The following is a 57,671-nucleotide window of genomic DNA, read 5'->3' as shown; positions in this document are numbered from 1 at the left end:
CGTGGTAAAACTGTTCCCCGCCGGCGATACGCGTATAGCAGTCACCTTCTTTGACCGCCAGTACAATCCTGCCACCGGCGATACCGTGTACTGGAAGAACCCATACGCGCCTTACCTGAACAAGTTTGTGGACTACAGCATTTCCCCGCTCATCAACCAATCGCTGAGCGGCATCAACTTCCCGGTGATCCGCTATGCAGAAGTGCTGCTGCTGTATGCGGAAGTGCTCAACGAGATCAACGGCGGGCCCACTGCCGAGGGCTACAATGCGATCAACCAGGTGCGCCAGCGCGCCCACACCGGCAACCTGGTAACGGGCCTGAACCAGCATGATTTCCGTGATTCCTTGTTTGCAGAGAGAAGAAGGGAATTTATACAGGAAGGCCAGCGCTGGTTTGACCTGGTGCGCCAGGGCGGGCACACGCTGGTGGATGCCTTGCACAAGATAGCCGCCAAATCTGCCGCATCGGACAAGGATACCTTGTTCCCGATCCCGCTGCAGGAAATACAACTGAACCCATTACTGACACAAAACCCGGGTTGGGAAAATAACTAACCCCACCTGTTCCCATCGCATAAACTACTTTTCATCATGTACAAACATTTTTCTCTACTGGCTGCCGGTGCGTTGCTGACAGCATCCTTATCCGCCCAGAACACCCCACAGCCTTACCAGGCCGTAGTGGGCAAAACCCTGGCCGATTCAAAAGAATGGTGGCCCACCCCCGTGAAGCCCAAACCCGGTTCGCCCAACGTGGTGCTCATCCTCCTGGACGATGTAGGCTACAGCGCCACCCACACCTTTGGTGGCGTGATCAACACGCCCACGTTCGACAGCCTGGCTGCTAACGGTCTCCGGTATACGAATTTTCACACCACGGCCATCTGCGCCCCTACCCGTGCGGCATTGCTCACCGGCCGTAACCATCATTACGTGCATGAAGGCGGTTTCTCCCACACAGCCATGAGCGCGGGCTTCCCGGGATGGGACGGCCGCATACCGGATGATAAAGGTACCATTGCCCAGATCCTGAAGGCCAATGGATACAACACCTTTGCCGTAGGTAAATACGGCGTTACCCCGGATGAAGAAGCTACGGACGCAGGCCCCTTTGACCACTGGCCCAGCGGCAAAGGCTTTGAACATTTCTTTGGCTTCCTGGGCTCGGAAACAGACCAGTACAAGCCAGACCTGGTGGAAGAAAATGCGCACGTGATCCCCGATGGGCGTCACCTTAGCGACCAGCTCACGGATAAGGCCATTGCCTACATAGGCCGCCAGAAAAAAGCAGCGCCAGACAAGCCCTTCTTCCTTTACTATGCACCCGCCGCCACCCACTCCCCGCACCAGGTGGATACTTTCTGGAGCAATAAATACAAAGGCAAGTTTGACCAGGGGTGGGACTGGTACCGCACCACCGTGTTTGCCAACCAGCAAAAACTGGGTGTGATCCCCGCCAATGCAAAACTGCCGGAACGCAACCCTGCCATCCCCGCGTGGAGCAGCCTGCCCCCCGGCCAGCAAAAACTGTATGCACGTTTCATGGAAGTATATGCCGGCTACCTGGAATACACCGACTATGAAGTAAGCCGCGTGGTGAATTATTTAAAAGAGATCAACCAGCTGGATAATACCCTCATCTATGTGATCATTGGCGACAATGGCGGCAGCAAGGAAGGCACCATCCATGGCCAGATCCGTGGCAAAAGCACCGGCTTTGCCAATGCCGCTGTTACTGATTCTGCATACCTGGCACTAAATGAGAACGGAGAAGCGCAGATAGGTACCCCGGCCTCCTGGACCAACTATCCCCTGGGCTGGTCACAGGCGGCCAACACGCCTTTCAAAGACTGGAAAATGGATGCCAACAGTGAAGGCGGCACCCACAATCCGCTCATCGTTTTCTACCCAAAAGGTATTACGGATAAAGGCGGCATCCGCACACAGTACAGCCATGTGATAGACATCCTGCCCACCACGCTGGAATTCCTGGGCATCGCCCCGCCTGCGGAGATCCATGGTATCAAACAGGATACGCTGCAAGGCACTTCACTGGTATATTCTTTCAATGATGCCAGGGCGCCCTCCCGCCATACCACACAGTACTACTACATCTTTGGCGCCCGCGCCATTTACCATGATGGCTGGAAAGCCGCAGCAGCGCACCGCCCGGACTACCGCGACTTCAGCCGCTTTAAAGACGGACCGGCTTTACCCGCGCGTGACTGGGACAAGGACGAATGGGAGCTGTATAATCTCAATGACGATCCTACAGAACGTGTGAACCTGGCCAAAAAATACCCGGAAAAACTGGCAGCGCTGAAAGCCCTCTTTGACGCAGAAGCTACCAAGAACCATGTGTACCCCCTGATTGATTTTGACGATGTACTGCACCAGCGCATTCACCAGCACTATGTAAAATAAAACCATGCATATGAACACTTCAGACTTCTGGCTGATTGCCCGGAAAATAGTGGTGGGCATGTTATTGACAGCCGGTCCATTTCTTTTGTTCTTCTTTGCTGTGCGCCTGTTGCAGCATTTATTGTAAACCGTAAAACTTCATTCTTATGAAACTGGAAAAACAGATGGCAAGGACCATCACCCGGGATCTGCTGGTAAGCGTGTTGCTGTATGTGGCGCCGGTGGCATTGATGGCCCTTTCCTTTGCCATCAGCGGTCAAAAGCCCTGGCTGGCGCCGCACACGGGCCCTACATTGCAGTTTAAAGCACCTGGCTTTATTGAAGCCGTGTTCAACAACCTGGCCAGCTGGGGCCTGCCCACCATTATGCTCACCCTGGGTGTGGCGGAATTTGCCCTGGGCCTGTATGAAAACAAATGGAAGAAGAACGAACGCATCCTGGATATTGTGTGTTTTGTAATACCCAAGGTATTGATAAAACCTGCGGTGGTGTTCTTCTCCCTGAAAGCCCTGCCGGTGCTATTGCCGGGCTTAAAGAATGCGTTTGTGTGGATCCCTTTTGCATGGGCGGCCCTTATCATCGCTGTGTTTGACGATCTTACGCAATACTGGTACCACCGCCTGCACCACCAGGTGCCCTGGCTGTGGCGTTTTCACCGCACCCACCATTCCGCGCCCTACATGGGTATGGCCATGGCCAGCCGCCAGAACATCATTTACACTATCTTCTTTTCGCAGATCTATCTCACTGCGGCGCTTACTTACCTGGGCCTGGGTTATGCAGCGCTGTTTGTAACCGTGGTGAAGTCACTGATCACCACCGGCGCGCACTCCAGCATTGCGTGGGATAAGCCTTTCTATAAATACAAAGGGCTGCACCCCATCGGCTGGGTACTGGAACGCCTGATCTCCACGCCAGCTACTCACCAGGCTCACCATGCGGATACGGATGGTGATGGCATAGGACACTACAAGGGCAACTTTGGCAACATGTTCTTCATCTGGGACATACTCTTTGGCACCGGCATCATTACACGCCGCTACCCGCAAACCTTTGGCATCAAACATTACAAAGAAGAAGAATGGTATGCCCAGTTCCTCTGGCCTGTTTTTAAATCCAGGAAAGCAGGCAGCGAGTTGTCCAAAGGCGGGCCCGTAGTGGGTGATGAGCCTGCACTGGCACCCAATGCACCACTGCAGGTGACCCGCGCGGAGCGCGAAGAAGTATCGGTACTGGCAAATGGTTAATGCTCATTCCATCCTACACAAATAGCCAAACCAGGAAACGGGGACTGCCATCAGGCGGTCCTTTTTTTTGCATTGCGCCTGTATCAAACGTTTGCGCTAATTGCGGGCGGCATGACGGTTTATACGCGGAAAGCTGATAATTTAGCAACGGTATTTGTTACGCTTGTTCATTTTCAACCAAACCTTTCTAAAAACCTCCAAACCCAAAACTCACCGTATGCGCATCTCTCCAAACATTCGCCTTGTGGCGATAGTGGCCATCGCATTTCCTCTAATGGCCGCCTGCAGCAAAGAAGCATTGCGATCTGTCACTTCCAACCTCCATGACGGCAGCGGTTCCAGCGCCCGCGCCGCCACAGAAACAGACACCATCCTCTTGAAAAACGGGTATGGTGTGCCCAATGAAACGGGCATCAACATTGGCAGCAACGGCACCAGCAACTGGACCACCAATGCCAATACTGCACTGGCCTATGCTACCATCAACACCAAAGGCACGCTCAGTGTAAGTTTGCTGGCCAAGTCGCCGGATGGTGCGGGCACTGTATCTGTAACGGTGGACGGCAAAGTGCTCACCGTGAATGTGCCCCAGAGCACCACCTATCAGCAGCTTACTGCCGGCAATGTGAACATTACCAACACCGGCATCAAATCATTTACCATCAAAGGCGTGAAAAAACCGGGCGCCTATTATGCGGATGTAAATGCGATCGTAATTTCCGGCACCGCCGCTACCGGCGCGTATTACAACAAGTCTGATTACCGCACCTGCCCCGCGGTGCACATGGGCTACAACATGCATGCAGGTGATACGGCGGCCTGGTTTTACAACGAGATCAAAGTGCCGGCAGGTAGCGATGTGGTGCCTACTTTTTTCATGGCCAACGGATTTTACGCAGGCTACTTTGGCATCCAGGTGAATAGCGCCACGGAACGCCGCATCCTCTTCTCTATCTGGAGTGATTACAACACCAATGACCCGAACGAGATCCCGGCCAACTACTCCGTACGCCTGGTACAGAAAGGACCACTGGTGACCACGGAAGAAAACTTTGGCAATGAAGGCTCCGGGCGCCACGCCATTGCGGTGTACAACTGGCATACAGACAGTACATACAAATTCCTAGTACACTCCGTGCCGGATACCGGTGGGGTTACGTATTCCGGTTATATTTTCCTGAACAACCAGTGGAACCTGATTGCCACTTATTACAAGCCGGTAGGGGTTTACAATATGGAGAGCCTCTACTCCTTCATCGAAGACTTTGGTAACGGGCTGGATAGCTACAAACAGCGGCAGATGATCGTACAGAACCAATGGATCGTAACACCGGGCGGTGTGTGGAAACAGCTTACCACGGCCAATTTCACGACCACCACGCATGACGACAACTTCTCGCGTACAGACTATGGTGCGTCAACTACCGGTACCGGCTATACGTACTTTACCAGTGGCTTTATACCCAGCACTGCGCATGACAACCAGGCCTTCACCTGCAATGCAGGCACCCAGCCTAATGTGACACTGCCACAATAAATACGCTTTCTTTTTTAACCAATTCCACGCGGTACCGGTACTGCAGGTTTTTACCGCAAATGTGAAGCCGCCCTTTACCGGGCGGCTTCTTTATTTAAGCCACATAAGCCGCGCGGGATGCCAGGATCTCCCTCATATGTTCCTTGGACCATTCCACCAGGCCATGGATGTGGGGTAGCAGGCTTCTGCCTCTTGGTGTGAGCGCATACTCCACGCGGGGCGGTATCTGCGGGTACATGGTGCGGCTTACCAGTCCATCCGCTTCCAATGTCTTTAAAGTAACGGTGAGCATCTTCTGGGAAATGCCGCCGATGGCTTTATGCACTTCATTAAAACGCAGGGCATCCACATCATCCAGCACCAGCAGCACCAGGGTGGCCCACTTGTCACCAATGCGGTCCAGGACACTGCGCACCGGGCAATCCATGGTGCCAGGTTCCGCCGCAAGATATTCTTTCAAACTTTTTTCCATTGCAATGTGTTGAGAATGAACAATAGTTACCTGGAAGTGTGTTGAAAACAAAATCGTGCCTTCTTTTTCGGCAGTTAGTTTCCATTTACCTTTAACATACCAAAAGTAACTAATTAATATGGGAAAGACATTGATTACCGGTGTAACCGGCGGACTCGGCGGGACAGTAGCAGACTTCCTGGTGAAGAAAGTACCCGCAACCAACCTGGCCGTACTGGCCCGTGACGCAGCAAAAGCACAACGTTTTGCCGATGCTGGCATTGAGATACGCGTGGGGGATTATAATGACCCCGCATCACTGGTAAAGGCATTCAGCGGCGTGGATACTTTGTATTTTGTATCCGGCAATGACATAGCGGCACGCCTGTCCCAGCATGAAAACGTAGTGAACGCCGCAAAAGCGGCCGGTGTGAAACACATTGTGTACACCAGCTCTGTGCGTAAGGATAGCTCCGCTGCCAGCCCGCTATACCCTGTGCTGGAAGCGCATATTAAAACGGAAGAATGGATCAAGGCTTCCGGCCTTACTTACACTATCACGCAGCACAACCTGTATGCAGAAGTGATCCCCGTGTTTGCCGGCGCCCAGGTGCCCCAGACAAAGACCGTTTTTATTCCTACCGGTAATGGTAAAGCCGCCTTTGCATTGCGCCAGGATTTTGCAGAAGCAGAAGCCAATATCCTGGCCAATCCTGCACCGCATGCAAACAGGGTGTACCAGCTGGGCGGCGCTGAAGCGCTGACCTTTGCAGACGTAGCCGTCCTGGCGGGTGAAGGCATCACATTCGTATCTCCTGGTATGGAAGAATACAAGGCTGCCCTGCATAGCGCCGGCGTGCCGGATGTGTATGTGGCCATGCTCTCACAGTTTGCCGCAGCCATCGCACTGGGAGACTTTGACGAAGTGAATGGCCAGTTGGAGCAACTCCTGGGCAGGAAGCCTGGTGACGTGAAAGCCTTTATCAAAGCGGCATACAAGCAATAGGAAAACAGACCGGTTCATAAAAAAAACGGCTGCTTCTTTGAGAAAGAGGCAGCCGTTTTCTACTTAAATGTAAATGATCTTATTGCTTTACCAGCTGGTCCAGTACCGGCGTGGTAACGGCCTGCAGGCTGGTTTGTTTTTTCTCATTGAGCTGTTCAAACACTACAATCTCGTTGGCACCTTTCTTCAGCCAGCAGCCCGGTACATACAGGGTATGCTGGGGGCCCACTTTCCAGTAGCGGCCCAAGTTATGGCCGTTCACAAACACGATGCCTTTGCCCCAGTTCTTCATATCCAGGAAGGTATCACCGGTTTTGGTAAGATTGAACTTGCCGCTGTACAGCACCGGGTGGTTTGCCGTATAGGCTTTACCGTTCACCGCGGGTTGTTTGTCCATGGGCAGCTTGTACATCTTCCAGTTGCCGGTGATCTCCGTACTGTCTATCAGCACAGGGCTGATAATGCCTTTAGTGTTGTGGATAATAGCAGCGCCGTAGTTAATGCGGCCCATGTTCTCTACCAGGATGTCCAGGGTAGCGTTGAAGGGGATGTCTATATCGCAGTCATATTTTTTATAGTAGCGGTTCAATTCTGCTACCAGTGTGCCGTTCACGTACACCAGTGCATAGTCGCGCAGGCCCGCCAGGTGCAGTTTTCCGCTGATAGGCTGGTTAAACTTGCGACTGTACAGCACATAACCGTGGCCCTGGTTCAGGTCTTCAAACGTGAGGGGATTATCATCCACCACGGGTTCCAGTTTGTCTTTCCAGGCCAGTACATCTTCCGTTTTGTCCAGTTTAATGGCGGGGATGCTGATCACGGGCAACGCTGCCGGGACGGGTGGCAGGGAGTCTTTGCTGTATTGCTGCAGCAGGGAGCGGATGGCCTTGTACTTCGGCGTAGCCCAACCGGCTTCACTGATGGGCGCATCGTAATCGTAGCTGGTCATATCCGGCTGGATGTCGTGCTGCTTGTCGTAGTTAGCGCCACTGGTGAAACCAAAGTTAGTGCCGCCGTGCACCATGTAGAAGTTGAAGGACACGTCTTCTTTCAGGTATTTTTCTGTTTGTTTGGTCACTTCATCGGCGCTTACCTTGGGGAAGGGCTCAGCCCAGTGGTCCAGCCAGCCGGGGTAAAACTCTGCCACCATGTAGGGGCCTTCATTATCGTGGTATTGGTTCACCACCTTTTTCAGGTTGACAATATTGTCTTCTCCATTGGCGGTGGGCAGGCATCCTTCAATGGTGCCGCCTTCAAAGAGCCAGCTGCCGTCGGAGGTAAACAGGGGCACCGTGGCGCCATTGGCCACCAGCGCGTCTTTAATGGCTTTGGAATAAGCCTTGTGCGTAGCCAGGGGAATATCCTTACGCTGGGCCACATAAGAGCCGAACTCATTCTCCGCCTGTATCATAATTACCGGGCCGCCTTCACTTACCTGCAGGTCTTTTACCTGGGCCATCAGCTCTTTAATGTAGGTGCGGCAGGAATCCAGGAAGGGAACATTATTGGTGCGGATCTCCAGTGCTTTTTCTTTTTGCAGCCACCAGGGATAGCCGCCAAACTCCCACTCCGCACAAGCATAAGGGCCGGGGCGCAGGATCACATGCAGGCCTTCTTCACCGGCCAGTTTAATAAATTCGCGGAGGTTGTGATTGTCCGTTTTCCAGTCCCACACACCCGGTGCGGTCTCATGGTAGTTCCAGAACACGTAGGTAGCCACGGTGTTGAGGCCCATGGCTTTCATCATTTGCAGGCGCTGGCGCCAGTACTCGCGGGGTACGCGGGCAAAGTGCATTTCACCGGAATGAATATGAAAAGGCTGCCCGTCGTAGCGGAACTCCCCTTTGCTGATCTCGAAATGATGTTGCTGTGCAAACACCGGCTGGAGGCCGGCTCCCAGCAGGCAGGCTAATAACAGTCGCTTCATAATTTGTGTAAATAGCATCCCGTAATATTCGACAAAAAAAGACAATTCTGGTAGGGCTTGCAAGCAAATGGCGCAAACGATTGTGTTTTTGGTAGCAAGTATCAGCAATAGCGAAAATAGTATGAAAGCATACCCGCCAAAAGCGGACAAACCTGTTCAAAAGCGAACAGGCAGGGGCTCCGCCTTCATCGTAACTTCCTGTTAAACAAGCCATTTTTGCAATGGCCTCCTTTTTGCCCCGTGGCTGCAGGTTCAATCTAAATGCCCATGTTCAGGAACTACATAAAACTTACCCTGCGCAATCTCTGGCGCAATAAAATATTCTCCGCCATTAATATCCTGGGGCTAAGCCTCGGTATTGCCATCTGCCTGCTCATCATGCTCTTCATCCGCCAGGAATGGAGCTATGACCGGTTCCATAAAAACGCGGACAACATTGTGCGCGTGATCTTCAAAGGCACGGTGAACGGGCAACTGATGAAGGAGGCCAACGTAATGCCGCCTACCGCGCAAACCCTGCTGGAACACTTCCCGGAAGTACAGGCAGCCACCCGCCTGCGCCGCGGCAGCGTCATCCTGCGCCTGGCAGACAATGCCAGCAAAGAAGACCACTTCACTTATGCAGATCCCAACTTCTTCCGCTTCTTCACCTTTCCCCTGCTGGAAGGCAATGCCGGCCAGGTATTACAGGAACCCAATACCATCGTGATCACCCGCGCCATTGCACACAAATACTTTGGGGATGCAGACCCCATTGGCAAGGTGCTCACCACCAGCGATGGCATGAACAACTTCCGGGTAACCGGAGTGATGCAGGACATGCCGGTGAACAGTCATTTCCACTTTGACCTGGTGGCTTCCATGACGGGCAACCCCGATGCAAAATCCACCAGCTGGATGGACTCCGGTTTCTTTACCTACCTGCAACTGAAGCCTGGCACGGATTACAAGGAACTGGAAGCAAAACTGCCCCACATCGTGGACGACTATATCGGCCCGCAATTCCTGGCATCCATGGGCTATTCACTGAGCGACTACCGCCGCCAGGGCAATGATGTAGGCCTGTACCTCCAGCCACTTACCAGCATTCACCTGCATTCTGATCTGGCACCGGCCACGGAGCTGGAGCCCAATGGCGACATCCGCTACCTCTACATCTTTGGTGCGGTGGCCGTGTTCATGCTGCTGATCGCGTGCATTAATTTCATGAACCTTTCTACCGCCGGCGCCACCAAACGCGCGCGGGAAGTAGGTGTGCGCAAAGTACTGGGCTCAGACCGGGCGGGGCTGATCAGGCAATTCCTTTCTGAGTCGCTGGTACTTACGTTTATATCCATGATCATAGCGGTAGTATTGTTGTATGTGGCACTGCCGGGGTTCAATAATCTTACGGGGAAAGCACTGCATTTCTCTTTATTATCTGAGCCCTATTTGGTACCGGGGCTGTTGTTATTTGGTTTGTGCACGGGATTGTTTGCCGGCAGTTATCCTGCGTTCATGTTGTCTTCCTTCACGGCCGCCCGTGTGCTGAAAGGCAGCGCCGTGGTGGGTAAGCAGGGATTCACCCTGCGCAGCGGTTTGGTGGTGTTCCAGTTCTTTGTGTCCATCACCCTCATCGTAAGCACGGTGGTGGTATACCGCCAGCTGGAATATATCCAGCATAAAAAACTGGGCTATGATAAGAACCAGGTGCTCATTATCCAGGACACGTATTTACTCGGTGCACAGCAAGAGGCCTTCTATCAAAGCCTCCTGCACGACGCACGGGTACAAAGTGTAAGCAACTCCGCTTACCTGCCCGCCGGTGCTTCAAATAATAATAATTTCTTCGTGTACACCACGGAGAAAACACAGCAAACCAAGGCGCTCCGCTATTATGTAGATGATAACTACATTGCCACCATGGGCATGCAAATGGCCATGGGCCGTAATTTCTCCCGGCAGTTCGGCACAGACAGCGCCGCGGCGATCCTCAATGAAACCGCGGTAAAAGCCTTGCGCCTTCAGGGCAATCCTATCGGCCAGTTGGTGAACCGGTCCGTTGAGAGGAGCACGGACATTAATCAATATCATATAATTGGGGTGGTGAAAGATTTCCATTTCCGTTCCATGCATGAAGCCATTTCCCCGCTGATCATGACCCTTAGTCCTTTGAATGGCTCGCTGATCGTAAAGATCAGGACCAGTGATGTGCATGGACTGGTAGCCAGCCTGGAGCAGCAATGGAAAGCGGCCCATCCCCCGGCCCCGTTTGTATATTCCTTCCTGGACGACCGGTTTAAAGAAACTTACAATGCAGAGCTGAAGACCAGCCGTACCTTGGGCATCTTTGCCTGCCTCACTATCCTGGTGGCTTGCCTGGGGCTCTTTGGCCTGGCCACTTTCACCGCAGAACAGCGCACCAAGGAAATAGGCGTGCGCAAAGTAATGGGGGCTAATGTCCCGGATATTGTGGCGCTGCTGTCTAAAGACTTTTTGAAACTGGTGCTGGTGGCCAATGTGCTGGCACTGCCGCTGGCGTGGTATGTAATGCGGCTTTGGCTGCAGGACTATGCTTACCATACCAGCATGAACGTGTGGATCTTCTTTGCAGCGGCGGCCCTGGCCGTGCTGGTGGCACTGGTGGCGGTCGGCTTCCAGTCTGTCAAGGCTGCGATGGTAAACCCGGTGAAGAGCTTGCGGAATCCGTGACTCAAATCCGGGAAACTGCTTATTTTAGCGGGAGAAACCATCATATCTTATGAGAAAAACGATTGTACCCTTGTTGCTGCTGGCCCTTGCCGCCTGCAAGCCGCATCCTAAACCCAGTTACATTTCCTTCGGCACCCGGCATTATACAGACCGGCCATTTGGCAGTGACATGAGCGTCACGTTCGTGGATAGCAGCCTGCAGGCGCAGTTTCCGTGGGCGCCCGGCACGGTGGAGGATTATTTCCGGCACACGACCAATGCGCAACTGCAACAGTATTACAAAGACAGCACCCTCTCTCCCACCTTCACACACCTCCAAACGGTGAACGGCACGCCCTTCCTGGTGGTGGAGCTCATCCATGATTACGAGGACCCGGAGAAAGGGGAATTTGCAGACAAGGTAGGGCACCTGTTCATAGACACCGATAACCACGCGGTATATGAATACCAGCCTTATACGAACAGCATATCATTGTGGCAGGCAAAATAAAAGTGTATCTTCATAATGTTGTTTTTTATTTCACTAACACCTTCACATGAAATCCACGTTCTTCCCCGCACTGGGCCTGCTTTTGCTGGGCGCCTGCCAGCAACCTGACCAAGTTAACGTTAAAATTGTAATGGACTCCACGCACAAGGCAACTTTAAATGGTACTTACCGCCTGGTGTCCAACATTATCATTACCAAAGGTGATACCGCACATGCCTACCCTGTGCCCAACCGGGAAATGATCAAGATGTTTAACGGTACCCATTTTGCTTTTTTCCAGCACGACCTTACCCAGGGCAAGGGAAAAGATTCCATGTTCGTGGCCGGCCAGGGCTCATTTACCCTCCAAGGCGACAAGTACGGGGAACATCTCACTTACTGCACGGCGCGTAGCTGGGAGAACCATGATTTCAACGACTTTACCCTGCAGGTGCACGGCGATACACTGGTGCAGCAGGGCATTGAAAAAGACGACAGCCTGCATGTAGATCACGTGATCGTTGAAACCTATGTGAAGGTGCATTAACTTTGCGCAGTATTATTCACCTATATTCAACTACGGACATGCACGTAAACTTTCACTCCGCCATCAAAAGAACAGCCCTGATGGCCATTGCCTGCTTCAGTATGCAATTTGCCAATGCCCAACAGTTCAAATGGTTCAACAAACCGGCCCAATCCTCCGGCGATGCCAGCCAGCTGCACCTGACGGTAGATCCTAACACGGACTACTGGCGTATTACCCACTATGGTTTTATCCGCGACAGCGGCCCGTTCTACTACCAGGAAGTAAGCGGCGATTTTGAAGCCAGTGTGAAAGTAAGTGGTGAATACAAGGAATTATTCCACCAGGCCGGCCTGATGATCCGTATCAACAATCAGGAATGGATCAAAACGGGGATCGAGTATGTGGACGGGGTACAAAATGTAAGCTGCGTGGTGACCCACGATAAGTCCGACTGGTCTGTAGTTCCGCGGCACGACAGTCCTAAGTCCATCTGGCTGAAACTCCTGCGCAAAGGGGATTTTGTACAGGTGCAATATTCTTTCGACAACGAAAAATTTGAGATGCTGCGGCTGGCCTATTTCCCGCCTAAAGTAAAGGTGATGATAGGCATGGTAGCCGCAGCGCCCGGCAAACAAAGCTTTGACGTTACGTTTGATGATTTCAAAGTAACGCCGGTAAAATAGGGTATGCGGCTCCTCACCTCCTATGCTGCTGCGTTAAATAACGCGTGAGCGCCCCGGGGTGATCGGTTTGCATACCCGGCACACCACTATCGAGGGCCTTGCTCCAGGAAGCAGGGCCCTCATTTTCATCCTGCACATCCAGCCATACGGCCACCCCGCGTGATTTGAGGGCGGCCAGCATTTCCGGCGTGTACTGGCCCAGTGAGCCATCTACTACAGACAACGGGTATGCATCCAGGAAAGTATTCAGGCTGGCCACGTCCTTCACATCATCCGGCACACTGCCCACCATGGGCACTTCCGGCGCCAGGCGTTTCCATTCCCGGAACTGCTCCGGGGTATTGGCATATACCACTATATTCTTCTCCATGTGCAGGGCCCTGATCATACGCCAGGTCATGTTTACATCTGCCTCTTTAAAATCCAGGTACACATTTACTTTGCCACGGCAGGCCAGCAGTACTTCCTTAAAGCTGGGCACGTGGCATTTTTTGTGATGAATATCGTCTGCAATCGTGAGGGACCTTACCTTGTCAAAGGTAAGCTCGGAGATCTTGCCTTTACCGTTGGTAAGGCCGTCTACGGAAGCGTTGTGCATGATCACCTGTCCACTGTCTGCAGTGGTGCGCAGGTCCGTTTCAATGTAATCCACGCCGGCTTTGATGGCACTGTTGTACGCTTCAAGGGTATTTTCCGGGAAATTCACGTGATCCCCGCGGTGGGCAATGACCACGGTCTTGTGTTTTACAGGTGGCAGTACCGGGCGCACATTTTGTGCTTGCAGGCCGGAAGCCGCCATGGCAGCGGCTATTGCCAGAAAATAAAATCGCATAGGCACTTGTTGTTTTACAGGCACGGTTCCCTGGTTTCCGCCGGGATCGGTCCGGTTGCAAAGCTATCAGAAAACCGGTGGGATGAAAGGCCGGAAGTATTAAAGTTATGTTAATGCCTACGGGGAATCCAGTAAATTTACTACATGACGCACCCTCTGTTGGACTATCTTTCCCTGCACCATCCCCTCCCGGAGGCCGACGCGGAGCGGATTGCAGCCATTGCGGAGCCCCGCAGCTACCGCGAAGGCGAAGTGCTTTCCCCGCAGGACCATATCTGCCGCCAGCTTTTCTTCGTGGTGAAAGGCGTGGCCCGTATTACCATGACCCAGGCAGACGGGCAAACGGCCATCCTCTTTTTTGTGCGGGAGAATAAATTCTGCACCATCCTCAAAAGTTTTTTGAACCAAACCGCGGCCCAGGAAGGCATTGAAGCTGCGTGCGACATGGAAGTGCTGGTGCTGCAGCGGGAAGCACTGTACACATTGTACAAGGAATTGCCCTACCTGCAAACGCTCATCAACCAGATCACACAGCAAACCCTGTTGGATAAGATCACGTTGCAGAGCGGGTCTTCCGGGCTGGATGCCGCGGGGCGGTACCGGTATTTCTTACAGCATATGCCGGATGTGGCCACACGGGTATCGCTCACAGATATTGCGGCCTACCTGGGCATCACGCCCCAGTCCCTGAGCAGGATCCGCAAGCAGTTTAAAGCGCCCTGATCTTCTTTCCGCCTTCTTTCTTTTTTACCATTTGATAAGTGATCCTTGTTTGCTCCGTTGGAAATTTGTGGCTCACAAAAACAGATCATCATGGACAACAAAGGTTCGCTGACAGGTAAAAAGGTTTTAGTAATGGGCGGCACCTCCGGCATAGGGCTGGGCGTAGCCAGGGCCGCGGCAGCAGCCGGCGCAGCGGTACACATCGTATCCAGTAACCGGCAGCGTGTACAACAGGCACTGGAATTACTGGGCACTAACGCACACGGGTATACGGCAGACCTCAGCCGGGAAGAAAATATCAAAACATTCTTTGACGGCATGCCACAAATAGACCACCTGGTGTACACGGCCGCAGAAAACCTGCGCCTGCACAAAGTGGTGGATACCGATATAGCCGCTGCGCGCAATTTCCTGGACATCCGCTTCTGGGGCGCTTTTGCGGCGGTTAAATATGGGGCGGTAAGGATCAATGCCGGGGGCTCCATTGGCCTGATGGGTGGCAACGCCGGCCAGCGCCCGCAATCCGGCTGGGGCCTGGCCGCCAGCATTTGCATGGCCATGGAAGGCTTTACCCGTGCGATGGCGGTAGAGCTGGCGCCCATCCGGGTAAACTGTGTAGCAGCCGGCGTGGTGCGCACCGCCTTGTGGGATAGCATGCCCGTGGCCGACCGGGATGCCTTGTTCCGGCACCTGGGGAGCGTACTGCCGGTGGGCCGTATAGGCGAAGCAGAAGATATTGCGCAAGCCTTTCTTTACCTCATGCAGCAAGGCTTCTGCACCGGCCAGGTATTAACCGTAGATGGTGGGGGCGTATTGATCTAATCGTCTTCAAAGCGGGAACGGTTCTCCTCCTCTTCCAGGTCTAGGATGCGCAGGTACTTGCGGATGATATCTTCGTCAATGCGAATATCCTTATTAATGTCGTGCAGCTCCCGGCGCTTTTCCTGCAATAGCTGGAAATAGACCTGCTGGTAGGCGCGGTGTGCCTCCTTATCATATTTGCCATCATGGTCCCGGTCTGCCGCCAGCTTGGCCTGCAGCCGCTGAAGGGCCTCGTTCCCCGCCACTATTGCCGCATGTTGTCCTTCCAGCAACGCGAGGCCCCGGGCGCCTATGCGCTTCCGGATGAGTGCCTCCTGTTCCCGGGAGGACAACATTTTATCGGGATCATCCAGGTTCAGCCAGCGCAGGAGCAATGGCAGGGTAAGGCCCTGGAACACCAGTGTAACCAGGATGACCACGAAGGTGATGAAGAGGATAAGACTACGTTCTTCAAAAGGCCGCCCGTTAGACAAAGCGAGGGGCAGTGAGAGCGCCGCTGCCAGGGACACTACCCCGCGCATACCGGCCCAACCCAGCGCCAGTGGCGCTTTCCAGCCAGGGCGATTGTCGGCCGTGGTAATGTAACGGCTAATGAAAACCGTGAACACAGCCGCACCCAGCGTGCACAAAATGCGCGATACGATCAGCAGCAGCGAGATCAGTAATCCGTACCATATGGCCTTCCCCAAACTTACTGGGCCCAGTTGGCGCACCACATCCGGCAATGCGAGCCCTATCAGCATGAACACCAGCCCATTGAGCACAAAACCCAGCATAGACCACACATTGGTGCTCTCCAGGCGGCTGCGGTAATTAAGGATCTCCTCGCTGCGCGAAGACAGGAACAGGCCCCCGCTCACCACTGCCAGCACCCCGGATACATGGAAAGACTCTGCCGCCAGGTACATCACGTAAGGCGCGGTAAGCGACAGCACCACATCCATATGCGCCGTGGTAGGCAGGAAACGGTATGCTACGTAATAGATCAACCCTATGGCCACCCCACAAAGAATACCGCCTGCAATCACCGTCACAAAACTCAGCGCCGCTTCGTGGAGCACAAAATGCCCGCTATCCACGGCAATGAGCGCAAACCGGAAAATGATCAAGCTGGACGCATCATTGAGCAGGCTTTCTCCCTCCACGATAGACAACATACGCCGGGGCGCTTTGGTATTGCGCAGGATGGCCGACGCAGATACCGCATCCGGCGGCGATACGATGGCACCCAGGAGGAAACCCAGGGCCAGGCCGAAGCCGGGGATCAGCCGGGTAGATACCAATGCCACAATGAGGGCGGTGACCAGTACAATGATCACAGCAAAGCTGGACACCACGCGGCGCCAGCGCCAGAGCTCCTTCCACGAGGTGTTCCACGCGGCTTCGTACAATAATGGTGGCAGGAAGATGATGAACACCACTTCTGGATTGAGCTGCACCGCCGGCATGGCAGGCACCAGCCCCAAAGCCAGTCCGCCCAGCACCAATACAATGGGATAGGCGATGCGCAGCTTTGAGGCCAGCATGACCAGCGAAAGAATGATAAAAATGAGCAGGATGTAGAAGATAAAAAAATGTTGCATAACAGACGGCGGCTAAATATGGATATATTCTAATATAATGAATTTACCGGTCTGTGCATGCATTTGACCATAGCCGTATTTACCTCAAATGTTCCCATCCGGCCCCCATGCTGAATTTCCCGCAAACGTTTGAGTGTGCTTCGCAAACGTTTGTGTTAGGGCGACCTGCGGCGGCCACATTTTTTCTTCCCGAAGTTGCCCCTAATTTTAAGCGTACAAAAGCCACTTATTCTATTTACTAACGCTAACGGTTATACGAATTTTACGGTGTTAGAAAAACACCTTCGATCATTCCACGCTGAAAGCCGCTGATGCTACGGCAAAAGATTTTATCATACCAAAATAGACGACATGACCAAAAGATTGCTATGTTTCCTGCTATTCCTCCTGCCACTATATGCCTTGGCGCAGGTTAAGATCAGCGGTGTAGTGCGCAGCCAGGCTGACAGGACACCACTGGAGGGCGTTACGGTAGTAGTGAAAGAAACACAGACCATGGTGCTTTCCGGCAAGGACGGCCACTTCAGCATTGCGGCCAAACCAGGCCAAACCCTTCATTTCTCTTACGTAGGCTTTACCGCGCAGGATGTAAGTGTGCCCGCCACCCCGGACGGGCCGCTGCAAGTGCAACTTCCCGAAACCAAGGAAAAGCTCAATGAAGTAGTGGTAGTGGGCTACGGCACCCAAAAGAAGGTGAACCTCACCGGAGCCGTGGGCGTGGTAACCGCCGCCAAACTACAGGACCGCCCCGTGACCAACGTGACCAATGCCTTGCAGGGCACAGTTTCCGGCGTTACGGTGGTATCCAGTAACGGGCAGCCGGGTAAAGACAACGGCACCATCCGCGTGCGCGGCATTGGAACGCTGAACAACAGCGACCCCATGGTGGTAGTGGACGGTATCATCTCCTCCATGAACGATGTTAACCCCAATGATATTGAAAGCATTTCCGTACTGAAAGACGCCGCCTCCGCCGCCATCTACGGCAGCCGTGCGGCCAATGGCGTGATCCTCATCACCACCAAGAAAGGTAAGAAAGGCACGGCGCAGGTGCAGTACAACATGTACGTGGGCCAGCAGAAAGCCACGCGCCTCCCGGATTTCCTGCCCTCCTGGCAAGCCGCATCCCTGTACAATGAAACCCTGCAGAATGAGGGTAAACCTATTCGCTACACGGATGAAGAGATCCAGAAATTCAAGGACGGTTCTGATCCTTACAACTACCCGAACACAGACTGGCTGGGCCTCTTCTACAAAGGCAGCGGCTTCCAGCAAAATCATTATGCATCTGTAAACGGTGGCACGGATAAAACCCAGTACATGTTCTCGCTGGGCTATTATGACCAGGATGGTATTGTAAAAAAATCTGATGCGCAGCGCTACACCATGCGCTTTAACCTGGACACTCGCGTAACAGACAAGTTCCGTGTCAGCGCAAACCTGGCTTACACCTACAATCCCGTCAACGAGCCATCCAATCCTTACACGGGCGACTTCTCACAGCTCTTCCGCCAGATCAACCGCATCTCCCCTATTATCCCGTACAAATATGCGAACGGGCACTATGGCTACATCGGGGATGGTAGCCCTATGGCATGGCTGGAAAGCCCGTCTTTCAACCACCTGGCAGCCAACTACCTGGTGGGCAACACCACCGCTGACCTGGAAATTGTAAAAGGCCTGCACCTGAGGCCCACCTTGGGTTACCGCCTGATCACGGATCAGAATAAAAAGTTCCTCTCCGATATACAATACTACAATGCGCAGGGGACGCCCACGCTGTACCAGGGCCCCAACTCCCTCACCGATCATGATGACCAGACCCGCGTAGTAACCCTGCAGGGTGTGATCGATTATGGTAAGACCTGGGGTGATCACAACTTCAAGATCCTGGGCGGCTACTCCCAGGAATATACGAAGTATAGTGAACTGGAAGGCTACCGAAAAGGCTTCCTCAACAACTCCCTGAGTGAACTGAATGCAGGCCCCACTGATGGCCAGAAAGCAACCGGTTATGGCTATGAAGTGGCGTTGCAATCCTTCTTTGGCCGTGTGAACTATGATTACAAGGGCAAGTACCTGCTGGAAGGCAACCTGCGTTACGACGCATCTTCCCGCTTTGCCAGTGATAACCGCTGGGGCCTCTTCCCCTCCGTGTCTGCCGGCTGGCGCGTATCTGAAGAATCTTTCTTTGAACCGCTGAAGAATACCGTATCCAACCTGAAAGTGCGTGCATCCTGGGGACAGCTGGGTAACCAGAACCTGGATGCGATCGTGGATGCGGATGGCAACAAACTGGGCGTGTATCCTTACATCACCAGCGTGTCTGCAGGGCAGAACTACAGCTTCAATAACACCATTGCAGCCGGCGTAGCGCCCACCAAAGGCGCCAATGCAGCCATCACCTGGGAGACCACCACTGAAACAGACTTCGGCATTGACGCAGGCTTCCTGCACGACGCGCTGAATGTAAGCGCAGACTACTTCATCAAGAATACGGACAACATCCTGCTGAATGTACCGGTATCTTCCACCTACGGTCTCACGGCGCCTATCCAGAATGCCGGCTCCGTGCAGAACAAGGGCTTTGAGATCTCCGCAGACTACCACAACCATGTGGGCGATTTCACCTACAGCGTGGGCGCCAATACGGCCTTCATCCGCAACAAGGTAACAGACCTGCATGGCACAGGCCCCATCATCAGCGGCGTTACCTACAAGCAGGTAGGTGAGCCCATCAACTCTTTCTACGGCTACCAGGCCACGGGCATTTTCCAGACCCAGGACGAGGTGGACAAACATGCCACCCAAAGCGGCGGTAAGATCGCGCCCGGTGATATTGCTTACAAAGACCAGAACAATGATGGCGTGATAGATGGTAACGACCGGGTGTATCTCGGCTCTTACTTCCCGAAAATGACGTACGGTATAAACCTGGGCTTAGGCTGGAAAGGCATTGATGTTTCCGCCTTCTTCCAGGGCGCTGCCGGGGTAAAAGGTTACGTGGAAGGGGAAGTACTGGGCCAGACCAGCAATGGCGCCGGCAAGCCTACTTCCGCCCTGCTGGACCGCTGGACACCGGAAAACCATTCCACAGCGTTTCCCCGCCTCTGGTCCACCTACACGCAAAACGATGCCTTGCAAACCCCCTCATCTTTCTGGGTGCGTAATGCCAATTACCTGCGTTTGAAGAACCTGCAGATCGGTTATAACCTGCCGGCAGCCTGGCTGCACGCGGTACGCCTGCAGAAAGTGCGCTTCTATTACAGTGGTCAGAACATCTGGACACACACCGCCTTCTACAGCTGGATAGACCCTGAAGCGCCTGCCGGCGAAAGAGGCTATACCTACCCGCAGGTAAAGGTGAACACCCTGGGGCTGAACGTTACTTTTTAATCCGAACAACTGAAGATCATGAGAAAGACAACATTGCTATATATAAGCGTGGTAGCGGCTTTGGGGCTTACCGCGTGTAAGAAGAACTTCCTGGACCGCACGCCGCTGGACTCCTACAGCCAATCTTCCCTTTTCACCTCCGCCAATGACGCCATTGCCGCGGTGAATGGCTGCTACAACGGCTGGGAAGATGGCTATAACATCATTTACATGGATTGCGCGTCTGACAATGCGTACGGCCAATATCCCTGGGAAGGCTACACCACGCATGGCAACGGGTACATAACCCCCACGGATGGCGATGCCGCCTCCCGGTGGAACTTTACCACCATCCAACGCGTGAACTGGTTTATGGCCAACATTGATAAAACGCCGATGGACAGCGCGCTGAAACACCGCGTAAAAGGGGAAGCCCGCTTCCTGCGCGCCTACCAGTACTTTGTGATGTATGAACTGTATGGCGACGTACCCCTGGTGACCACCCAGCTCACCACGCAGGAAGCCAACACTGTAAGCCGCACGGACAAGGCTACTGTATACAAATTCATCATGGACGAGCTCACGGAAATTGCGCCGGACCTGCCCCTGTCTTACACCGGCAGCGATGTAGGCCGCATTACCCGCGGGGCCGCCATATCACTGAAAGCCCGCCTGGAGTTGTACACCGGTGACTATGCCAACTGTATCACTGACTGCAAAACCATAATGGGCATGGGCTACACGCTGTTTCCCAACTACCAGGACCTGTTCCGCATCCAGAATAATAACAACTCGGAAACCATCCTTAACGTGCAGTACAAGGAGAACGACAATCCCTTTGAATCACTGGGGGTAATGCCTTCTTCCGGCGTGGGTGGCTGGGGCTCTATTGATCCTACACAGGCACTGGTAGACAACTATGAAATGGCCAATGGCAAGACCATCACGGAAAGCGGCTCCGGTTATAACCCGGATGATCCCTACAAGAACCGTGACCCCCGCTTATCCGCCACCATCGTATATCCTGGACAGCTATACCAGGGCAGCTACTACAACTCCATCAATGGCAGCGGTGCTGATTACTACGGGGGCAACAACAATTCCAAGACAGCTTATGTACCTAAAAAATACACCTCTAACCTGGGCGATTTCAATGATATGTGGAACGTAGGCCTGGACTTCCCCGTGATCCGCTACGCGGAGATCCTGCTCACTTTTGCAGAGGCGAAGATTGAAAGCAAACAGCTGGATGGCGAAATGTATGACGCCATAGACAGCGTACGCGTACGTGCCGGCATGCCGAAAGTGGACCGCACCGCTTATGCCACTTATGACAAGCTGCAAACCCTTATCCGCCGCGAACGCCGTTCAGAGCTGGCCATGGAAGGCCTCCGCTGGTACGATGTGAAGCGCTGGCAGATCGGTGACAAGGTAATGGCAGGCGCCGTGTATGGCGCCCGTACCGGGAATGTAAATGCCAGCACCGGCGCCCTCACCCTCACCGGTGCTCCCATCAAAGCGGAAGACCGTGTATTTGATCCAAAGAAAAACTACCTGTGGCCCATCCCGCAGAAAGAGATAGATGTGAATAAGAATTTGAAACAGAATGACCTCTACTAACAAACTAAACGTGTGATGAATGAAACAGCGGCCGGGTTCCCCCGGCCGCTTCCGTTTTATAGCAGTGATCTTTCAGCAATAGCTTCTAAAATTTCACCCCGGCAAATTCCACTCCTCCCTTCAGCACCTGGAAACGCAATTGGTGCATGCCCTTGCCCAGTTTCACCTTCGCCGTGCTGGGTGTAAATGCTGTACCAGTAGCCTCTGCCGGCTCCGTCAGCGCTTTGCCGTTTTCCGTCCACTGGAACCGGCCTTCCCCACGTACCAGGGTCTGCAGGGTGTATTCCCGTGTAGCCGGTACCGTTATCGTGTACTGGATCCATTCACCTTCTTCCGTATGGCCCACGTAGTAATCCTTTTCCGCATCCTGGAAAATATCCACGCCATCATTGCGGTACACGCCGCCACGGTTACCTACACCCGGGTGGCCGGAAATGCGGTAGTTACCGGTATCCTTATCAAAATACGCCACGCCGTTGCGGCCCAGATCATAATCTGCCGCATTGATCACCGCACCTGCATGGGCCACATGCGCTTTAAAGGGAATAGCCTTGTTGCTGTGGGGCTGGCGGATCATGGCGTCTATCACGTCGTAGTGCACAATGTTATGGCGGATGTCTGAAGCGCGGGCCAGTTCCATCAGTGACTGGTAAGCAGCGGCAGCATCCGGCGCGGTGGTGGACTTCCCGTTCCAGTAATCTACCAGTGCATCGTAACCCTTGTTAGACGGCACTTGCAGCGGGTTGTTGATGCCCAGTTTTTTGAGGGGCCACCAGCTCCAGCCTATGTTGTTGGCCTCAAACAGGCTGATGGCATCCGTAAACCAGGTATTGGAGTTCTCCCCTGTTTCTCCCAGCCATACGGGCACATTCAAATTGCGGCGGTAGCGCAGGATATGGCTGATGGATGCCGTGTCGTTATTGTTCCAGTATTTGTGAAAGCTCAGCACCATGTTCTTATCCCACAGGCCATCCTCCAGCATGCCGTTGTAGTTATTGCCCCAGCCGTTGCCTTCAATGATGATGATGTGTTCTTTATCCACGCTGCGGATAGCCGCTGTGATCTTTACCAGCAGGGCTTTCAGCGGGCCATTGTGCTTTTCACCGGTGCCATTGCGGTCCTTTTCCTGGTCGTCAAAGCCCCAGTTGGGCTCATTGAGCACGTCGTAACCAGCCACGGTGGCTTCGTGTGCGTAGCGGGTGGCCAGTTGCTTCCAGAGTGCAACTGTCTTCTCCTGGTCTGCTTCGTTTTGCCAGAGGGAAGGCTTGCTCCCGTCACGGTCGGAGATATTGAGGTCGTTGCCTTGTCCGCCGGGGGCGGCGTGCAGGTCCAGGATGAGGTACAGGTGATTCGCCTTGCACCAGGCCACCAGGCTGTCTGTCATGGCAAAGCCCTTTTCCAGCCAGGTGTTTTGCCCGGGCACGGGCTCCTTGTCAGACGGCAGGGTGTAAAGGGCAAAGTGCATGGGCAGGCGTACCTGGTTAAAGCCCCAGGCTTTGAGGGAATCAATGTCTGCTTTCGTAGTGTTATGTGCCAGCCACGTGTCGTAAAATTCCTGGGTCTGTTCCGGTGTCAGGAGTTTGCCAATGCGTTCCCGGATCTTGTGTTGCTGCCCTTCCTGGTTGAGGTGGAGCATGTAGCCTTCCTGCAGCATCCAGCCGCCCAGGCCTATACCGCGAAACAATACGTTATTGCCCCTGGCATCTACGATCTGCTGGCCTTTGGTGTGGAGAATGCCCTGTGAGCGGGCCGTTTGAAAGGCAGCCGTTGCCAGGAGCAACAGCGGGAGTAAGTGTCTTTTCATGTGCAACGTGGTATTTTGTTCAGCAAGCTGCCAAGATAATATATAATCCGCTGCCGTTCCGGCCGGGTCACGAAATCGTTTTCGGAGCGCAACGGCCGTACGCCGGGAATAAAATGCATGCCTCCCGGGAAAATCAGGCAAGTCTTCGGGAATTGCCGGTATTTCCCGGCCCTGGCTTCTGTGATAGCTTTGCCGTATCACAAAAGTCAATCACATGCTACATAACAAACCTGCTGTCATGCTGGCCTTGATGGCCCTGCCACTGGCCTTTACCGCCTGCAAGAAAGATCATAATACCCCCCCGGCTACCGGCCTTACCCTTACGGTGGAAAATGTTTTACAATCCCGCCCGCTCGTAGAGTCCGGTACTTTTAAAGGAGCTGGCAGCCCGGGTCTTATTTTTCCCGGCGACTCCGTCAGCATCCGTTTCTCTGCTGCAAAGGGAGAAGCCATCAGCTTTGCGGCTATGTATGGCTGGTCCAATGACCTGTTCTTTGCCCCCGGCAATCCGGGCATTCAACCCTACGATGCCAGCGGCAATCCTATTGAAGGAGATGTTTCCGCCCAGGTGAAGCTGTGGGACAATGGCACCCGCGTGAACCAGGTTCCGGGCGCCAATGTTACCCATCCCGGCACGCCTGCAAGCGCCAATGTAACGGAGGTGAACGGCACAGACGCCCAGGGCAATACCTACCTGGCCGCTTCCAGGCTGGTGAGCGCCCGCCTGCATTATGAAGGCAACTCTTATTTCACCCTCTCGCTAAAGAATATTTCCGGCGGCACCCAAAACGAGACACCCCTGAGCCCTGGTGTATGGGCAGTGTCTTACATTGCAGGCGGCACATTGCTGAACCCATCGCCTATTTATACCAAGGACAAACCTACGGCTAACGGGCTGACCAACATTGCGGAGGCCGGCGACAACAGCGCGTTGAACACTTATCTTACCGCCAACACCGGTATCTTCACCCCGCTCTCCCCCATCCTTGTTGTAGTTTATAACGGTGATGCCAATCCTTTCTACCAGACCGGTGAGGCAGACCGTGGCGAAGGGCTTAAAAACCTGGCCCAGCAAGGCGATGCGACGATCCTTGCCGCTGCCCTGAAAAACAAACCAGGGGTTAAAGCAGTGTATGTACTCCCGGCCCCTAATACCACCGTACTGCTGCCGGTGATCGGCGAAATGAGCGGTGGTGCGGTATCCCAGGCATTGCAGGTACACAAGGGGGACCGGCTGGCCATTGCCACGATGTACGGTTTCTCCAACGACTGGTTCTTTGCCACTACCGGAAATGGCGTGGATGCTACGGCAAAAGGGGATATTTCCAACAGCATTGCTTTATATGACGATGGCACCGCCATTGACCAGTTCCCGGGCGCCGGCATCACCCAGTTCAACCTGGCCGGTACCCCGCTCACTGACAACAAACCCATCACCCTGGTGCCCAATCCAAACGCGTTCACCACGCTGCCTGCCATCAGCAATATCATCCGCGTAAAGCTGCAATAGGCGCCATTTACGTAAATTGAAGCAGCACAAGGTATGAAACTACAATTTGAGGATAACAAGAAGGGCCGGTTCACCGTGTTGATACATGAACCGGCCTTTGCCGGCGAAGGCATTGCAGCCGGGCCGGACACCACTAACGCTATCGTATATAATGACGGCAAAGACCAGTCTATAACGATAGACGAGGTGCCTTACCTGTTGCCCGCAAACGCTGTGCTCCCATTGATGGCCAACCAGCATTTCCGGTTTGAACACCCGGAATGGCTGATCGCCTGGCAGTTCAACCGCGACTTCTATTGCATTGCGGATCATGATGCAGAAGTGGGTTGCGTAGGATTCCTGTTCTATGGCATACAGCATCCGCTCTTCGTAGCCCTGTCGCCGGTGGATATCAGGAACATCCACATCATCCGCGACCTGTGCGTGGAAGATATGGCGGTGAAAGACCGCATGCAGGGGGAAATGTTACGCACCTTACTGAAAAGACTGATCATCAATGTAACACGGATCGCCAAGCAGCAGACTGACAGCTACGCACGCTTTACGGATGAAAAAATGGATATCCTGCGCAAATTCAACCTGTTACTGGAGATCCATTTCCGGGACCAGCATGAAGTACAGTTCTATGCCCATGCGCTGAACCGTTCTCCCAAAACACTGGCGAACCTATTTGCCATTTTTAATCATCCATCCCCCTCCCGGCTTATTCAACGCCGCATCGTCCAGGAAGCGCAACGCTACCTGCATTACACGGACAAATCCGCCAAGGAGATTGCTTATGCACTGGGCTTTGTCAGCCCTGCGCATTTCAGCCGTTTCTTCCGCCAGCAAACCGGGTCCAGCATTTCCGAATTCCGGCAACGGCAGCCATAAAACAAAAAACCCCGCCGCAGGCGCGACGGGGCTTTTATCCAACCTCACAGTTCCAGGTTTAAGATTTATAGTAGTTTGCTTTGGTGTCACGGATCTCGTGATCCCGTTCTGCCTTAAACTCCCTGATCTTCTGCCTTCTTTCTTTCCCGCTGAGGGAACGGTCCATTTTCATAGACTCGATCTTATCCGCATAATCATTGCGGATGTCCTGTATCTGCAGGTCCAGTTTAGACGGGCGGTACGGCATCATGGCGTAAGGATATCCGTAGGGGTACCCAAAGCCCCAGCCTCCGTAAGGTCCATACCAGGGGCTGTAAAAACCGCTGTGTACTATCACTACCGGTCGTCCGCCCCAGCCATGTCCGGGACCGGCAGGCGCTGCGGAAGCGCTTGTTGTAATGGCCATCGCAAACAGTGCTGCTATAATTACCTTTTTCATCTTTTTGGGTTTTAGTACAGGTTAGACGCATATCAAGCCCAATAATTTAATGAAGGTCACCACTTTAGCATTCCATTAACACCTCCGTTTTCCTGACTTTTCCCTGACGCACGGCAGGCAATATTTCCTGGCCGGCCTGCGTTTTATTTGATCTTATAACGCCAGCCTGCATACGCCATGCGCCCGCTCACCGGCCCCCACACCAGGGAGGCATCGAAGTACGGACTGAAAGGCTGGTCTGCCGCCAGGATGGCGCCCTGCTGCATGTAGCCGCCAATGTTTTCAATCCCTACATAAAAGTCCATTGCGCGTTGTTTACCTACCGTTTTACTTACCTGCGCATTCATGAGTACAAAGTCATTGGAATAGGCTGGCAGCTGGTATACCGCCGGATTTTCAGCGGTGCTGGGAATGCGTTTGCGGCCGTTGTAATTAATGGTGTAATCAATTTTCCAGCCGGCGATGCTATAGTCCAGCGACAGGAAAGCACGGTCTTTTGAAATGAGCGGGCGTTCCAGCAGTTCGCCGCTATAATCCGTCTTCACATCAAAATAGCGGTAGGCCAGGTGTACTTCCAATTCCTTTACCGGCGCCAGGTTCAGGCCCAGTTGCAGGCTGTTGGAATAAGATTTCCCTTCCAGGTTGTAAAACTTTACCTGTCTTGCATTTTCAAGATCCACCACCACCTGGTTAGTAAAATCATTGCGGAAAAAATCCACGCTGGCGCTGGCATCATTGTTAAACAAATGAAACTTTTGATCCACGCTGATGCCTTTATTCCAGGCCACTTCCGGCTTTAACCCGTAAGCATAAGTGGTGGCGCCACCTTGTATCACCACATCCCGGTTGCTCACCAGTGCGCTCATATTTTCTGCAAAAATATTGGCGGTGCGCTGTCCCCGGCCTGCGCTCAAACGCAGGGTGGTACCTTCAATGGGCTCATAGCGCACATTGAGGCGGGGCGTCAGGAAATTGCCAAACTCATTGTGGTGATCTCCGCGCAAACCCGCTACCACTGTAACTTTCTCGGAAGGTGTGTAGGTGTATTCAAAAAAAGCACCCGCCACTATTTCATTGCGTTTATAGTTATCCGCTTTATAGGTTTCATCGTATTTATCATACAAAAAACTGGCGCCGGTTTTAAACTTGTGCTTCGTATTGTTAATGATGGACTGGTACACCAGGTTGCTGTAAAAGTTCTGCTGCTGCGCATTGTAGATGGTTTGCCCGAAGTAGGCATCCTGCTGGTGGTCAATGGCGCTCAGCTGCAGGCCTATGCTCTTGTACGTTTGCTGCGGGAACACGTAACCGATCTTTCCAAACAGTTCATAACGCTGGGTGTTGATGCCCAGGCCATAGACACTGGCAGACAACTTGTCCGCGCTGCGGAAACCAGTCTGGCCGCCGGTACGGTTGTCATACAATGCCTTCACGCCAAACTGTGTTTCAAAACCTTTTCCATCCGTATAGTCCCAGCGGTTAATGGCGCTGAACTGGTTGCCGGTGGGCAGGTCGCGGAACCCGTCTTTGTTCATGTCCAGGTTCTTGTTTTCCAGGAAATCATCGTGCAGGAGCAGGCCGGTGGACCAGCGGTTGTTCAGCTTATGGGCCAGGTCCAGGTTCAGGTCCGTTTTGCCGTTGGAGTTCACGTAAGCATTGGCGTACAACTGGTCGGCGGTCTGTGGTTTGCGCAGCTCCACGTTGATCTGGCCGGCTATGCTTTCATAACCATTCACCACGGAGCCGGTGCCTTTGATGAGTTGAATGGACTGCACCCAGGGCCCCGCGATACTATTGAGCCCCAGCGGGGTGGCCAGGCCGCGGGGGCCGGGCAGGTTCTCAACGGTGAGCTGGGTGTAATTGCCGGAAAGGCCCAGCAACTGGATCTGTTTGGAGCCGGTCACAGCATCGTTGTAAGACACATCCACGGAGGGATTGGTCTCAAAACTCTCACTCAGGTTACAGCAGGCAGCTTTCAGCAGTTCCTTGTCTGTCATCACCTCCGTGCGGATGGGATTGAGGCCGGAGATATAAGAAGAACGGGCGCGGGCACCTACCGTCACTTCCTTCAACTGGGCCGTTTTTATAGCGGCAGTATCTGCGTGGTGGTCTGCTTCGCCCGTATTTTCGCGGTAGTGGCAGCAGGGTGGCAATGCATTGTAGGCCTCGTCTGTAGCCTTGCGGCCTTCCAGGTCGTGGCCTGCGGCCAATATTTTGGCTTCAATGTCTGAAAGACTTACCAGCGTTGCATTGTAAGCCAGTACCAGTTGCTGGGTATCGGGGCTCCATTGCGCGGAGCTGACCCCTTTCATTTTTACGGCCGTTTCAATACGGCGCTTGCATTGGCCACATTCTCCAAACACTTTGAGGGTGCGTACGGAGTCCTGTTGTTGCGCATAGGTATGAACACTTGTTAAAAGAAACAAGCACAATAAAAGCTTTTTATATGCAGGCATGTTGGGTGTAAGGATTTGATCGTGAAAAATGGTTAACCGTTCATGATGGATCGCTAACCGTTCATCGTTAAAGGCTAATCGCCCAGGATTGAACGTTGATGGCAAACGCCGGAGCCTAAGGCTTAGACGCTAGCATTCAAACGCAATCGTGGAAATGTAATTCCAGGCAATTAACATTTAACCGGGATCAAACCAGGTAAGTGCAGTGATAAATATAGAGGGGAACATCGCCCGGGGATGGAGGCGCCTTGGCGCGGTGGGCGGTGAAGGAGGTAGCTTCGGTATAAACCAGGTCCGCGCTGTAAACAGGGAAAACCGGCAGGGTAGCCACATGTCCAAAGGTAAATGCCACCGCATGGCTATGCTGGTGACTATCCTTGATCTTGTGAAACTGATATTTGTGCTGGCAGCAGCCGTCTCCGTCCACTGCTTTTTTATTCGGCTCCTCGTGCAGGCTGGCCGAAATGGAAGTAAGCTCCCCGCAGCAATAGAACGCCTCCACTCCTACGCCAGCGGTGCTGGCCATGTAAAGCAGGAGGAGGAGCAATGCGGTGAGTTTCTTCATGAGCACAAAGGTAATAGAATTGCCGGACAATCGGATATTTGAAAAACAGGATTGTAATCCGCCGGAAACATACCGGAATTTTCTGTAGTTTGATGCCGTTTAATTCTACTATATGCGTGCACCTATCCTTCACCTTGCCCTGTTATTGTCTGCTGCCCCGGCCCTGGCGCAGCAACCCAAGGACCAGCTGCACCTGAAAAGCAGCATTAACCAGCAGATCACCGTGTACAAAGGCACTGTGTTCGTAAATGGCAACAAAGCCTTCTTCCTGCACGATGACGTGAACTACGCCAGCCGCCGTAACAAACTGGTGGAAGATGCCGGCGCCGTGTTCCTTTTCCTGGAAATGGCCAGGCCACCTGAAAAACAAATGCTGGTACTGCGCATTGACCACTCCAATGCAGATTCCGTGGCCACTTCCGTGCTATCTGATGTAAAGGATTTTGATCACGACGGGCAACTGGAATTTGGGGGCAAAGCCCCCGTGCCCCCGCCACCATCTGCAGATGCTGCATACTATGTGCCGGCCCGTTTTTACGAGATCAAAAAAGGCAGCATTGCGCCGGATGAAGCGTATACCCAGCAAATAGAAAAAAAGATCAACGGCGTATACCTGGCCATGCCTTACGATGCGGATGGCAAACCGGTGGTGATCCGGAAAAAATAAAAGTACGCCCACTCAAAGCCACGTGCGCCGGCCCCCGGCAGCCCGCGGCTTTTCTGAAACACTGCCTGCAGGTCACCAATGACCGGTCTGCCCGCGCGGCCGCCAAAGGGTATGCACACAGGAGCAGGAAGGGCAGTATGGACCTCGTAAGGTTAAGACATGATTTTGGGAGATGGCGTGAAGATAATATGCATCCGGAAGCTGCCAGGTTCCCGATAAACTGAAAAGATTGCTATCTTTAGCCCTCCCTAACCCGATCCGTATGCGTGAAATCATGCTTGTACTCACCCTGCTGGTGTTCCACCCGGCGGCTGCCCAGCAGGACAGCTCTGCCCAGCAGCGCTATGAGGCGGCGTTAAAGCAGGCCAGCAAGCAGTTTGATGCATGGTTCTATCCTAACTACGTAAAGCTTTATTCCCTCCCGGAATCTGCCTTTACCAGCCGCATAGATTCCGTACGCAATAGCTACAATGGCCTGCTCACAAGGTTCGAGGACCAGTTGCCGCCCCTGTATGTACACCAGGAACTTACTTCCAATAAATTCTATTTCGACAACCTGCTCATTGACTACCCGGAGCAGCACGATAATTACGCCGGCCATACCAGCCGGCGCAAGTCCCGCATAGCAGAGCGCATGCGCGCTAACGTGCCGGACCTGAACAATCCTGCATTGCTGCGCAACCGGTCTTTCCACGAATACGCCCGTAGCTTCTTTGATTACCACGTAAGCCTGGAACGGCGCAACAAACAATACGATTCCCTGGACAACCAGGCACTTTGGGCCACCTGGGCTGTGCTGCCGCGGTTTGTATCGCAACCGGAATGCCTTGATTTCTGGCGAACGGAATACCTGCACCGCTACATGGATAACAATGGCATCAAGGACATTGACTCCATTTACGAAGCCTTCCTTGCATCCTGCAGGGACACCAATTACCTGAACCTCGTTACCAAACAATACAAGGAACAGCAGGCGGGGCGTGCAGACCACGTGATCCGCACTTACAAGACGGTAGGGCCTTTCAACCTGGACATCCACCTCTTTTTACCGGACAGCCTGCGCCAGCACAAGCCGCGCCCCGTGATCGTATATTTTCACAGCGGTGGATGGAGTGAAGGCAAGCCTGACTGGTCTTTTGCCACCTGTCATGGTTTTGCCAAACAAGCCGGCTGGGTAGCCTGCGCCGTGGAATACCGCACGTACGACCGCCACGGCACCCTGCCCTTTGCCGCCGTAAAAGATGCGCGCTCCGCCATCCGCTGGTTACGCCAGCACTCCTCGGAATATAATATTGACACCAATAAAATTGTAGCCTCCGGCAATGCGGCCGGCGGCCACCTGGCCCTTTGCACCGTCCTGGCCAACCAATGGAATGAATCCACGGACGATCTGCATTACAGCCCCCGCCCCAATGCCCTGCTGGTAAACGCCGCCACCTATGACCTCAATGACAGCGCCGTAGCCTGGGTGCGGAAAGACCAGCGGAACCCGTTGCTGGTCAAAAGCATTTCCCCGCTTTATCTTATACAAAACAACTTCCCTCCTGCCCTGATCATTCACGGCATGAATGACAGGCTTTCCCCCTACACCAACGCATCTCTTTTTGTAGACAAAATGGAGCGCGCAGGCGCCGCCGGCATTGAGTTTCACGGCCTGGCCGGTGCCGAACATTACATCTGGATAGACCATGGCTATGCAGACCAGGTAGCCAAGCTGCGGGGAGAATTTATTAAGGCGTTGAATTATTGAGGAAATTGTACAACGTACAGCGTACAACGTACAACGTACTTAAAATAGAAAAGCGCGAAGCATCCACTTCGCGCCCTTTTTTTATTAGAGAACATACGCTGTACGTTGTACGTTGTACGTTGTACGCTGTACGTTGTACGTCTACTTTTTCAAGACATCCAGGATGGCATGATCAATGCCTTCCAATGTCGTATTCCCCGGTTTTAATAACTCAAATACTACTACTTCATTGCTGCCCTTCTTCAGCCACGCTGCCGGAACGTAGAGGGTTTGCTGCGGACCTACCTGCCAGTAGCGGCCCAGGTTGTGACCATTTATCCAGGCGATGCCTTTGCCCCAGTTACGCATGTCCAGGTAAGTATCGCCGGTTTGGGTAAGGGTGAAGGTGGCTTTTTTGAGTACGGGTTGATCACCGGTGGCCCTGCCCCGGGCACTGGTGGGCACGTTGTTAAAGGGCAGCTGGAACTGCTGCCAGTGGCGGAGCGCCCGGCCCTGGAAATATACGTTGCCTACAATGCCTTTCTCGTTTTTGAGCAGGTAAGGGCCAAAGTTGATGCGGCCCAGGTTCTCTACCAGGATATCCAGTTGTACCGTGCCTTGCGGCAGTTCCAGCTGGATGCTGTCCTCCGCGTGGCGGCGGTCCAGGGTGGCAATGGTGCGGCCATTGGCCATGATCACTGCGTAGTCGCGGAGGCCGGGTATCTTTAAGAGACCTGCGCCACCCTGCACGGTGGTGCGGTACAATACAAAGCCGTAGGGCTGGTGCAGCTGTTCAAAGGTGAGGGGCTGCCCGCTGCTAACGGGGGCGCTTACCAGCTGGCCCAGTGTGGCAAATGTTTTCAACTCCATGGGCGGGATACTGATCACGGGCTTTGCAGCAGGAACGGGCGGCAATGATGTACCCGCTGGCAAGTGCTTTTCAATCACGGCGCGGAAGATGCGGAACTTCTCCGTGGCATTGCCTGCTTCGTCCAGTGGCGCATCATAATCATAACTGCTGATCTGTGGCTCGTAGGGGCTTTCATCACTATAATTGGCGCCATTCATGAAGCCGCGGGTGGTGCCACCGTGAAACATGTACATATTCACAGAAATGCCCGCACCCAGCAAGGTATCCAGCTTGCCGGCGTAGAAAGCGGCGTTCACGCGGTGGTGTGCGGCGCCCCACCAGTCGAACCAGGCAGGATACCATTCTGCTACATAGAAAGGCCCTTTGCCATCATGGTATTTGCGCACCAGGGACTTGATGTGCTCCGGGGTTTCACTGCCGTTCACGGCGGGCATCAGGCCTCGCAAATGCCCGTCGGGCAAGGCTCCTGCCGGATCGCAGGTGAAGAGGATACCGTCAAAGCCTGCACGGCGGAACAGGTCTCTGTTCATGGCCAGGTACACGGAGTCATGGCCATAGGAACCATATTCATTCTCTATCTGCACCATGAGGATGTTGCCCCCATGCGTTACCAGCAAAGGTTGTAATTGCCTGCCCACTGCCTTTAAATAAGCGGCGTATTCTTTTACATATTTACTTTCCTGGCTGCGCACCACCAGGCCCTTTTCATTTTGCAACCAGTAAGGGTAACCGCCAAACTCCCACTCCGCGCACACGTACGGGCTGGGGCGCAGCACTACATACAGGCCTTCTTCTTTGGCCATGCGCACAAAGGCGGCAATATCATTGTTGCCGGTGAAATCAAATTTCCCTTTCTCCGGCTCGTGCACATTCCAGAATACATAGGTGCCAATGGTATTCAATCCCATAGCCCTGGCCATGTGCAGGCGCTGGCGCCAGGCCTCGCGGGGAATGCGGGTGTAATGCATTTCACCCGAGATCATCTGGAAATCTTTTCCATCCAGCAAAAAAGTACTATCGCCCAGCGAGAAGGTATGCTGCGCATGCAGGCCACTTCCAAGCGCCAGGCAAAGCCACAGCAAGCAAAGTTTCTTCATCTTATTCATCGTTTAAAGTGCCCTGCCGGTGAGGGTTACTACGGCGCGGGCGGGAATGGTTATCTGTTTGTCATCGGCCACTGCGGCGGGCTCCAGCTCCTTACCGTCTGCCGTGGTATAACTGCGCAGGTGACCGGGTTGCAGGTGTTTATAGTGCAGTGATAAGGTTACGGGATCAGCATTGTCATTCACTACCACCGTTACCAGTTCCTTACCCTGCAGGTAAGCGGAGACCATGAGATCCTTGGCCAGGCTGCTATCCGCCAGGGTAGCGGCTATGCGGTGGCTGCCCGGGCGGATGAACCGGCTGTAGTTGCCCAGCACCCACATCATCTTACTGCTGTGCACCTCCCCGCCTGTTTTACTTTTATCAATGTACACCAGGCCATCTTTGTAATCACCATTGGAAATGGCCAGCCACCATTGCCAGGAGGCGGCATTGGCAATGGCCAGGTCGTAATGGATCACGCGGGCCATGTACAAGGCCGCGTGCATGCCCAGGTCGCGGTGCTGGCCATTGATCTCACCATCATTATCACCCAGGATGCAGTATTCGGATTGCCAGAAGGTCAGGCCCGGCACCTCCGCCACGGCGGCGGCTACATGATTTCGTACATCCGTGGCCGTAGCATAGGGCGAGGTGGTGAAATAGCTGTGGGAAGCAATGGTATGCAGCACATTGGGCAGGCCGCCGGTATAGTAAGGGGAGCTTTTACCAAAAAAGGCCTGTACCTGCTTTCCCTTATCCGGCTTATCATCCAGGGCATAGAGGTAATTCATTTTTGCGCACTCTGTGAGCAGGATCCTGGCAGGCAGTTTTTGCGCCAGCAGGGCTTTGCTCACCGCTTTGGTCACACCAAAGATCTGCGCATTGGTATAAGGGCATCCCTCCTGTTTGGGATCGCTCCAGTCCCACTGGGGCTCATTTACCGGGCTGAAATAATGGAACGTGATGCCCAGCTTTCTTTGTACACCCGCCAGGCTGGTGGCAATGTTCTTTGCGGAGGCCTCGTATTGTGACGGCAGAATATTGCATTGGCCTTTGTCCGCACCGGCTTTGCCATTGGCGGTGAACTGCACATTGGGCGAATTGATGAAAGCCAGGAACTGCGGCACTTTGCGGGCTTTGGCTGCCTGCAGGAACCATAGTTGGCCGGCTTGTTTGCTCCAGTCGTACGAGCCATCCTTTTGCAGGAATGATTCCGTGCGGTGCCACTCATCGTGTATGCCGCTGGCATCGCCCTGCTCCGCAGAACCAGCGCCCAGGTTGAACCGCCAGAGAGAAAGAGCGATGCCTTTGGGCTGGCCGGTGGCGCTGGTATCCATACTGAAAAGCAGGTCGGCCATTTCATTGCGCTGCGCATCGGGCCACTGCCCTGCAAACTGGCAGGTCCAGGCATCTGAGGCACCAAAGTGGTCTATCACCTGCTTGGGCTGGCCGGCATCAATGGTCACCTGTACCTGTGCGGCGGCTGCAGTCGCGGTAAAACAACTAAAAAATAGCGCGGTAGCGCGTAAAGCATGCATGTCTGGTCCGTTTTATAAAATGGGGCTGCATGGTAACAGCCCCAAAAAATAATAAAAAATAATCAGTACCCGGTAGTTTGTTGCAGCTGGCTGTTAGACGCCTGGATCTCCGTGCGGGGAATGGGCAGGAAATAGTTCTTGGCGGCAAACAGGCGGCCGCCCAGCGCTACTTTGCGGGTGTAAGTAAAGGTGTTGCCGCTCTTCGTTACATCCACGCCATAGGCGGGCGCATTTTCTGTTACATCGGCAATCTTCCAGCGTCTTACATCATAGAAGCGGTGCTCTTCAAAGGCCAGTTCCACTTGTCTTTCCCTGCGGATGGCATCGATCATCTGGCTTTGGGAAAGGCCCGCGGGCAGGGCCGGCATACCGGCGCGTTTGCGGATCTGCCAGATGGCATCATACACCGTAGCATCCGGTCCTGCGGCCATGTTCTGTGCTTCTGCGTAGTCCAGCAGGATTTCCGCGTAGCGGCAGTAGATCCAGGGTTGCAGGCCTGCCACGTTCCAGGGATTGTCGATAGGATTTTTATCGTCCATGAACTTCTTCAGGTAGTAGCCGGTTTTGGTGGTGTTCCAGTTGGACGGCCCGTCTTTGCTGTCTTTCCCCCCGGGCGTGTAGATCTGCACTGTGTCGCCACGGTAGATGGCGCCATTATACAGGATGGTGGCGTAAAAGCGCGGGTCGCGGTGCAGGTAGGGGTTTTTAGCGTCAAAGCCGGAAGTGGCGTCGGTAATGTCTTTACCATTGTCCATCTGGTAGGCATCCACGAGGTTTTGCAGGGGTGTGTTGCCTGCCCAGCCGTTATAACCATTGGGGCCATTGGAAATTTCCAGGCACACGTGACGGGCGTTGATGGCGTAGAGCCTTTCAAAGATGATCTCGTTGCTGTTGCTGTTCAGGAACAGGCTGCCATAGTTGCTTTCCAGGGAATACTTCTTCAGGTCTATCACTGCTTTTGCTGCCGCAGCGGCATCAGCCCATGTACCCACGTTGTACAGTGGGCTGGCCGCATACAGCAGTAATCTCGCCTTGAGTGCCAGGGCAGCGCCTTTTGTAGCGCGGCCCAGGGCCCAGTTGCCGTTATTGTCAACCGGTAACCCCGCGGCAGCGGCGTCCATCTCCGCCACCGCGTATTTTATGCAATCTGCCAGGCTCGATTTCTGGTAAACTTCAGCTTTTGAATAATCATCTTCCATCTGGTACACCGTATCGTTCACGATCACCACACCGCCATAGTTACGGATGAGGTCCAGGTAGCGGAAGCCGCGGATAAAATGCAGCTCTGCCTTCAGGCGGGTTTTCAGTTCGTTGCTGCACTGCAGGCTGTCTACATAGTGCAATCCATAGTTGCACTCGCGGATGCCGCGGTAGCTGCGGCCCCACAGGGTGCCGGCAATACCGGTATTTTCCGGCGCCAGCTGTCCCCGCTGAATAAGCCAGGTGTTATCGTCATTGTTGTAAATAGATTCATCCGTAAGGGAGCTCCACATGGCATATTCAAAGCCGCGCCCAAAGCCGGGCAGCGTTCCTTCTGCTTCCTTATCCTGGAGTTTTACGCCCAGGTACCGGTTGATCACGTAATCCTGGAACAACGCGGAATCGCTGATCAGTGCAATGTTAGACACGCGGTCTGTAGCGGTTACATCCAGGAAATTTTTCTTACAGGCCGTAAGCCCCAGGAAGGCCAGCGCCAGTAGAATGATATGTTGCTTCATGGTTTTCATTTTTTAGAATTTAACATTCAGGCCCAGGTTGAAGATGCGTTGCTGCGGGTAGAACTGGCCGCTGCCGTTGTTGCCTTCCGGATCATAATCTTTCACCTTGGTAATGGTGAAGAGGTTGAAGCCACTGGCGTACACGCGGATGGCCGCGATCCTGATACCGGAGAGCAGGCGCGGGGAGAAATTGTAGCCCACTTCCATGTTCTTCATACGCAGGAAAGCCGCGTTGTTATACCAGAATGTATTGTTATACAAGCCACCGTTAATGGAAGAAGAGGCGCGGTCGTCTACACGTGGGTAAGTACCATCCGTATGCGTGGGGCTCCAGCGGTTATCTGCCCAGGAGCTGTAGAAATTACCCACGGTACCGGATTCCGGCAGTACGTACTGGTTTACGTGTTGCTGGCCGGCAAACACCATTGCCACGTCCACATTTTTGTAGCTGGCATTGAGCACCAGGCCATACGTGATCTCGGGGATGTTACCGTATTTGGTACGGGTCATGTCATCTGCTGTGATCTGCTTATCGCCGTTGTAGTCCTGGTAGATGAGGTCTCCCAGCTGTGCGCCGGGCAGGTGGGGATATTTGTCCAGGTCCTGCTGCGTGCGGAAAATGCCGATGGCATTGTAAAGCAACATGGTGTTCAGCGGTTTGCCGGTCTGGCGCTGGTAGCCCAGTGCACCGGCTGCTTCGTCAATGAAGATCACTTTGCTTTTGGCATACGTGAAATTGGCCGTTACGCCATAATGAAAATCACCGGCCCTGTTGTTATATCCTAGTGTACCTTCAAAGCCGTTGCTGTTCACCTGGCCAATGTTCTCTGCCGGCACCAGCGGATCGCCGCCATAAGGGTTTACGATACCGGATACCTGGGGGATGGAAGCATTGCGGGGCGTGAGGATGTTCTTGCGTTTCTGCTGGAAGTAAATGGCCTCCAGGTCAAAGTGCCCGAACACCGTGGCATTCAGGCCTACGTCCAGCTTGCGGGCGGTTTCCCAGGTAATGTTGGGATTGGCCAGTTTGGTGAGCGTAATGCCGGGATGGATCTTCCCATCGATCACATACTGGTTGACGAAAGAATAGTTATCGTAATACTGGAACAGGCCTACGTTATCATTACCCAGTGTACCGTAAGAGCCGCGCAGTTTCAGGTCGTTCACCACGTTGTTATTGGCAAACCAGTCTTCCTTTGAAATGCGCCACCCTGCGCTCACAGAGGGGAAATACCCATACTGGTGCCCGTCGGGGAAAGTGGAGGACCCATCAATACGCATCTGCGCTTCCAGCAGGTATTTTTCCGCGTAGTTATAAGCCAGGCGGCCAAGGTAGCTTTTGCGGGTATAGTTATAGCTGCTGCCACCGTTGTCCTTATCTTCTGCCGCGGCGCCACCTTGTGAAAGTTCAGGCGTTAGTGAAGACGGGAAGTTGAGGCGGGACGCGCCCAGGCTATCCTGCCTGGTGCGGCTTTGTTCGTAGCCGATAAATGCGTTGATATTGTGGAAGCGGATCTGGCGTACATAGTTCAACTTAATGTTGGACGTTACCAGCTGGCGGTTCAACTGGCTTTCGTACAAGCTGGCCAGGCCGGCAGAACCACCCACCACTACTTTGTTGTAGGTATTGCCGGCTGCATCATAGCTGTACACGTTATAAGGCGTAGCAAAAGATTTATTGAAGCTCCAGGACTTATCCAGCGAGAAGAAACCATCGATGCTCAATCCCGGCAAAGGCAGCTGGTACGCGCCTTTCAGGATACCGTTAAATACCTGGGTAGGATTCTGGTCCGTACCACCTGCATCGGTCACCTGCATCACCGGGTTGTTGTTTTCAATACCGGTAGTGGGCAGCCCGTTCGGATAGCGCGCCGCCACCGTGGGGTATGCGCGGTAGATGGAACGGAAAATATCGCCGGCGCTGGTCTCCGGATACCTGCGGTCTTCCTCGCGGCCAGACAGGTAAAGGCTTACCTTAAAACGGTCCGTGATGTTTGCATCGATATTAGAACGGAAATTATACTGGTTATACTTCGTTACGCCATGGCGGTAAATGCCGTCCTGGCTGATAAGCCCACCGGAGATATAATAGTGTACGTTCTCAGACCCGCCGGTTACAGACAGGCTATGCTGGCTTTGCAGGGCGGTGTTCTTCAACGTGGCTTTTTGCCAGTCTGTGTTCGGGTAGTTAACCGGATCGCTGCCATCCCGGAATTGCTGGATCTGTGCATCGGTGTAGAACTGGTTCATACCGCCGGCCGGGTTGTCATAATACTGGATCTCGTTCTGCAGCGCGGCGTAAGTGGCCGCATCAGCCATGTGGGGCAGCCGGGTAGGCGAAGAGAAGCCCTGGTTGAAGCTGTAAGAGATCTGGGGTTTGCCGGTTTTACCACGTTTGGTGGTGATCAGCACTACCCCGTTTGCCGCGCGGCTACCATAAATAGCGGCCGATGCGTCTTTGAGCACAGAGATACTTTCAATATCGTTCGGGTCCAGGCGTTCCATGCCACCTATCTGGCCGGGCACCCCATCCACTACGATGAGCACATCATTGCTGCCGGTAGTGGCCAGGCCACGGATGGTGAAGCTGGAGCCGTCGTAACCCGGCTCCCCGGAACGGTTGTTAGCGATCACACCGGAGAAGCGGCCAGCCAGTGCGTTAGACACATTGGGCTGGGGGCTCTTTACCAGGTCTGCACCTTTTATCACGGAAATGGAGCCGGTGAGGGTGGCCTTCTTCTGGGCGGTATAACCCGTTACCACTACTTCACCCAGGGCTTTATTATTGTCTTCCAGCAGGGCGTTCACGGTCGTGTGCCCGTTCACGGCTACCAGTTTGGTACCGTAGGCCACGTGGGTAAAGACCAGTGTATCATGCGGGCCTGCATTGATCTTGAATTGTCCTTTTTCATCGGTCTGTGAATAAGTGGAAGCGCCTTTTACGGAAATGCTGACGCCGGGCACCGGGCCGTCTGCAGTGGTCACCTTACCGGTTACCGGGATGTTTTGTGCGTACAGGGTAGTGCCTGTAAATAGCAGCAACATGCTGAGGAGCAGGGGCCGCACCCGGGCTTGCCGGGTACCGCCGTCCATAACGTGGAATCGTCTCATGATGGCATTCTTGATGTGAGTGAAAATAAGTGGCACGTGCCGGGACCGTTTGGGACGGCCCGGGCGTTTTGCTCCTGCAATGTTAGCAGGCAAAGGGCCGGAAGAGCGGGTATAAACTCGTCAAAGAAGGGGGGAAATTGATCAATCCTCCCCTTTTACCAGGTTCAGTTCACCACTGAATGTATTGCGGTAACGCCGGATGTAAGCGCTGGGGTTCATCCCAAACAGGCGGGCAAACTGCTCCCGGAAATATTTGGGATCACTGATGCCTACCTGGAAGGCGGCCTGGTTTACGTTGTAATTTTCACGGATCATGAGCACGGCGGCCCGGCGCAGGCGGATGGAGCGCACGAAGGCGTTGATGGATTGCCCGGAGATGGCCTTCACCTTGCGGTACAGGCCAGAGTGGCTCATGCCCAGGGCCATGGCCAGCTTTTTTACCTGGAAATCGTCCTTGTCCAGGTTATCCTCCACGATCTCGATGCAGCGTTTCAGGAAATCCCGGTATGCTGCCGGCACCTTCACGCTGCTTTCCCGGAGGGTGATGCGGTCAAAGAAATACTGGCGCAGCAACTGGCGGTTTTTCAGGAGGGTGTGCACGCGGGCCAGCAGCATTTCATCGGCAAAGGGTTTGGTAATATAATCGTCCGCCCCGCCGCTGATGCCTTCCAGCCGGGTCTCATCGCGCGTACCGGCGGTGAGCAGCACCACGGGGATATGGCCCAGGGCCTCGCTGGCCTTGAGCTGGGCGCAGAGGGCGATGCCATCCATGCCCTCCATTTCCACGTCGCTGATCACCAGGTCTGGCTGGCAGCGCTGGGCCAGGGCAAGGCCGCTTTCCCCATCGGCGGCTTCATATATGATAAAGGAGTCGCGGAAAAGCTGTTGCAGGTAGCGCCGCATTTCCGGCTGGTCATCTATAATAAGGAGGCTTTGCTTTTCAGACACCAGGGCCCCGGCACTGGCCGGGCTGGCCGGCTGGGCGTCCGTGGCTGGCAGGGCTTCTTCCATCAGCTCTTCCAGCAGTTCCGGCTTACCACACTTTTCCGGCAGGGAGCCGGCAGGCGCTATGCCCTCCGGCAGGTACACGGTAAAAGTAGTGCCCTGCCCCGGCGTACTTTCATATTGTACGCGGCCCTGGTGGCTTTCAATAAAATGCCGTACCAGGTACAGGCCAATGCCGAACCCGGACTGCTTGCCCCTTTCACCCTGGCGGAATTTTTCAAAGATGCGCCGCCCCGCTTCCGGTGCAATGCCACTCCCGCTGTCCTGCACCACGATGCATACACCGCCATCCTCCGGTGTAACGGTAACGGCTATACGCCCCTGGTCCGGGGTGAATTTAAACGCGTTGGACAATAAATTAAACAGCGCGATCTCCAGTTTTTCCGCATCGCCAAAGAGTGGCAGGGACGGGGCATCGCAGGTGAAGGAGTAGTGGATCTGCTTACTGCGGGCCTGTTGTAAAAAACAGGCATATACCTCCTGGCAAAGTTCCCGCATGTCCAGGGTGCTGATATGCAGCTGGTCTGCCCCGGTATCTGCCTTGCGGAACAGGAGCAACTGGTCCACGAGGCTGAGAAGGCGGCGCGCATTGCGGTAAATGGTGCCCAGGTCATCGGGGCTGGCGCCCTTTTGCAGCGCGGCTTTCAGGGGATTGATGATGAGCGTGAGCGGGGTGCGGAATTCATGGGATACATGGGTAAAGAAAGACAGCTTTTTCTCATTGAGGTCTTTCTCTTTTTCTTTTTCCACCCGCGCCAGTTGTACCTCATAGCGCAGGCGTTCCTGGCGTTGTTTATACTTCACATACCCGTACACGGTAAAAAATACCAGGAGCACATACGCCGTGTACGCCCACCAGCTGCGGTACCAGGGAGGCAGTACAATGATGCGGATGGTCTTTGCCACGCCCGTCCAGCGCCCGGCACCGTTGGATGCCATGACATGCAGCACATACATCCCTTCCTGCAGGTGGGTGTAAATGGCCTGGCGCAGGGAACCGCTGTAGGTCCAGTTCTTATCCCAGCCTTCCAGGAACCAGGCGTAGCTGATCTTATCCGGCGCTGTATATTCCAGCGCCACGAAGTCAAAGGCCAGGGAGGCTTTGTTATACGGGATGGTAAGGCTACCGGCAATAGGCACCGGCTTGTTGTCTACCCGGATATTGTCAATGAAAAGCCGCAATGGTGCCGTGTCTTCCCGCACCCGGTCCGGGTAAAAAATATTGAAACCCTTAATGCCGCCAAAGAGCATTTCCCCGGCACTGGTCTTTAAAGCCGCGTTGAAGGTGAACTGGTTGCTCTGCAGCCCGTCTGATTGTGTAAAGTTGCGGAACACTTTGTGTTGGGGATCAAAGCAGGACAAGCCGCTGAAAGTACTGACCCAGAGGTGGCCGCGCTCATCTTCCAGTATGCGGAGGATGGAATTGCCCGGCAGCCCAGCTGCGGTAGTGAAGCGCTCAAAGCGGCCGGTGCTGCGGACAAAGCGCAGCAATCCCCCACTCTCCGTGCCCACCCAGAAATTGCCGTAGCGGTCCTCATGCAGGCTGCGCACGGTGTAGCCCAGCTTGAAGATCTTATGCCGTTTGTGTACCGGGTCTATGAGGATGAGCGATGAGTAATCGCCCGCCCAGAGCTGGCCCCGGGCGTCTTCCGCCATGCACTGCACATTGGAAATGGCGGGGTCAAAGATCTCGAACTTATGCAGGGCCTTGTTAAAAATATAGAGGGTACCGTTATTAGAGGTGCTGGCCCAAAGCCTTTGCTGGCGGTCTTTGTAGAGGAGCCATGCATTTTTCTCTTCCGCTTTGGTGACGGGATTGTACATGGTAAAATGCTCAAAGGTTTTGGTGCGGGGATCAAAACGGTGCACCCCGGCAAACCAGGTGGACACCCATACATACTGGTCGTCATCCGCAAGGATGCTGGTGATAAAGTTGCTGCCAATGCTGCCTGCCTGTTGCGGATCGTGCTGGTAAGTGGTGTAGGTATCACGGGCGCGGTCCCAGTAGCGGAGGCCATCCCCGTCCGTGCCTATCCAGATGTTGTGATGGGCATCTTCCGCAAAGGACAGCATAAAGTTGCTGGTCATCCGGGGGCCAAAACGATGCGTATTGAAAGGGTTTTGATGTGCTTCAATAAGGTTGATGCCCCCGCGCAGGGAGCCGATCCACTTGCGCCCGTCTGTATCTTCATACACTGCATAAATTGCATTGCTGTTAATGCCCGGTTGCGCTACCAGCTTGCTTTCCCCGGGGGCCAGGGTCATGACCCCGTCTCCATCCAGGGCCACCCAGAGGGTGCCTTGCCGGTCCAGGCAAAGGCTTACGATCTTGCTTACATCCTGGCAATAGTTAAGTGAGAACTGGTGCGTGGCAATGTCGTACCGGTATAAGCCACTGTCGTTGCCCAGCCAGAGATGGCCCTGGGCATCTGCCTGCAGGCAGTTAGCGTGGCGGATGCTGCTGCTTACCAGTTCCAGTGCATGGGAGGTACTATCGAAATGATAGAGCCCTTCGTGTTGTACAAAGATCCAGGAGGTTTCAATAGCGGTGACTTCGTAATGTAAATTGCCGCGGAGCGGTATAGTGCTACCTATATGATTGCCGGGGCTGAACACCAGCAGCCCGTTATTTTCCGTACCTGCCATCATGCTGCCCCCGGGCGTGCTGCGCAACTGGTGGATGTTGTTGGTAACCGGCAGGGCCTTTCCACCGCGTAACTGGTACCAGGCAGGGCTAAACAAATTGCGCTGGGGATCGTAAATGCTGATGCCTTTGCGCCCGCCCACCCAAAGGGCGCCATCGCTTCCTCCGGCCAGGTTATACACGGCATTGTCTGCCAGGGAGGTAGTATCACCAATGATATTGCGGAAGATCTTGAAAGAGTAGCCGTCATAGCGGTTCAGCCCATCGTAGGTACCAAACCACATAAATCCTTTGGCATCCTGATAAATGCAGGTCACGGCATTGTTGGAGAGCCCATGCTCAATACCGAGGTAGCGCACCGGGCGTTCGTCCGCAAATAAGTGTCTATAACACAATAATATTAACAGCAGCAGGATGTGGCGTTTCATGACGGGCATCATTTTCATAACGTAGAACGGGATAAAGATAGGAAAAAAAAAGCCCGCGCCATCCGGCACGGGCCTTTAAAAAGCACCGTCATAACCCTCAGCGGGTACTGATCATCAAAGTCTTCCCTTGTTTCAGGTCTGCATCCTGCAGGTAATAGTCCGTAATTTTCTTTCCCCCCACCTCCAGGTGCGTGATCTTTTTTCCTTTTCCCTGCTTCACGATGGTAAACGTTTTACCATTATCCAGTTTCATTTCCACTTTGTCGAACAGTGGCACAGACACGATATACTTTGGATCTGCGGGAGAGAACGGGTAAAAGCCCATGGCGTTAAATACGTACCAGCTGGAATTTTCGCCGGCATCGTCCATGCCGGAGTAGGCCAGGTGTGCTTTCCCCATATCGTAAAAATGATTCAGGATGCTGTCCAGGATCACCTGTGATTTTTCCTGCCTGCCCACGAAATAATAAAGGAAAGGATAGCTGTGGTCCGGCTGGTTGCCCTGCGTGTACTGGCCAATGAAGCCGGAAATATTGTACGCTTCATAGCCCTGCCAGGGATAACTGAAAAGGGAATCTACTTTCTGCTCAAAGGCCTTCCTGCTGGGAAACAGTTTTACCAGGCCATCCATGTCATGCGGGGCAAAGAAGGACGATTGCCAGGCGTTTGCCTCGCGGTACATGTATTCGTAATAAGGATAATCCGGGTTGAAATTTTTTACCCAGTCGCCGTTTTCCAGGCGGCCCCGCATGAAGCGGGTGGATGGGTCAAAGACGTTTTTGTAATTGCCGGTACGTTTCATCAGCATGCGGTAGTTAGCCGTATCGCCCAGGGAATGGGCCAGTTGGGCCAGGGCGTAATCATCGTAGGCGTATTCCAGTGTTTTGGTCACAGCGGCTTTGGTCACCGTTTCTATTACCGGGTGCTCCACTTCTTTTTCTGCGATGTAACCACGGGTGGCATATTCAGTAATGTAAGGGCGCGTGCCGCCTTCTACCGTGGCATTGCGCAGCAACTGCTGGTAGGCGCGCTGCACATCATAACCGCGGATGCCGCGCAGGTAAGACCCTGCTACAAATGCAGCTGCATGATCTCCATGGAAGAAGGTGGGCATAAAGCCGGTCTTCTCTCCCTTGTCTATGAGCGACTGGATCACGTTGGCCGTTACCCTGGGTTCCAGGAGGCCAAGTAATACCAGCTTGTTGCGGTAATCGTCCCACAGGGATGGCTCTGTGTAGTAATCAAATCCCTTGTTCACCACTTCGCCTTTGTTGTTGGTAAAATCGCCGTTGATGTCGCTGCGCAAAGCAGGCCACAGGAAAGAACGGTACAGGCAGGAATAGAATAAGCCCCGCTGCCGTTCCGTGCCGCCCGTGATCTTTATTTTAGACAGCAAGGCATTCCAGGTATTGGCACCACCTTCCCGCACTGTTTCAAAAGCATCCCTTCCTATTTCTTTTTCCAGGTTTTCCTTTGCATTGTTAATGCTTACAAACGAAAAGCCGATCCGTAGCTCCAGCGCCCCTGTCCCGTTTTCAAAATGCAGCACCGGCACTACCTTTTTCCGTCCCTGCAGGGAGTCAATACGGCTAATGCGGTGGTTGGCCACGGCATAGAAATACATCTTCTCTCCGGCATGCTGGTAGCCGGTGAACACGTGGTCATCCTGCTGGCGGATATTCCAGTCGTGCACGCGTTCATTGGATTCCGACAGGTCTGCGATCACGTTTTCCGGCTGGCCGGCTTTGAACGTATAGCGGTGAAAGCCGCAACGAAGCGTGGAGGTGAGCGCTGCATTTACATCATAGCGCTGCAGGTATACCTGGTAGTAAGCAGGATGGGCACTCTCACGGCTATGGCTATACGCTGATGCATAGTCGTCTGCAGTAAAGCCGGTGGTGGCGGGCAGCAGCGGAATGTAGCAAAGGTTCCAGTGACCCTTACTGGTATGGGCAAAACCGTAAATGGTAGTGTCTTCATACTGGTAGCCGGAACCGCTGTGGAATTGGGTGACCGGTGTGAGTTGCACCATGGCATTGGGCCGGGATGCACCGGGGAACACTTCTGCGCCCCAGGTGCGATGGGTGGGCGTGTACCCTACATCTTTGGCATCCCAGATGGTGGCGGTACCGAGGAACGGGTTTACATAATCAAACGGACTTCGCTGGGCCTGGGTGGTAATGGCCCAGCACGACAGCACAACGAGGAATAATCTAGCTTTCATGGTTTCCTTTTAAATAATGGCAGAACGGGTATATCACGTATAAGTGTACAAAATACGCCTTCACACACAAATTTGTTAATTATTTGGGCAAGATGCAAGGTGACGGATCAAAAAAAGGAGATTAAAAAAAGCAGGGGCTGGCACGCCGGGGAATTGATTTTCATGCTAACTTAACAGCCGTAACTGTGAAGTATATACGCCCCCAAACACCGACGCACGGCAAATCCAGGAGTACAGCCCTTAAGTAGCATACAAAATCTTGCATATTCTTCAACCTTAATCTCATACGCATGAAACTAAAATCATTACTCCCCGCAGCCATCCTTTTGGTGGCCACCTCTTTCTTAATTACATCCTGCGGCAAAGACGGCGCTACCGGCCCAGCGGGTGCCGCCGGGGCACAGGGGCCTGCCGGTCCCGCCGGCTCCAAAGGCGATAAAGGTGATAAAGGTGACACTGGCACCGCTAACGTGATCTACTCCGACTGGCTGGATGTGGGATTCTCTCCTGACACCGTTCATACCCCCGGCGGTGGGATAGATACGCTCGGTTACTATGCGGGCATAGAGGCCCCCAAACTTGACCTCACTATGCTGACCACTGGTGAAATGCATTTGTATGTGAACATTAACACCGCAGATGACCCCGTGATAGCACCCCTGCCTTATGCGGACGAAAATGGGGTTATTATCCGTTACATTGCATACACCGGCGTATTCGAGATCCATTCCAACATAGACCCTGGTACACAGCAGGATAACAATGGTGTGAAATACCAGCAGTACCGTTACGTACTGGTACCCGGCGGATCAGCGGCACGCATGAAAAATGTAGTGGACTGGAATAATTATGCGGCGGTAAAGGCATACCTGAACCTGAAGGATTAAACAGGCAGTAAAAACACCGGCCAGTCATCAACGGGGCTGCATCACCAGTAGGATGCAGCCCCGTTCTGCATCCGGGCTACCTGTGTAAATGCGATGCAGGATAAGTGCCCCGGCTGCTGTCAGCCATTTTGCCTTAGCCTTCATCCAAGGCCCAAAAACAGGTAAAGCCGGCGATCACCGGCTTTACTGTCCACTGGCACAGGACAGACAATCCTGACTTTTTTGGGGTTCGCTCAACAGACATTTTTGACAATGGAGGCAAAGGTAGCCGGGCCCTGCGGGCCGGCCAATAGCTGTTTTAAGCTATTGCTTTTGATGGCCGGATTGCGTATCTTGAAATACCTTTCGTATGCCTAATCTATTCTGTATGCAGATCCAGCGATCCCTGAGCCCGACGTACGAAAAGCATTTGCAGGACATCTTCTATGCAAAGGACACTTTTGACGAACGGCAGATACCTCAACTATTCCAGAAAGCAGCGGTACTCCACACGGCCCTGCACCACACCTCGCCGGTTTTCTTCCTGGTTGACTACACACGGTCGCAGTACCTCGTAATGTCCGGTGGCACCAAGATCATTACCACGTATGATCCCCGTGAATTCATGGAGGGTGGCATACCCATGCTGCGCAGCATTTACCAGCGGGATGATTTTAAAGTATACAATGAATCCATATTCCCGGCCAATATTGACTTCCTGTCCTCCCAACCGCAGCACCTGCACCAGGAATTTATCTTTACTTATAATTTCCGCATCCGCAACAAAGCCGGGCGGGATGTACAGTTGCTGCAGCGGGGCTGTTACATCACCTCCGCAGCAACCGGCCTGCCGCTTTTCAGCCTGGGCACGGCCACAGATATTACGTTGTTTAAAAAGGACACGCTCATCCATCATACCATAGAAAGGCAGTACGATGTGAAGGGACGGCCGGTGCAGGCATTGATGGCTGAAAACCATTTTTACCCGCAAGAGGAAGACCGCCTGCTCACCACGCAGGAACACCGCATTCTTTCTTACATGGCGGAAGGCTGGAGCAGCAAGCAGATAGCAGCGCATGTGAATATTGCAGAGAATACCGTTTCCAACCACCGCAAGAATATGCTGCGCAAGACCAATACCAAGAACATGGCAGAACTGATTGCCTATGCTTTCCGCCACCGGCTCCTCTGAGATTACAATTCCATCTCATGCAATATTTCCTCACCGCAGGCGGACTGCGGATCCACTACCACCGGCGGGGCAGCGGCCCCCGTGGCATTATCTTTATACCACAGGCATCGGGCGATGGCTTTTCCTGGCAGGCCTCGATGGAAAGCCCGGCCCTTGCGGACTTCCAACGTGTTTACATTGATCCTGCCGGCCACGGGCAATCTGCTTTCAGCGCCGCGCCGGATGAAGATTATACGGTGCCTGGCATGGGTGCTACACTGGCGGCCACCATCGCTGCACTGCAACTCACAGATTACATCCTGGTAACGGCTTCCCTTGGCAGCAACATTGCCGCAGAAGCACTTCCCCTGCTGCACGGATGCAAAGGCTTGTTCATGGTAGGCCCCTGTGTGCTGGGGCAAGGCATAACGCCGGCAGAGATCATCACCGCCTTTCCTTACGCAGGCCTGCTCACCGCCGCCCATCCGCCAGACGAGGACCTGCAACACTACATGCAAGGCCTGGTGGTACGCCAGGACGCAGCCACCATTACCCGCCTGGTCAATGCTTACCGTAACACCGATCCGCAGTTTCGCGTATCACTCGGGGCGTCCCTGGCAAGGGCTGCCTGGAGTGATGAAATAAGTAACCTGCAACAAGCCGGGCTACCCGTGGCCATTGTCTTTGGAGAAAATGAAGCGATCGTGAACATGCAATACCTGGATAACGTACCACTCCCCCGCTGGCAGAACCAGGTGCATGTGATCAAAGCGGCCGGCCACCTGGCGCAGCTGGATCAACCGGCTGTTTTTGAAGCGTTGCTTTGCAGGTTTATTGCAGATGTGTTTTAAATGCTCCAGCTTTTAGGGAGGTTGTAAGCCGCTATTTAATTTCCATTGTCAATATGTACCAGGCGCCGGTTTGCCCGGAAACCGGCTGGAGGGCAAGCCGCTACCGGAGAACAAAGGCCCTTTCCGCCTGGTGGAAGGGGAGCGCAAGCCTGCCCGCAACTGTTTCCAGGTAACGGAGATCACCGTGGGTATAGTGAAAGATTAAAACAGCCTGCTATCTTATAACTCCCTTCACTACGTATATAGGTCACCGTTACTACCCGTTCCATTGGCAACACTAAATTAAAAGAAACGTAACCTTCGCTTAACACTAAAACAGAAAAAGCATATTACTATTGCTTTCCGTTTCGACACAGACATACAAACCTATCACCGCACGCCCTGGGACGAAGTGTGCGGCATGTACAATTTATTACTATTTGATACTGTTTACCGTGGCACTGTACGCTTAATACCAATTTTAAACAGTCCACCCGGATCGCCGTAAGAAGCGATTTTTCATTTACGCCGTGAGAAGCGTTTTTTTTCAAAGCATTCCCCTCAGCCGCAGTAGCGCGAAACTGCCGGTACGGGCTCATATTGTCCATTAATATCAAAGCTTAATAGCAGACTGCCAATGAACAAACAAATCATCCTGGTGGCAGCGGCCCTTTTGTGCGCCGCCAGCCCCGCTATGGCCAACGCGACAACCTATCGCAGTTTTGACCAGGTAGCCCGGCAAGAGCCCATCAAAGGCATCATCGTAGGTGCAGATGGTACTCCGATCCCCGGCGCCACCGTGAAATCAGCCATTACCAACCGTGTAACCACAACAGACAACCGTGGCCAGTTCTCCCTGCAGGCTGCGGAAGGTGAAAAACTGGTGATCTCTTTCATCGGTTACACCACACTGGAAGCCACTGCCAGCAACACTTTCATGAAACTCACCCTTACAGAAAGCAACAGCAAGCTGGGTGAAGTAGTGGTAGTAGGTTATGGCAACCAGACCAAGGCCGATGTAACCGGCGCATTAACACAATTAAAAGCAGACAATATCCGCCAGGGTGTAAACATCTCTGTAGATAACATGCTGCAGGGCCGCGTATCCGGTGTGCGCATTGCACAGAGCAGTGGTGAGCCCGGTGCCGGCGTGGATGTATTCATCCGCGGGGTGGGCTCTATCCGCAGCGGTAGTACGCCCCTGTTTGTAGTGGATGGTGTGCCCCTGAGCAATGATAATGTAAGTGCGGGCGGTCCTGATTTTGGCCTGGGTAGTTCCGAGCCTAAGAACCCGCTGAACTTCCTCAACACCAGTGATATTGAAACCGTGACCGTACTGAAAGACGCCTCTGCAGCGGCTATCTACGGGGCAAGAGGCTCTAATGGCGTAGTGCTGATCACCACCAAGCGTGGCAGCAAAGGCAATGGCACCCTCACGTACGACATGTATGTAGGTAACGCCAAAGTGATCAAAAAACTGGACGTACTGGATGCGGCGGAATACCGCAAAGCCCTGGTGGACCCGGCCTATGACCACAAAGGCAATACCGACTGGCAGGACGTGATCTTCCGCAACGGTTTTGTACAGAACCATAATATCAGCTTTGCAAAGACCACTAACACCGGCGCTTACATGGCCTCCATTTCCCGCCTGGACCAGGATGGTATTGTAAAGAACAGCAGCTTCAAAAGAACCACTGCGCGTTTGAACGCGGAAGAATCTTTCTTCGACGATAAGCGCCTGGTAGTGAAAATGAACCTGACCGCCAGTGATATCAATGAAACCGGTATCCCCAACGGTAACACCGCCGGCTCTGACGGACAGCTGATCATCCACGCACTGATGGCCAATCCTACCCGCTCTGTGTATGACTCTACCGGCAACTATACGAACTTTAACATGAACGCGCACTACAACCCTGCGTACCTGCTGAGCATCTACAACGACAAGACCAACACCTTCCGCGTGCTGGGCAACGTAGAAGCCGCACTGCGCCTGGCAAAGGGACTGAATTACCGCTTTAACTACGGTGTGGACAAGTCTACCTCTGAGCGCAATACCACCATCTACCCGAACATCACGGACCGTACGCCCCTGGGCGCTTACGTGCAGAACAACCTGCAGTCCACCACTACCCTGCTGGAACATTACCTGACCTACAACCTGGCGATCAACAAGCACCAGTTTGAAGCGCTGGGTGGCTTCTCATACCAGCAATTCAAATTCTCCGGTACTGCCTTTGGGGTACAGGGCATTTCCAAGCAGGGCCAGGGCGTAGATCCTGAGTACAATCCCGGCTACTCCGGCACGCCCACCACACCGAGCGGCTATGCCCAGGAAAATGAACTGCAGTCTTTCTTTGGCCGTATCAACTACAACTACGATAACCGCTACCTGCTCACCGCTTCCATGCGTGCAGACGGTTCTACCCGTTTTGGAGAGAACAACAAGTATGGTTACTTCCCTTCTGTAGCGGTAGGCTGGACCCTCTCCCAGGAAAATTTCCTGAAGCCCATCACGGCTATTGAAGACCTGAAACTGCGCGCCAGCTGGGGCCAGACGGGTAACCAGGAAGTGCCGAACAAGATCACACAGGCCAGCTACTCCCTTTCCACCGGCTCTGGTTACTACCTGTACGGCGACCAGAAACTGGTGAACGGTGTAACCGTGAACCGTACTGCCAACCCCGACCTGCGTTGGGAACTGGTAGAACAGGTGAACATTGGCCTCGACTTTGGTCTCTGGAAGAACAAGCTCTATGGTTCATTGGAATACTTCAACAAGACCACGAAGAATCCCATCCTCAACATTCCTTCCGGTCCGCTGAGTCCCACTACTACGGTGTGGAAGAACGTGGACGCCCTGATCGTGAACAAAGGTTTTGAATTCAGCCTGGGCTCACAGATCGTGCGGACTCAGAACTTTAACTGGACCGTGGACGTGAACGGCGCTACCCTGAAGAACAACATCAAGGACCTGCCCGTATCTGAGCTGTATTCCGGCAGCATTTCCGGCCCCGGCCTGTCTGGCGTGAATGCAAACATCTATAAGAACGGTTATGAAGCAGGTTCTTTCTTCATGCTGAAACACCTTGGTTATGACAAGGATGGTAAAGACATTTTTGAAGACAAGAACAAGGATGGCGCCATCAACCAGCTGGACCGCGAGATCTTCAAAGGTGCGCTGCCCAAATTCAACTTTGGCCTGAACAGCCAGATGCGTTACCAGGACTTTGACCTGGCCTTCTCATTCATTGGACAAACCGGCGGCTACCTGGTAAACAACACTGCGCTGGACCTCAACATCAACAGCCTCGCATCTGACCGTAACGTGCTGCGTAAATATTACGAAGCAAAAGCCAGCACCACCAACCCCGTGCAGCTGTCGTCCCTCTACCTGGAGAAATCCGACTTCATCCGCCTGAGCAATCTGCGCCTGGGTTACACCCTGCCACTGTCCCGGCTCACGTGGCTGAAATCACTGAACATTTATGTAAGTGCGCAGAACCTGTTCACGATCACCAAGTATTCCGGTTATGATCCGCTGGTGAACACCACCAAGACGGTGGGCGGTAACCAGTCACTGGGTGTTGACTACGCCACTTACCCTGCATCCAAAACCTACCTCGTAGGTGCCACCGTTAAATTCTAAGCAACATTACCATGAAAACATTGAAATATACATTGGGTTCCCTGCTGCTCGTAATGGGTATGAGCGCTTGTACGAACCTGCATGAAAAAGTGATCGATGAGGTGCTGGGCTCTAACAATGCCAGCCCGGAAAACGCGCTGGCAGCGGCTTACGGCCAGATGGACGATGGTACGTTTGTAGACCACAGCCAGGTATTTGCCATGCAGGAATACACTACGGATGAAGCCCTGCTGCCCACCCGTGGCAGCGACTGGGGTGATGGTGGTGTGTGGCGCACCATGCACGAATTTACCTGGGCACCTGATAACTCCATCGTAACCACCACGTGGAACTCCCTGAATGCGGGCATTACCAAATCCCTGACCGCTATCAGCACGGTGAATAATGCCAAGGATTTCAGCCAGCGCACCCTGTTTATGGCAGAAGCCCGCGGCATGCTGGCCTTCTACACCTATCACACGCTGGACCTGTTTGGACAGGCACCCTACCGCAACCCGCTGGTGGCAAACGCCCCGCTGGAAGTAAAACGCGCCGATACTGCCATTGATGGCCTGATCCGAGAGGTAGAAGCCATCCTGCCAGACCTGGCAGACCTGGGCACCCAGAACACCCACAACGGCCGCTTCACCAAACAGGCCGCCTATGGCCTGCTGGCAGATATGTACATGAACCGCGCCGTGTTCAAAAACCGTTATGCTGCCACCTTCAACTTCAAGGAATCAGCCGTAGACGGCAAGGGCACTGACATGGATAAAGTAATTGAATACACTTCCAAGCTGATCAGCGATCCCCGCTTCTCCCTGGAGCAGAATTATTTCAGGAACTTTGACATTGATAACAACGGCAGACCGGAACTGATCTTCGTGGTAGACCAGCAGATCAACAACCTGCGCAGCAGCTCCAACTCCATTGCTTACATGCCTACAGAAAGAAGCCAGAAACCTTCCCCGCTGAACCGTGGCACCAATGCAACCTGCACCACGCCTGAGTTCTATGCCACCTGGGATAACAACCACGACGATCCCCGCTTTACACGCCACTACCAGTATGCGGATGGCACCTGGTTCAAAAATGACGGCACAGACGTAAGCGTACCGGCCACCAGCACGGTGGCAAACAGTGGCGGCCAACCCTGGTTCCACTTTAACCGTGGCATGCAGGTAGGCCAGCAGTATGGCCCCACCCTGGCTTCCGGTGGTGGTTTTGTAATGACAACCGATAGCCGCATTAAAGTGTCTAAACTGTATTGCGAAAAGAATACGTCCCTGCCGGTAGACTTTACCCCGGCCCTCGACTTCGACAACCCTACCCAGTCTGTATTTACCCAGGCGCAGATCAACCGTGGCGTGCGCGTGTTCAAGTTTGAATTTGACCCGGAGAAAGATAATGGCTCCAGCAACGTGGACATTCCCCTGTTCCGCCTGGGTGGCATGTACTGCCTGCGTGCAGAAGCCTACTTCCGTAATGGTAGCAATGCCCTGGCCCTGGCAGATGTGAACAAGCTGCGCACCAGCCGTACCAATGATGCACTGTCTGGCAGCACCGCCGGCAAAGCACTGGCCACCCTGGATGACAAGGCACTGTACAACGAGATCGGTTACGAGCTGTATTGGGAAATGTACCGCAGGAAAACGGCTATCCGTTTTGGCAAGTTTGAAGACGTGGGCACTGCCAAACCCGCTTCACAGCCGTACCGCAGGATCTTCCCCATCCCTCAGTCTATCATGGATGCCAGCAAGGCGTTTATACAGAATGACAAGTACTAGTTGTTAATCCTGATACTAACAAAAGCGGCCGTTCTCAAAATTTAAGAGAACGGCCGCTTTGTATTTTATGCCCTGCATGCGGGGCTTTTTTATTTCCCTAAAAAGCTGATGGCGGCGGGCACAAACAGGCCCGGGCGCTGGAACACGGCCGCGGGTGCAGCATCCGGGTAGAGCACCCGTTTTGCATTGGGCAGGTATTGCGCCATATTCTTTGCGTTCTGCACCGGCAGGTCTGTTTCGCCCCGCGCTATTAAATATTGGGCCCCCAAAATGTCCGGTTCACGGTAAATGAACTGGACTCCGGGGCTCTCCATTTCTAACTTCGTGCAAAAAACAGCCATGACACGGAAAACAGCCATCGTCGCTATCGCACAGGCAGGCAACGAAACTGGTATGGTCCTTACATCAATGGCCCGGTAAATGGCGGGAATATCAATACATTTGTCCATCACAATACTTAATTGCTTCATGCAACAAACCCGCTTTAAAATATCACACGCCACCATCTGGGTCAGTTCCATTTTCCTGGGGCTTTTATCCTCGGTGCCGCAGATCGCGGAGCAACATTTTAACCTGGCGGAAGCCGCGGTAAATGCGGGCCTGACCAGCACCTTCTCCCTGCTCATGTGGTATTTCAATATCTACATACTGAACCGCCAGCCGGCGCAGCGGCACAGGCAAAGCATCTCCTACGCTAAGCTGCTGAGCAGCCTTTTATTTGGCCTGGCCGTGATGCTGGGCCTGGCCTGGGTGCAACAACTCATCCTGTCGCATATCAATTTTGGCCCGGTAATGCTTATGGTGGAGGTGCGCGGTATCCTCATCAACCTGGTGTTCTACATGTTCCTGCACCTGTTGCAGCAGAACTACGAGAACCAGCAGGTAAGCATGGAGCTGGAACAGATCAAGAATGATAACCTCAGCGCGCAATATGAATTACTGAAACAACAGGTAAACCCACACTTCCTTTTTAACAGTCTCAATACCCTGAAAGCCATGGTAGAAACCGGGGATGAGGAAGCGGTGAACTTTATCCTGAAGCTTTCTAACTTCTACCGCTATACGCTGGAAAGCCGCAAGCTGGACCTCATCCACGTAAGCGAGGAAATGGAGATCCTCCATGCTTACCTGTTCCTGCAAAAGGCCCGCTTTGACAAGGGTATCGCTTTTGAAAGTCAACTATCAGAAAAGACGCTGGGCACGCTCATACCACCTTTTACCCTGCAGCTGCTGGTGGAAAACTGCATTAAACACAATGTGGTATCCCTCCAGAAGCCGCTGCGTATCCGCATTTACGAAGAGCACGACCACATCGTGATAGAGAACCCGGTGCAGTTGAAAACCGGCGAAGCCTCTACCGGCGTAGGCCTCAAAAACATTGACCTGCGCTACAACCACCTGCTGCAGCAACACATTGACATCATCAACGACCAAAAAATTTTCCAGGTAAAACTTCCGCTTATCCATGAATATCATCATCATTGAGGACGAACTCAAAACAGCGCAATCGCTGGAAAAGATCATCAAAGGGCTGCGCCCGGAAGTCCGCATCGTGGGGCAATACCAGAGCGTGGAAGACAGTGTGGCCGCCCTTGCAGGGAGCCCCATGCCAGACCTTCTTTTCATGGATGTACAACTGGCGGACGGGCTTTGCTTTGAGATCTTTAAGGCAGTGGACATCACCTGCCCGGTGGTATTCTGTACCGCCTTTGACGAATATTCCCTCAGGGCTTTTAAAAGTAACGGGGTGGACTACGTGCTGAAACCTTTCTCCAAAGACGACATTGCAGCGGCTTTCAAAAAGGTGGATGAGCTGAAGAACTTCTTCCAGCAGAAAGCCGCACCCACACCGGATCTCAGCGACCTGCTGGCTAAACTGGGCGCCCCCGCCGGTAAGACCAGCTTCCTGGTATTCCTGAACCAGAAATACAAGACCATCAACGTGGAGGACATTGCCTTTTTCTACATTCGCCATGACTCCAGCTGGATCATGACATTTGACAAGCAGCAATATCCGGTCAACCAATCACTGGACCAGCTTACGCAGGCCGTATCTGCCAAACAGTTCTTCCGGCTCAACCGCCAGTACCTGGTAAACTTCAAGGCTATCAAGGAAGTAGCGCCTTATTTCCTGCGTAAGCTGTATGTAAAGCTGTCCATTGAAACACCGGAAAAACTGCTGGTGAATAAAGAAAAATCCAACGCCTTTCTCACCTGGATGGAAAACCGCTAGCTGCACGTTCTCTTTAAACACCTTATTTCCCGGTTGAGCGCCTGAAATGGCTGCCTTACTACCTTTTCACTGGCCTGGAGGCCCATCTGGCGGTACTTTTGGATGATCAACAAAAACAGCAGCCATGAAAATGAATATGACAGTAGCAGGCGCCCTGATCGTCTTTGCCCTCGTTACAGCGGCCTTCATCAGCAGCAGCATCGCTTCCCGCAAACTTCAACACATTGAACCCAAAGGCAACAGCTTTGCGGTCCTGGAACTATTCACTTCGGAGGGGTGCTCCAGTTGTCCGCCGGCAGAAGAACTGCTGGCCGGCATACAGGCACAGGCCGCCGGTAAGCCTATCTACGTGCTGGCCTACCACGTGGACTACTGGGACCGCAACGGGTGGAAAGATCCTTACAGCGATGCGGCATTTTCAAAACGCCAGGTGGATTACAGCCGCCAGTTTGCCGGCCAGGTATACACGCCGCAGCTCATCATCAACGGGCAGTCTGAATGCATAGGTTCCGATGCCGGCGCCGTGCGCAACGCCCTGAGCGCAGCACTCCGCACCAGTGCTGCC

The 57,671-nt window shown here is 53.6% G+C and carries 41 protein-coding genes (2 of these 41 cut by a window edge); 26 read left to right on the top strand and 15 right to left on the bottom strand.

Annotated features, from left to right (window positions below; genetic code table 11):
- The 4 genes from DCC81_RS18365 to DCC81_RS18350 form a co-directional block, all read left to right on the top strand.
- Positions 1-556, top strand: partial view of a RagB/SusD family nutrient uptake outer membrane protein gene (locus DCC81_RS18365; protein ID WP_108688312.1) — the 3' portion only. The gene continues 926 nt to the left of window position 1, outside the view; the window shows 556 of its 1,482 coding nt (coding positions 927-1,482); its start codon lies off the left edge, out of view; it ends in the stop codon at positions 554-556.
- Positions 557-592: 36 nt separating this feature from the next.
- Entirely contained in the window at positions 593-2,425 is a 1,833-nt protein-coding gene (locus DCC81_RS18360) for an arylsulfatase (RefSeq protein ID WP_108688034.1), read from the top strand.
- A gap of 146 nt (positions 2,426-2,571) precedes the next feature.
- A complete protein-coding gene (locus tag DCC81_RS18355; protein ID WP_108688033.1) occupies positions 2,572-3,672 on the top strand; it encodes a sterol desaturase family protein in 1,101 nt (366 codons plus the stop codon).
- A 217-nt stretch (positions 3,673-3,889) separates the two neighbouring features.
- Complete coding sequence (locus DCC81_RS18350; RefSeq protein ID WP_133177714.1) at positions 3,890-5,209, top strand: DUF3472 domain-containing protein; 1,320 nt, start codon at positions 3,890-3,892, stop codon at positions 5,207-5,209.
- 94 nt (positions 5,210-5,303) lie between these two features.
- On the opposite strand, the gene DCC81_RS18345 is transcribed toward DCC81_RS18350, so the two are convergent.
- The gene (locus DCC81_RS18345) at positions 5,304-5,681 is read right to left on the bottom strand and encodes a winged helix-turn-helix transcriptional regulator (RefSeq protein ID WP_108688031.1); all 378 of its coding nucleotides are present in this window, start codon (positions 5,679-5,681) and stop codon (positions 5,304-5,306) included.
- A 118-nt stretch (positions 5,682-5,799) separates the two neighbouring features.
- Between DCC81_RS18345 and DCC81_RS18340 the strand changes: the two genes are divergently transcribed.
- On the top strand, positions 5,800-6,666 hold the full coding sequence (locus tag DCC81_RS18340) for an NmrA family NAD(P)-binding protein (protein ID WP_108688030.1): 867 nt from the start codon (positions 5,800-5,802) through the stop codon (positions 6,664-6,666).
- 79 nt (positions 6,667-6,745) lie between these two features.
- On the opposite strand, the gene DCC81_RS18335 is transcribed toward DCC81_RS18340, so the two are convergent.
- Positions 6,746-8,593, bottom strand: coding sequence for a beta-galactosidase (locus tag DCC81_RS18335; RefSeq protein ID WP_108688029.1), 1,848 nt, complete (start codon positions 8,591-8,593; stop codon positions 6,746-6,748).
- Between the two features lie 267 nt (positions 8,594-8,860).
- On the opposite strand from DCC81_RS18335, the gene DCC81_RS18330 reads away from it, so the two are divergent.
- Genes DCC81_RS18330 through DCC81_RS18315 form a run of 4 tightly spaced genes read left to right on the top strand, consistent with a single transcriptional unit; the run spans position 8,861 to position 12,965 of the window.
- Complete coding sequence (locus DCC81_RS18330; protein ID WP_108688311.1) at positions 8,861-11,284, top strand: ABC transporter permease; 2,424 nt, start codon at positions 8,861-8,863, stop codon at positions 11,282-11,284.
- 49 nt (positions 11,285-11,333) lie between these two features.
- Positions 11,334-11,774, top strand: coding sequence for a hypothetical protein (locus DCC81_RS18325; RefSeq protein ID WP_108688028.1), 441 nt, complete (start codon positions 11,334-11,336; stop codon positions 11,772-11,774).
- Positions 11,775-11,820: 46 nt separating this feature from the next.
- A complete protein-coding gene (locus tag DCC81_RS18320) occupies positions 11,821-12,300 on the top strand; it encodes a hypothetical protein (protein WP_108688027.1) in 480 nt (159 codons plus the stop codon).
- Between the two features lie 38 nt (positions 12,301-12,338).
- Positions 12,339-12,965, top strand: a complete 627-nt coding sequence (locus DCC81_RS18315; RefSeq protein ID WP_240613022.1) for a DUF1349 domain-containing protein — start codon at positions 12,339-12,341, stop codon at positions 12,963-12,965.
- Between the two features lie 13 nt (positions 12,966-12,978).
- On the opposite strand, the gene DCC81_RS18310 is transcribed toward DCC81_RS18315, so the two are convergent.
- The gene (locus tag DCC81_RS18310; protein WP_133177713.1) at positions 12,979-13,797 is read right to left on the bottom strand and encodes a glycerophosphodiester phosphodiesterase; all 819 of its coding nucleotides are present in this window, start codon (positions 13,795-13,797) and stop codon (positions 12,979-12,981) included.
- Between the two features lie 144 nt (positions 13,798-13,941).
- Between DCC81_RS18310 and DCC81_RS18305 the strand changes: the two genes are divergently transcribed.
- Together DCC81_RS18305 and DCC81_RS18300 are read left to right on the top strand one after the other, a co-directional pair.
- A complete protein-coding gene (locus tag DCC81_RS18305; protein ID WP_108688025.1) occupies positions 13,942-14,520 on the top strand; it encodes a Crp/Fnr family transcriptional regulator in 579 nt (192 codons plus the stop codon).
- 90 nt (positions 14,521-14,610) lie between these two features.
- A complete protein-coding gene (locus DCC81_RS18300) occupies positions 14,611-15,342 on the top strand; it encodes an SDR family oxidoreductase (protein ID WP_108688309.1) in 732 nt (243 codons plus the stop codon).
- On the opposite strand, the gene DCC81_RS18295 is transcribed toward DCC81_RS18300, so the two are convergent.
- Positions 15,339-16,925 (bottom strand): Na+/H+ antiporter, encoded by a 1,587-nt coding sequence (locus DCC81_RS18295; protein ID WP_108688024.1) that lies wholly within the window; start codon positions 16,923-16,925, stop codon positions 15,339-15,341. The two genes, DCC81_RS18300 and DCC81_RS18295, sit on opposite strands and share 4 nt — an antisense overlap.
- A 351-nt stretch (positions 16,926-17,276) precedes the next feature.
- On the opposite strand from DCC81_RS18295, the gene DCC81_RS18290 reads away from it, so the two are divergent.
- Together DCC81_RS18290 and DCC81_RS18285 are read left to right on the top strand one after the other, a co-directional pair.
- Complete coding sequence (locus DCC81_RS18290; RefSeq protein ID WP_108688023.1) at positions 17,277-20,321, top strand: SusC/RagA family TonB-linked outer membrane protein; 3,045 nt, start codon at positions 17,277-17,279, stop codon at positions 20,319-20,321.
- An 18-nt stretch (positions 20,322-20,339) separates the two neighbouring features.
- A complete protein-coding gene (locus DCC81_RS18285; protein WP_108688022.1) occupies positions 20,340-21,920 on the top strand; it encodes a RagB/SusD family nutrient uptake outer membrane protein in 1,581 nt (526 codons plus the stop codon).
- 85 nt (positions 21,921-22,005) lie between these two features.
- Here DCC81_RS18285 and DCC81_RS18280 read toward each other — a convergent pair whose 3' ends face one another.
- A complete protein-coding gene (locus DCC81_RS18280) occupies positions 22,006-23,724 on the bottom strand; it encodes a cellulase family glycosylhydrolase (RefSeq protein ID WP_108688021.1) in 1,719 nt (572 codons plus the stop codon).
- 214 nt (positions 23,725-23,938) lie between these two features.
- On the opposite strand from DCC81_RS18280, the gene DCC81_RS18275 reads away from it, so the two are divergent.
- Positions 23,939-25,234, top strand: a complete 1,296-nt coding sequence (locus DCC81_RS18275; protein WP_108688020.1) for a spondin domain-containing protein — start codon at positions 23,939-23,941, stop codon at positions 25,232-25,234.
- Between the two features lie 33 nt (positions 25,235-25,267).
- On the top strand, positions 25,268-26,107 hold the full coding sequence (locus DCC81_RS18270; protein ID WP_108688019.1) for an AraC family transcriptional regulator: 840 nt from the start codon (positions 25,268-25,270) through the stop codon (positions 26,105-26,107).
- A gap of 58 nt (positions 26,108-26,165) precedes the next feature.
- On the opposite strand, the gene DCC81_RS18265 is transcribed toward DCC81_RS18270, so the two are convergent.
- From DCC81_RS18265 to DCC81_RS18255, 3 genes are all read right to left on the bottom strand, one after another.
- Positions 26,166-26,546 (bottom strand): hypothetical protein, encoded by a 381-nt coding sequence (locus DCC81_RS18265; RefSeq protein ID WP_133177712.1) that lies wholly within the window; start codon positions 26,544-26,546, stop codon positions 26,166-26,168.
- 143 nt (positions 26,547-26,689) lie between these two features.
- Positions 26,690-28,972, bottom strand: a complete 2,283-nt coding sequence (locus DCC81_RS18260) for a TonB-dependent receptor domain-containing protein (RefSeq protein WP_240613021.1) — start codon at positions 28,970-28,972, stop codon at positions 26,690-26,692.
- Positions 28,973-29,189: 217 nt separating this feature from the next.
- On the bottom strand, positions 29,190-29,567 hold the full coding sequence (locus DCC81_RS18255; protein ID WP_133177711.1) for an HYC_CC_PP family protein: 378 nt from the start codon (positions 29,565-29,567) through the stop codon (positions 29,190-29,192).
- A gap of 112 nt (positions 29,568-29,679) precedes the next feature.
- On the opposite strand from DCC81_RS18255, the gene DCC81_RS18250 reads away from it, so the two are divergent.
- Entirely contained in the window at positions 29,680-30,234 is a 555-nt protein-coding gene (locus DCC81_RS18250) for a hypothetical protein (RefSeq protein WP_108688015.1), read from the top strand.
- Between the two features lie 262 nt (positions 30,235-30,496).
- The gene (locus tag DCC81_RS18245) at positions 30,497-31,984 is read left to right on the top strand and encodes an alpha/beta hydrolase (RefSeq protein ID WP_108688014.1); all 1,488 of its coding nucleotides are present in this window, start codon (positions 30,497-30,499) and stop codon (positions 31,982-31,984) included.
- A gap of 141 nt (positions 31,985-32,125) precedes the next feature.
- Here the strand turns inward: DCC81_RS18245 and DCC81_RS18240 are convergent, their stop codons facing one another.
- The 6 genes from DCC81_RS18240 to DCC81_RS18215 all read right to left on the bottom strand — a co-directional run bounded on the left by DCC81_RS18240 (position 32,126) and on the right by DCC81_RS18215 (position 46,588).
- The gene (locus DCC81_RS18240) at positions 32,126-33,931 is read right to left on the bottom strand and encodes a glycoside hydrolase family 35 protein (RefSeq protein WP_108688308.1); all 1,806 of its coding nucleotides are present in this window, start codon (positions 33,929-33,931) and stop codon (positions 32,126-32,128) included.
- A 12-nt stretch (positions 33,932-33,943) separates the two neighbouring features.
- Positions 33,944-35,458, bottom strand: coding sequence for a glycoside hydrolase (locus DCC81_RS18235; protein WP_108688013.1), 1,515 nt, complete (start codon positions 35,456-35,458; stop codon positions 33,944-33,946).
- 62 nt (positions 35,459-35,520) lie between these two features.
- Positions 35,521-37,176 carry a RagB/SusD family nutrient uptake outer membrane protein gene (locus tag DCC81_RS18230; protein WP_240613020.1) on the bottom strand — a complete coding sequence of 552 codons (1,656 nt, stop codon included), beginning with the start codon at positions 37,174-37,176 and terminating at the stop codon, positions 35,521-35,523.
- A 12-nt stretch (positions 37,177-37,188) separates the two neighbouring features.
- Positions 37,189-40,287: a SusC/RagA family TonB-linked outer membrane protein gene (locus DCC81_RS18225; RefSeq protein WP_240613019.1), complete on the bottom strand. Its 3,099-nt coding sequence runs from the start codon at positions 40,285-40,287 to the stop codon at positions 37,189-37,191.
- A 141-nt stretch (positions 40,288-40,428) separates the two neighbouring features.
- Complete coding sequence (locus DCC81_RS18220) at positions 40,429-44,364, bottom strand: hybrid sensor histidine kinase/response regulator transcription factor (RefSeq protein WP_108688307.1); 3,936 nt, start codon at positions 44,362-44,364, stop codon at positions 40,429-40,431.
- 97 nt (positions 44,365-44,461) lie between these two features.
- A complete protein-coding gene (locus DCC81_RS18215; protein WP_108688010.1) occupies positions 44,462-46,588 on the bottom strand; it encodes a GH92 family glycosyl hydrolase in 2,127 nt (708 codons plus the stop codon).
- Between the two features lie 290 nt (positions 46,589-46,878).
- Between DCC81_RS18215 and DCC81_RS18210 the strand changes: the two genes are divergently transcribed.
- From DCC81_RS18210 to DCC81_RS18190, 6 genes are all read left to right on the top strand, one after another.
- Positions 46,879-47,475, top strand: a complete 597-nt coding sequence (locus DCC81_RS18210) for a hypothetical protein (protein ID WP_133177710.1) — start codon at positions 46,879-46,881, stop codon at positions 47,473-47,475.
- Between the two features lie 367 nt (positions 47,476-47,842).
- Complete coding sequence (locus tag DCC81_RS18205) at positions 47,843-48,646, top strand: response regulator transcription factor (protein WP_165806634.1); 804 nt, start codon at positions 47,843-47,845, stop codon at positions 48,644-48,646.
- Positions 48,647-48,663: 17 nt separating this feature from the next.
- Positions 48,664-49,476, top strand: a complete 813-nt coding sequence (locus DCC81_RS18200; protein WP_108688007.1) for an alpha/beta fold hydrolase — start codon at positions 48,664-48,666, stop codon at positions 49,474-49,476.
- 70 nt (positions 49,477-49,546) lie between these two features.
- Entirely contained in the window at positions 49,547-49,681 is a 135-nt protein-coding gene (locus DCC81_RS25980; RefSeq protein WP_262510171.1) for a hypothetical protein, read from the top strand.
- Positions 49,682-50,092: 411 nt separating this feature from the next.
- Positions 50,093-53,107, top strand: coding sequence for a SusC/RagA family TonB-linked outer membrane protein (locus tag DCC81_RS18195; RefSeq protein ID WP_108688006.1), 3,015 nt, complete (start codon positions 50,093-50,095; stop codon positions 53,105-53,107).
- Positions 53,108-53,118: 11 nt separating this feature from the next.
- Positions 53,119-54,873 (top strand): RagB/SusD family nutrient uptake outer membrane protein, encoded by a 1,755-nt coding sequence (locus DCC81_RS18190; protein ID WP_108688005.1) that lies wholly within the window; start codon positions 53,119-53,121, stop codon positions 54,871-54,873.
- 89 nt (positions 54,874-54,962) lie between these two features.
- Here DCC81_RS18190 and DCC81_RS25400 read toward each other — a convergent pair whose 3' ends face one another.
- Positions 54,963-55,343 (bottom strand): alpha/beta fold hydrolase, encoded by a 381-nt coding sequence (locus tag DCC81_RS25400; protein WP_133177709.1) that lies wholly within the window; start codon positions 55,341-55,343, stop codon positions 54,963-54,965.
- Between DCC81_RS25400 and DCC81_RS18180 the strand changes: the two genes are divergently transcribed.
- The 3 genes from DCC81_RS18180 to DCC81_RS18170 form a co-directional block, all read left to right on the top strand.
- Positions 55,342-56,358 (top strand): sensor histidine kinase, encoded by a 1,017-nt coding sequence (locus tag DCC81_RS18180; RefSeq protein ID WP_108688003.1) that lies wholly within the window; start codon positions 55,342-55,344, stop codon positions 56,356-56,358. The two genes, DCC81_RS25400 and DCC81_RS18180, sit on opposite strands and share 2 nt — an antisense overlap.
- Positions 56,339-57,106, top strand: coding sequence for a LytR/AlgR family response regulator transcription factor (locus DCC81_RS18175; protein WP_108688002.1), 768 nt, complete (start codon positions 56,339-56,341; stop codon positions 57,104-57,106). The genes DCC81_RS18180 and DCC81_RS18175 overlap by 20 nt, the downstream gene beginning before the upstream one ends.
- 124 nt (positions 57,107-57,230) lie before the next feature.
- Positions 57,231-57,671: the 5' portion of a DUF1223 domain-containing protein gene (locus DCC81_RS18170; protein ID WP_108688001.1), read on the top strand. 333 nt of this gene lie beyond the right edge of the window; only the first 441 of its 774 coding nucleotides appear in the window; its start codon is at positions 57,231-57,233; the stop codon falls past the right edge of the window.

This window comes from Chitinophaga parva, assembly GCF_003071345.1.
GTDB classification, from domain to species: domain Bacteria; phylum Bacteroidota; class Bacteroidia; order Chitinophagales; family Chitinophagaceae; genus Chitinophaga; species Chitinophaga parva.
The sequence above is the reverse complement of the archived record's forward strand: the minus strand, read 5'-3'. Positions and strand labels throughout refer to the sequence as shown.

What these genes read in the sequence shown, in the direction of transcription:
- DCC81_RS18215 (WP_108688010.1), bottom strand. Translation starts at nt 46,588, where the DNA reads ATGAAAGCTAGATTATTCCTCGTTGTGCTGTCGTGCTGGGCCATTACC.
- DCC81_RS18335 (WP_108688029.1), bottom strand. Translation starts at nt 8,593, where the DNA reads ATGAAGCGACTGTTATTAGCCTGCCTGCTGGGAGCCGGCCTCCAGCCG.
- DCC81_RS18305 (WP_108688025.1), top strand. Translation starts at nt 13,942, where the DNA reads ATGACGCACCCTCTGTTGGACTATCTTTCCCTGCACCATCCCCTCCCG.
- DCC81_RS18285 (WP_108688022.1), top strand. Translation starts at nt 20,340, where the DNA reads ATGAGAAAGACAACATTGCTATATATAAGCGTGGTAGCGGCTTTGGGG.
- DCC81_RS18355 (WP_108688033.1), top strand. Translation starts at nt 2,572, where the DNA reads ATGAAACTGGAAAAACAGATGGCAAGGACCATCACCCGGGATCTGCTG.
- DCC81_RS18210 (WP_133177710.1), top strand. Translation starts at nt 46,879, where the DNA reads ATGAAACTAAAATCATTACTCCCCGCAGCCATCCTTTTGGTGGCCACC.
- DCC81_RS18280 (WP_108688021.1), bottom strand. Translation starts at nt 23,724, where the DNA reads ATGAAAAGACACTTACTCCCGCTGTTGCTCCTGGCAACGGCTGCCTTT.
- DCC81_RS18300 (WP_108688309.1), top strand. Translation starts at nt 14,611, where the DNA reads ATGGACAACAAAGGTTCGCTGACAGGTAAAAAGGTTTTAGTAATGGGC.
- DCC81_RS18310 (WP_133177713.1), bottom strand. Translation starts at nt 13,797, where the DNA reads ATGCGATTTTATTTTCTGGCAATAGCCGCTGCCATGGCGGCTTCCGGC.
- DCC81_RS18275 (WP_108688020.1), top strand. Translation starts at nt 23,939, where the DNA reads ATGCTACATAACAAACCTGCTGTCATGCTGGCCTTGATGGCCCTGCCA.
- DCC81_RS18330 (WP_108688311.1), top strand. Translation starts at nt 8,861, where the DNA reads ATGTTCAGGAACTACATAAAACTTACCCTGCGCAATCTCTGGCGCAAT.
- DCC81_RS18190 (WP_108688005.1), top strand. Translation starts at nt 53,119, where the DNA reads ATGAAAACATTGAAATATACATTGGGTTCCCTGCTGCTCGTAATGGGT.
- DCC81_RS25400 (WP_133177709.1), bottom strand. Translation starts at nt 55,343, where the DNA reads ATGAAGCAATTAAGTATTGTGATGGACAAATGTATTGATATTCCCGCC.
- DCC81_RS18205 (WP_165806634.1), top strand. Translation starts at nt 47,843, where the DNA reads ATGCAGATCCAGCGATCCCTGAGCCCGACGTACGAAAAGCATTTGCAG.
- DCC81_RS18255 (WP_133177711.1), bottom strand. Translation starts at nt 29,567, where the DNA reads ATGAAGAAACTCACCGCATTGCTCCTCCTCCTGCTTTACATGGCCAGC.
- DCC81_RS18320 (WP_108688027.1), top strand. Translation starts at nt 11,821, where the DNA reads ATGAAATCCACGTTCTTCCCCGCACTGGGCCTGCTTTTGCTGGGCGCC.
- DCC81_RS18345 (WP_108688031.1), bottom strand. Translation starts at nt 5,681, where the DNA reads ATGGAAAAAAGTTTGAAAGAATATCTTGCGGCGGAACCTGGCACCATG.
- DCC81_RS18360 (WP_108688034.1), top strand. Translation starts at nt 593, where the DNA reads ATGTACAAACATTTTTCTCTACTGGCTGCCGGTGCGTTGCTGACAGCA.
- DCC81_RS18175 (WP_108688002.1), top strand. Translation starts at nt 56,339, where the DNA reads ATGAATATCATCATCATTGAGGACGAACTCAAAACAGCGCAATCGCTG.
- DCC81_RS18270 (WP_108688019.1), top strand. Translation starts at nt 25,268, where the DNA reads ATGAAACTACAATTTGAGGATAACAAGAAGGGCCGGTTCACCGTGTTG.
- DCC81_RS18225 (WP_240613019.1), bottom strand. Translation starts at nt 40,287, where the DNA reads ATGAGACGATTCCACGTTATGGACGGCGGTACCCGGCAAGCCCGGGTG.
- DCC81_RS18230 (WP_240613020.1), bottom strand. Translation starts at nt 37,176, where the DNA reads ATGAAGCAACATATCATTCTACTGGCGCTGGCCTTCCTGGGGCTTACG.
- DCC81_RS18200 (WP_108688007.1), top strand. Translation starts at nt 48,664, where the DNA reads ATGCAATATTTCCTCACCGCAGGCGGACTGCGGATCCACTACCACCGG.
- DCC81_RS18195 (WP_108688006.1), top strand. Translation starts at nt 50,093, where the DNA reads ATGAACAAACAAATCATCCTGGTGGCAGCGGCCCTTTTGTGCGCCGCC.
- DCC81_RS18350 (WP_133177714.1), top strand. Translation starts at nt 3,890, where the DNA reads ATGCGCATCTCTCCAAACATTCGCCTTGTGGCGATAGTGGCCATCGCA.
- DCC81_RS18240 (WP_108688308.1), bottom strand. Translation starts at nt 33,931, where the DNA reads ATGAAGAAACTTTGCTTGCTGTGGCTTTGCCTGGCGCTTGGAAGTGGC.
- DCC81_RS18245 (WP_108688014.1), top strand. Translation starts at nt 30,497, where the DNA reads ATGCGTGAAATCATGCTTGTACTCACCCTGCTGGTGTTCCACCCGGCG.
- DCC81_RS18340 (WP_108688030.1), top strand. Translation starts at nt 5,800, where the DNA reads ATGGGAAAGACATTGATTACCGGTGTAACCGGCGGACTCGGCGGGACA.
- DCC81_RS18265 (WP_133177712.1), bottom strand. Translation starts at nt 26,546, where the DNA reads ATGAAAAAGGTAATTATAGCAGCACTGTTTGCGATGGCCATTACAACA.
- DCC81_RS18295 (WP_108688024.1), bottom strand. Translation starts at nt 16,925, where the DNA reads ATGCAACATTTTTTTATCTTCTACATCCTGCTCATTTTTATCATTCTT.
- DCC81_RS18315 (WP_240613022.1), top strand. Translation starts at nt 12,339, where the DNA reads ATGCACGTAAACTTTCACTCCGCCATCAAAAGAACAGCCCTGATGGCC.
- DCC81_RS18180 (WP_108688003.1), top strand. Translation starts at nt 55,342, where the DNA reads ATGCAACAAACCCGCTTTAAAATATCACACGCCACCATCTGGGTCAGT.
- DCC81_RS18220 (WP_108688307.1), bottom strand. Translation starts at nt 44,364, where the DNA reads ATGAAACGCCACATCCTGCTGCTGTTAATATTATTGTGTTATAGACAC.
- DCC81_RS18290 (WP_108688023.1), top strand. Translation starts at nt 17,277, where the DNA reads ATGACCAAAAGATTGCTATGTTTCCTGCTATTCCTCCTGCCACTATAT.
- DCC81_RS18325 (WP_108688028.1), top strand. Translation starts at nt 11,334, where the DNA reads ATGAGAAAAACGATTGTACCCTTGTTGCTGCTGGCCCTTGCCGCCTGC.
- DCC81_RS18235 (WP_108688013.1), bottom strand. Translation starts at nt 35,458, where the DNA reads ATGCATGCTTTACGCGCTACCGCGCTATTTTTTAGTTGTTTTACCGCG.
- DCC81_RS18250 (WP_108688015.1), top strand. Translation starts at nt 29,680, where the DNA reads ATGCGTGCACCTATCCTTCACCTTGCCCTGTTATTGTCTGCTGCCCCG.